We start from the raw sequence: 57,671 nt of genomic DNA on the forward strand, positions 1-57,671 counted from the left end.
ACCATCCACAACCCACAATGTCACCCCAATGCACTGTCATTCAGCACTAACTGAACGGTATTGCGTTTAAGTTGGACAGCATGGGAGCACGGATGAATGCGCACGGACCGTCGGAGGACGACTGGGAACAGATGGCGCTCGACGACCTCGGTGAACTCGGTTGGCGTCACGTAGATGGAGCCGATATCGCGCCCGGCACCGGCGAACGGGCCGGCTGGGACGAACTACTGATCCGTCCTCGCCTGCGCGCTGCGATCGCCAAGTTCAATCCGCAGCTGCCGTCGTCGGCCGTCGACGATGCGGTCTCGATTATCGCCACCGCCGGATCTACCGATGCCATCTCCGAGAACGAGGTAGTGCATGGGTACCTGACCCAGGGTCTGCGCAAGGTGAGCTACATCGACGAAGCAGGCGTCTCGGTGACCCCCACCGTCCGATTGCTGTCGATGGACCCCGACGAGAACGATTGGCTTGCCGTCAATCAAGTGACGATCGCCCGAGGCGATTACAAGCGTCGATTCGACATCGTGCTCTATCTCAACGGAATGCCTGTCAGCATCGTCGAATTGAAGAAGGCCGGAAACGCACACACCGGTCTGGCGCAGGCCCATGCCCAGTTGCGGACGTATGTGCGCGAGTTTCCGCTGGCGTTCAGGTTCTCTGTCTTCAGCTTGGTGTCCGACGGTATCACTGCCAGGTACGGCACTCCGTTCACCGCCTTCAACCATTTCTCGCCGTGGAATGTGGACGACGACGGTAAACCGGTCACCTACGACGATTCCGAGTACACACCGCTCGGCGTGGCGCTCTACGGTCTCTACAACCAGGAACGCTTCCTGCAGTTGATGCGCGACTTCACCGCCTTCGACAAGGGAGACACCGGCCTACTCAAGCGAATTGCCAAGCCGCACCAGTACTTCGCCGTGAACAAGGCGGTCGGTTCCACGGTCCTGGCGGTCGAGAGCAATGGCAAGGCCGGCGTGGTGTGGCACACGCAGGGATCGGGCAAATCCATGGAGATGGAGCTGTACGTCAACCAGGTGGTACGCCACCCCAAATTGGCGAACCCGACCATCGTCGTCATCACCGACCGCAACGAGCTCGACGGTCAGCTCTACGAGACATTCGCAGTGTCACAGCTGCTGCCCGAAGCACCGACACAGATCCGCAAGCGCGAGGAGCTACGGGCAGAACTGTCCGGTCGCAACACCGGGGGCATCTACTTCACCACACTGCAGAAGTTCGGAAAGACCAAGGGCGAGCGCGACTCCGGTGAAAGCCATCCGTTGCTATCGTCGCGTCGAAACATCATCGTCGTAGTCGACGAGGCGCACCGCAGTCACTACGACAACCTCGACGGATATGCGCGTCATCTGCGCGATGCACTCCCGCACGCCACCCTGATTGCGTTCACCGGCACCCCGATCTCCTTCGACGACCGCAATACGCAGGACGTCTTCGGCGACTACATCGACATCTACGACCTCACCCGTGCTGTCGAAGACGGCGCGACAGTTCCGGTCTACTTCGAGAGCAGACTGGTCAAAGTTGCATTCGTCGACGGCATCAGCGAAGCCGACCTCGACGCGTCTGCCGACGAGGCCACGGTCGGCCTGGACGACACCGAACGCAAACGTATCGAAGACAGCGTCGCCGTCATCAATGCTGTCTACGGCAATCCCGACCGACTGAAGAAGCTCGCATCCGACCTCGTCGAACACTGGGAGAATCGTCGCAAGGCAATGAGTCCGTTCCTCAGCACCGAGGAGCACCCCGACACACCCGGTAAGGCGATGATTGTCGGCGCTACCCGGGAGATCTGCGCAAACCTGTACGCCCAGATCGTCGCCCTACGCCCTGACTGGCATTCCGACGACCTCGCCAAAGGCAAGATCAAGGTCGTCTACTCAGGCAACGCGACCGACGAGGAACCGATCAGCACCCACGTGCGACGCGATTCGGCCAACGCGACCGTCAAGAAGCGCATCAAGAATCCCGACGACGAGCTGGAACTCGTCATCGTCAAGGACATGATGCTGACCGGGTTCGATTCGCCTCCGCTCCACACGATGTACCTCGACCGCCCACTCAAGGGCGCACTACTCATGCAGGCCCTGGCACGAGTCAACCGCACCTTCCGCGGCAAGCAAGACGGGCTGCTCGTGGCGTATGCACCCGTCGCCGACAACCTCGCGAAGGCACTGGCGGAATACACTGCGCAGGACCAGAAGTCGAAGCCTATCGGCCGCGATATCACCGCAGCAATCGATACGGCCAAGGACTTGGTCACCATCCTCGAGGGGATCTTGCACGGTTTCGACTGGCGCACCGAGCTGAAAACCGCCACAACGGGCCGCGCCTACTACGAAGCCGCGACGGCCACGGTGAACTACCTACGCGACCCACGCTTGCCCGAGAACCAGGTAGGGGAGGGTGAGGAAACACTCGCTGCTCGCTACCGCAGATTCTCTTCCCAGCTGTCGCGTGTCTGGGCGCTCTGCGGCAGCACCGACGAACTGAGGGAGATCGCTCCCGTCGCGCGATTCTTCGAGGAAGTTCGCGTCTACATGGCGAAGTTCGACGCCGAAGAACGCCAGGCAAGAGGTGAAGCCGTTCCCGAGGATGTCCAGCGGGCACTTCGCCAGTTGATCGCTGCATCGGTCGAATCCGGTGAAGTTCTCGACATCTACGATGCGGCCGGCATGCCGAAGCCGTCACTGAGCGACATCAACGTCGAGTTCATCAGGAAGACCCAAGAGGCCAGGAACCCCAACCTCGCCATCGAAGCGCTTCGCAAACTCATCAACGACGAGTCGAAGGCCGCCACGAAACACAACATTGTGCGTCAGCGTGCCTTTTCCGATCGCCTATCCGACCTGATGCTGAAATACACCAACAGTCAGCTCACATCCGCCGAGGTCATCGCCGCACTCGTCGAAATGGCCAAAGAGGTTGCTGCTGAAGCAGATCGCGGCACCAAGTTCACACCCCCGCTGACGAGCGACGAACTTTCCTTCTACGACGCGGTATCTCAGAACCAGTCTGCCGTGGACATCCAAGGTGAGGGCAAGCTTGCCGACATTGCCCGCGACCTCGTGGGGGTGATGCGTCGAGATGCGAAGACCGACTGGACCATCCGCGCGGACGTCAAAGCCAAACTCCGCTCACAGATCAAAAGGTTACTCACCCGGCACGGATATCCGCCGGACAAGCAGCCAGAAGCGATCAAGCTCGTCATCGAGCAGATGGAGTTGATCGCGCCCATCTTCGTGGCGGCATCGTGAACAGGACAGACGCGTTGGTCACTGGACTTCGATTGCTGTGCAGCCGCTTTTGGTAGGGCAGCCGCGATCGCAATTCACTACGATCGTCTGTGCGCAGTGGTAATCCACCTGGTGATGTTGGCCATCGTCAGCGTTGTCCACGCTGAATAGCGCCCGGGAGTAGCGCGAGCGTACACAAGAAGCCGCGGCCACACGTGAAGCCGGAGGACGAGGGCGAAGCACGAACAACAGGAACGGGCACGGATAGCCGAGATTGCCCGCAAGGAAGTCCATCGCGGCCGCCGACCGATGGACGAGATTCGCCGGGACACAGCAATCGAAGACCTACAAGAAGCAGTGTCAGAGCTTCAAGGTCGTTGGAACCGCCTATAACCAACTGGGCTAAATAAAACGGTTGCGGTACGACCACTCGGCTCATACCGCGAAGCGCGCGGCCTCAGGCCAGATAACCCCGACCGCCTGGGCCAGATTCGTCGCCCGAGCTGTGATGGCTGCTTCGTCCCACTGATCGACCTTCGCCACCTCCGCGTTGATCTGCAATTTCGATTGGGCCGACAAGGCCGGCCTCTTCACATCCCAGGCGCTGTCACTCTGAGACCCGTTGAAAGAACCGGTGATGAGCGTCAAGTTTCCGAGCCTGTGAATGTGCTGCGATCGGTCCTGCTCCGCGCGAAGGCGCTCGGCTTCGTCGCCCGCGTCGACAGGCCAGTTCGCCTCCCAGTTGACGGGCATGATGTGCTCGATTTGAAGGTCGTCGTAAGCGAAGTCGCCTTGCTCGGTCTTGGGATTCCTCGATCGCAGGTGCCTGTCCACCTCGGCGAGCAGGTACCGAAGTCGCCCGCGCGACAGCACACCGTCGTAGAAGCGCCGCGTGGTGAAGCTTTCGAGAATGTCGTCGTCGCTCGGCCACCACAGAGACTTGCTGAAGCCATTCAATGCTGCCGCAACCGCGGTCGGGATCGAAAGCCCCTCTGCAGCGGCCTTTTGAGCATCGCGTAGTACATCGACAAAGGTCCTGCCGTACCCACGAGTCGTCGCGTTGACCAAAGCTCGCCGCATAAGCCATGACTCAACGGCCCCCACGGTCAGGATGTGCTCGTCCGTCGACAACTCCTTGCTGGAAACTGTGCGCAGCCACAAAAGAAGGGGCGTCGCGGTCACGACGTCCAGTTCACGAATTCGTTTGTAGCTCCGCGCTAACTTTGGTTCGTCCACCGATAGTCGGCCGTAGACGGTTGCGTAGGCGATGGCGTACGAGTGAATTTCGGCCAGTATGTCGGCTGTCGCGCGTTGGCCGATTGCGAGATAGTTCCGGACCTCGGCGTAAAGATGACCGACGTTGACGTCGTGGCTTGCGACCGCCGTCAACCACGACGATAGTAGAACGTCTCGGCGTCCACGAGCCGCATGGCCGCGACCGACTACAACCTTCCACCACTCATCGTCGAACTCAGCCCAGTACTGGTCGTACAACGTGTCGACAATCGAATCATCCTCGAAGTCACCTCGTAGGAAGAGAAGGTTTTTTACCAGGTCGGATGCCGATAGCGGCGTTTGACGCCCATTCAGAACCTCGAAGATTACCTGTGCATCGTCGTTGTCCTCCAGATCGATCACGACCAGCTTGAACAGTCCGATCAGCGCGTTGACGACGGCTTCCGACCGGTCCGAACCATCCTCCGCCACAATAACTTCACGCGTTTGTTCACCGAAGAACCGCCGTGCCTGTTCGTACAGATGACTGCCACTAGGTGGCGTCTCGTCGTCCATAATTCGTTTCCAGATATCACGGTCTTTTCGGCGGGGCCACAGCTTGTAGATCTCGTGCGGCTCTTTTTTTAGCTCTGCTGGATTCCACAGCAGTCTTTTGATCGTGCCTGCCAACTCTGACTCGCGTTCGACAAGAACATCGAGTACGCCGCGCAACACCAGCATAAGAGTGGTCAAGCGTTGCTGACCGTCGATCACTGTGCGCTTGTCGACGCCACCAGTGGAGGACGGCAGTTGCTCACAGACGACCGCACCCAAGAAGTGCGGAGCTACATTCTTTTCCAAAACTGCCGCAGGTATGTTCACGGCTATCGCCTTGGCACGAGCGTCCTCCAGGCGATCCACCGCCGAAACTAGGTCCTCAAAAAGGAGTGCCCACTGCCCCTGCTCAGTCCACTCATAATCCCTCTGGAATGTTGGGATGACGTACTGTGTGGGAGTAGTGAGGACCTGATTGAGCTCGCGAGTCTCGGCTTTCAAAACGTTCCTATCGATCCTGTGCAACGGCACACATGTCAACTTCGCCATCTAACTACATGCAGGCTACAACTCCCAGACCTGACTCGGGTCGTCGAGGGCGGCCCGAATTTGGCTCAAGTCACCAGCATTGGCGATCGGCGATGATTTGGCCGTTTCGACGATGCTGGTCAACACCGAGTTGACGGCTTCAGCGTTGGCGTCATCAAGAGCTCTGTCCAACCGTGTGAACAACTCTGAGAATGTGCTACGCCGCTCCGCGAAGGACTGTTCGAAGTAGTCTTTCAAGACCGATTCCGCGGCCTTGATCTTTGCGACCTCGGTCTCCGCGTATGCCTCGATCTTCGCCTGCTTGGTGTTCTCGGTTGCATAGATATTGATGCATTCCTGAGCAGCACCGATCAATTGACCAAGGGCGTTGAATCCGTCGAACGCGTTTGCCATTCCTCGCCGCGGATGCAAGACGTCACCCTCGTAAACTTTGTGATCAGGCATTCGCTTTGTCCTCCGTCATCGTTCGATACTTCACCGTCAGGGTGGTGCTCTCCGTCGACAAGTCACCGTCAGCGTCGAGGACCGGTGCGGCCGCGACCTCACATACAGCCTTGACCAGCATGAATGTTGACTGGAAGCGCCTTGCGTGCTCCCTTGGCAAGAATGGCTCGGATTCGAGTGTGTCGAGTGCGGTCATCGCATCGGCGGTCAATCTCTGCAGGATGGACCGAAGCTCTGCCACCCGGTCCAGGATTGCCGCCAGAAGGACGCTTGTCGCTTCCAGTTCGGCTATCGCGATATCGATCTCCGCTTGCTTTTTGAGTGCCTGAGTCTTGGCCTTCTTACCCTGGCCGCCCACAACAAGTCCCCCAACCAGTAGTGCCGGCCCCAACGTTACGAAGTTCAAAGCTGTTGCGCCCAAGGCAACGCCGCCACCGCCCGCTGACAGCGCTCCTCCGCCCAGCCACGCCATCGTCGCGCTCTGTGCAGCAGCACCCGACAGTCCAGAGATTGCGGCACCAGTGCTGGCCGCACCAAACGAGGTGACTGCTGCGATCGCCGCAACATTTGCTCCGCCTCCGAGTGCAGCCGCCGCTGCAACACCTCCGACCCATTCCCAAGGATGGGTTCTGAGGCCGTCAAGCCCGACTACCGGCTCCGAGGACACATCGAGGCCGTCGGCCAACAGCTTTTCACTCTCGCGAACCTGCTTTGCGTTCTTACGGAGAAAGTCTGCGAACGGGATCACCACCGTCTCGATGGCCTTCTCCTGCTCGCGGCCCCAACCGACGAGCAGTTCATTCGTGTCTGCGATCTTCCGCTCACAGTGCGCGAACCGGAGGTCGTACCGCCGGCGGTCTCTAGTCATGCGATCGGTGGCGTTCTTTATGTCGAGCGCTCCTTTGCCACCGAGCGCCAAACCACCGCTACCGGTGAGAGCACCAACGGCAATGATTACGACAGGGATGAGCGGTAAGACCACGTGTTCCTCCTCGGACTTTCGCACATTCTGGCATCCCTATCCGACATACCGGACAGTGGACCGTTGAATACTCGGTGTTTCATCCAATTCAAGGGCCTCAAACCTTGCGACCACCGGCCACGCACCACTGTGTGCTTGTCCAGACGAACTCCTTGGCTGAAGTCGCTCCCAGGATCTAGGCGCGGACAGACTGGGTGGACGTGTCGACATGGTGCCGACCCAGGGGAACCATGAGCGGCTTTCCGGATGTCGGGTCGACGATGATGCGGTTGTCCAACCCGAAGACAGTACGCACGCATTCTTCTGTCAACACTTCATTCGGGCTACCGGAGGCATGAATGTGTCCGTCCGCCAATGCAATCAGATGGTCCGAGTAGCGGGCGGCGCGATGGCGTTCGCGCCGAGTCCGAGGAGAACGAATGCGGACGCGGCACTGGATCCGGCATTGATTACCATGAATGTCGGGACTGACGAGTGGATTACGCAGCATCGTCTGCCGACGGACTCTTCGTCGCACGGTGATGTGTTGCTAGGTGTTGATGGCGTCCATCACTTCGGCGGCTAGCAGCGAGACGCGGATTGAAACCTGGCGGGGATCGCCGATACCTTCTTCTGCCCTGCCCGCCATATCGGACCCAGGGTCGATAGGGGTGCCGAACATCTCAGCGAACCAGTCTAGTGCTTGCGCGGTGGCGCTTTTGCTGATCTGGTTAGCGAGTAGTTTACCGAATGCTGTCGCGAGGTCGTCGGGGTCCGCGGCAATCAGCAGGCGGTATATGTCGTGGGCGTCTTTGTTCTGCAGGCGGTCTGGCGTATCTAGACGTTCGTGGATCTTGTGGATTTTGGCAACCAGGAGCGCTGCGGGACCAGCTACCAAAACGTCGGAGGTGCGGTAGTCGGTCTCATCGAGGGCGGTGATCGTCATGGCCGAATTGTCGACAACGCAGCCTTCGAGGCCTGCGGCGATTCGCATGGCGTTGTTGGCGTGCGGCGGCAGTCTCGGGGAGCGTCCCTGGGCGCTAGTTCGATTGGACAGGGTCGACGGGACCATCAGGTCAACGGGGATACCCAGTTGATTGAGCCAAGCCCCGGGTTGCCGGTTGGAGTTCAGGTAGAACCCCGCCTGAGTCAACGCTTCCTCGATGCGGGGGTCGGCCCGAAGGTCGGACGGATTAACCACGAGGTCAATGTCTTTCGTTGACTCAGCCAGCGCGACTACGGCGGCACCGCTACGCAGGTACACCGCTTGTGCACCGATCACGATGAGCGCGTCGCGGTGTTCCTCGAGGGCGTGCAGAGCGTCGAGGAGTGCGCTGCGGGCTTGGATGATGAGATTATCGTCGCCAGGCTGATTCATTTTCTCGCATCCATCCTATGAGTTCTTCACCTTCGGACGGGTTGCGTCCGGGCCCGGACAACAGATCGACGGCGACCTGCTCGATTGCCGCGATCGTGTATCCGGCGTCGGCCTGTGCGGTGTCGTCGAACACGACCGAGTATTCCGGTTCTCCAAGAATCACATTCGCCGCTTCCGCGGTATTGGTATCCACCGGATGTAAGCGCCATTTCGTCGCCGCCTCGTCCACATTCTCGGTGTAGATAAACGCGGCGCGCGCCGGTGCGTATGGCGCCCACTCCGCAGCGGCAACAGATCCGGTAACCGCATATCGGAAACCCGGGTCATTTTCTTTCGCAAGCTTTTTCAGCAACGAGGAGACACCACGGGGGTCGACGAATTGATACGTCTGTGTGTTGTCGACGAAACTGTAGTCTCGACTCCACCGTCGCAGGAGCCGAGGCCAGTCAGTAATCTCGAACCTCCTGTCTGCGGTTCTGACGACCAACTCTTCTTCCTGCAGGTATTCGAGGACCCGATACGTCGCGCCAACAGACACCCTCGACCGTGCGACGAGTTCGCGGGCCGACCATGGCCCTTTCTCTCGGACCAGGACGCGTACGAGACTGGCGGCGGGCTCACCCTTGAGCGTCGCCCGGGGCCGACCCGGCCCCCTGAACGGGTCACGGCTAGAGCCCCGGTCACGCAGAACCAGTGCTGGTTGCCTCGCAGTGACCATTACATTGCCGGTCATATCGACGTACGACAGCTTCAGCTCACGCAGCGACTCTTGCAGGGGAGGAGAGATGTACCGAGCCATCACCAGTCCCTGTGTGAGGGCGTCGGCGGTTGACCCTTCGAGCCGACGCGCCAACGCACCTAAGTCCCGCCGGTTCAGTACGCGCTTGACCTCGACCAGGAAACCAATCTCATCACCGTCCGGAGACACAAGGCGAAGGCTGCCATCACCTCGTTCCTCGCCTCGGTTGCGGTCAGTGAATGCCTCAGACCGCGCTTCCCAACCCTCCGGCAGGAGACCCCTCAGTAGCTCGGTGCCTTGCCGGAGGATGCCTCGCTCGCTCGTTGTCGCGGACATACACCACCTCCTGTGTTCGGAATATTACATGGTTCCGCTGTGCTGCGAAGACACATGATTTTGCGAACAGGAGCGCAATTCCCGCGTCTTTTTAACCACGTTCGGGATATGCATCAGTTCCGATGTGCACCGGAACAGTCGATTTTTGCGAAATTATTCAGGGGCCCGGTGTTGAGGCGATCGAGCAGCAACCGGAGCGTCGGGTGATATCGACGCCGACGGGATCGGGTGCAATCGCCGGTGCATCCTGCACTCGAAATTGTGCCGAGCATCCGAGTTCCGGATGGAAACCTGTCGGTTGTGATTACCTCGTCCCAGCCGTCGATGACATAGGGCATCGCGATCTCACCGGCCGCATAGATCGGGAGCGTGTGTGTGTCCATCGTCGTCACGCCCACGAGGATGCCACGGTCGGCGATAACCTCACTCGGGAGATACCACTCGACGAAGGAGAAAGACATGAAGAAGATGTCATTGACGGCATTGGCCCGCGAGCAGGTCGCAAGCGCGGAGCGGGCCTCGAGTGGGCGCGCCGCTCACACCGTGTTCGGGGGCCACGAGCACGTCCTCCGGCAAACGGTGATCGCGCTCGTCGCCGGTCAGACACTCGCCGAGCACAACAATCCAGGAGAGGCGACGGTCCACGTCCTCAATGGCCGGGTTCGCCTCACCGCAGGCGAGGACGCCTGGGAAGGATCGACCGGAGATTTGATCATCGTGCCCGACTCGAGTCATGCGCTCGAGGCGATCGAGACCTCGACGGTACTGCTTACAGTTGCGAAAATAACTGCGCCGTAATCGGTTCTATCAATTGGAAAAACTCGCGCGACTGGCTTTATTTTATTTTGTGGGTATGGTCGGTGTCAGATCGTGATTGCCACTTCGAAAAGGGAGCGTCAATGGCTGAGAAAACGGGAAGACACCTTCGAAAACCCGCGCAGAGCATCAAAGAACGTCGCGCTGAGAAGCGTGAAAAGAGCAGGGAATCAACGGAATTGCTGACCAAGCGTAAGCGCTGAAACAGCAGATAAAGCCGGTTGCGTCGAATTTCTATTCATTTCGAAGTGAATAAGAAAATTCCGACCGCGAACCCAAAATCACGTCATCGGCGTCGGTGCCATGTATTCCCGACGCCGATGGCGCTGGGGCCCGCCATGCAGGAAATTAGATCTGCCTCACAAGATCGACCGTCAGTGCAATGAGCAGAAGAACTTTGGCTACCTCGAGGGCGATGTAGATCAAGTGAGTCTTCGAGCGCGGCACATCTTCGCCTGCGAGAACCCGATTCGACCTCTTGGTCAGCGGTGGACGAACCACGACGACCTGGACGACGAGAACTGCTGAGACGAGCACGAGCAGCAACCAGCCGTCGGTGTCCGCATAGAGCCACGCCACCGACAGGACGACGGCGAGTACGACCTCGATGACATTGAGCGCAGCGAACACTTTCCGGCCGATACCGAGACCGATCGCCAGAGTCACCCCTGGTGCCCTGAACTTGATCGGTGCTTCGACGAACGAAATCGCGACCACCATACCCAGCCAAAAAATGGGCACCACCAGTTGCATATTGCGCGCGAGACCCACGCCGCCCCCCTGTTACCCTCGGCCTTCACCTGCGAAGGTACCGGTCACGGACCTACTTCAGGACGATATTGACCATCCGGCCCGGGATGACGATGACCTTGGTCGGAGCTTTGCCCTCGAGGATCGCGAGAATTTTCTCGTCCGCGAGGGCGGCCTTCTCGACGTCGGAGTTGGTGGAATCGGCGGGCACGCTGATGCGGCTACGCACCTTGCCATTGACCTGAATCGGATAGTCGACGGTGTCGGCGACGAGCCACTTCTTCTCCACCCGCGGGAACGGACCGTGTGCGAGAGAGCGATCGTGCCCGAGCTGCTTCCACAGCTCCTCGGACAAGTGCGGTGCCATCGGGGCGAGCATCAGCACCAACGGCTCGACCACTCCACGGGGTGCGCCTGCCGGATATGCCTTGGTCAGGTGATTGGTCAGCTCGATGAGCTTCGCCCCGGCCGTATTGTCGCGCAGCGCAATGTAATCGGCCTCCACACCCTCGATCACCCGGTTGAGGACCCGCAAGGTGTCCTCGCTCGGCTTCTCGTCGGTGACGCGGACAGCACCGGTTTCCTCGTCGAGGACCAGTCGCCAGACACGCTGGAGGAATCGTTGTGCACCGACGACGTCTTTCGTCGCCCATGGCCGTGAAGTATCCAGCGGGCCCATCGACATTTCGTAGACACGCAGGGTGTCGGCGCCGTATTCGGCGAAGATGTCGTCGGGGGAGACGGAGTTCTTCAGGCTCTTACCCATTTTCCCGTACTCACGGTTGACGGATTCGCCCTGGTAGAACCAGCTGCCATCGCGCTCTTCCACTTCTTCTGCGGGCACATAGACCCCGCGCGCGTCGGTGAATGCGTATGCCTGGATGTAGCCCTGGTTGAACAGGCGGCGATACGGCTCGCTCGAACTGACATGGCCGAGGTCGAAGAGGACCTTGTGCCAGAAGCGCGAGTACAGCAGATGCAGCACCGCATGCTCGACGCCGCCGACGTAGAGATCCACCCCACCCGGATCGTTGGGTCCGTGGATCTCGGGACGCGGTCCTACCCAGTACTTTTCGTTCTCGGGGTCGGCGAAGGTCTCGGAGTTCGTCGGATCGATGTACCGAAGCTGGTACCACGAGCTTCCTGCCCATTGCGGCATGACATTGGTGTCGCGGCTGTAAGTCTGCAGGCCGTCACCCAGATCGAGTTCGACGTCGACCCAGTCGGTGGCCTTCGCCAGCGGCGGTGACGGCTCGGAGTCGGCGTCGTTCGGATCGAACGAGACGGGGGCGTAGTCCTCGACCTCTGGAAGCTCTACCGGCAGAGCAGATTCCGGTAGCGCGTGCGCATTGCCGTTCGAGTCATAAACGATCGGGAACGGCTCGCCCCAGTAACGCTGGCGGGCGAAGAGCCAGTCACGAAGCTTGTACTGAATAGTGCCGCGGCCCTTGCCTTCTTCTTCCAGACGGGCAATCACGGTGGCCTTGGCCTCGTCGACCGGGAGGCCGTCGAGGTACTCGGAGTTCACCAGCGGACCCTCGCCGGTGTAGGCAGCTTCGGTGACGTCCCCACCCGAAATGACCTCACGAATCGGCAGGCCGAACGCGGTGGCGAAATCCCAGTCCCGCTGATCGTGACCGGGAACGGCCATGATCGCGCCGGTACCGTAACCGGTGAGCACGTAGTCGGCGATGAACACCGGAACCTGCTGACCGTCTACGGGATTGACCGCGTAGGAGCCGGTGAACACACCGGTCTTCTGCTTGTTCTCCTGACGCTCCAGGTCGGACTTCGCGGCGATGGCGGCACGGTACGACGCGACTGCCTCGGCCGGGCTGCCGGCGCCGCCAGTCCACGACGTCGGAAGGTCGGCGGGCCACTGCGAGGCGGTCAAACCGTCCACCAGCTCGTGTTCGGGCGCGAGAACTACATAACTGGCACCGAAAAGGGTGTCCGGACGCGTTGTGAACACCTCGACGTCACCGACCGGTGTTCCGAATGCCACCTGGGCGCCACGTGAACGTCCGATCCAGTTGCGCTGCATCGTCTTGACCTTCTCGGGCCAATCCAGGTACTCGAGGTCATCGATCAGTCGATCCGAGTACGCGGTGATGCGCATCATCCACTGACGCAAGTTCTTACGGAAGACAGGGAAGTTACCGCGGTCACTTCGGCCGTCGGCGGTGACCTCTTCGTTGGCCAGCACCGTACCGAGACCGGGGCACCAGTTGACCATCGAGTTGGACTCGTAGACCAGACGGTACGAATCGAGAACGCCTGCCCGTTCGGTCGCCGACAGCGAGGACCAGTCTCGACCGTCGTCCAACGAGCGTGAACCGTCGGCGAAGGAAGCTTCGAGCTCCGAGATCGGACGCGCCTTCGCCTGATCGACGTCGTACCAGGCGTTGAAAATCTGGAGGAAGATCCACTGCGTCCAGTGGTAGAAGTCGACATCGGTCGTCGCGAGTGAGCGGCGACGGTCGTGGCCGAGTCCCAGCCGCCGAAGTTGGCGTCGCATGTTCGCGATGTTGGCTTCGGTGGTCGACCGCGGATGCGTGCCGGTCTGCACCGCGTACTGCTCGGCAGGCAACCCGAAGGCGTCGTACCCGAGGGCGTGCAGAACGTTGCGTCCGTGCATCCGATGGAACCGCGCGAACACATCCGTGGCGATGTAGCCGAGTGGGTGACCGACATGCAGACCACTGCCCGACGGGTACGGGAACATGTCCTGGACGAAGAGCTTGTCTTTCGGTACATCACCGGCGAGTGCGCCGACCGGGTTCGGGGCGTCGAAGATCCCCTGCTCATCCCACAGATCTTGCCACTGCTCCTCGATACGCCCCGCCACATCCGCGGTATAGCGGTACTCGGGTGCGGTCTCGGAGGGCGTATCAACTGGATCGGTCACACCCACCAGCCTAAGGCGTGAGCTGGGCCGACTGGTACTTCGGCCTCATGGAGCCGTATCGTGGCCACTGTGCTCATCGTGTCCGTAGTGATGTTCGTGCTCGCTCTCGTGGTCGGCGCAGTCGCCACCGCCAGTCTTCTTGGCCGGTTGCCGCGCAATCGCTGGGCCGGAGTGCGCACCCCCGAGTCGATGCGCGACGACGAGACGTTCGTCATGGCGAACCGTGTCGCCGGGCCGACCAACGCCGCAGCAGCGCTTCTCCTGCTCATCGGCGGCGCTGCAGGCCTGATGCTCAGTGGCGCTTTCTCCGTCGTCGCCGTTGTCGCATGCGTGCTCGCAGCATTCGTCACAGCAGGTATCGGTGGTTCCATCGGAGCGCGGGCCGCTGCCGCCGCGCCCGTCCCCGTCGCCGAGGACGGCTGCGGGCACTCGTGCATCTCGTGCACCCTGAAAGACGCGTGCCAGCCGAGCTGAGCGCGAGATGACATTGCGAACGCAGGACGCTCCGACCGACAAAGTACGGACCTTCGATCCCGCCGGAGTCGTCTTCGGCGTACTGGTTCCTATACTCGCCGCCGGACTCGGCGTCGTAGCGGCGTACCTATGGAAGTCGCGGCTCCCACAGCAGATCGCGACGCACTGGAGCGGCACCGAGCCCGACGCCTTCACCAGCCCCACCACCAGCGCCTGGACCCTCGCGATCGTCATCGTGCTGGTCGGCGGGGGATGCAGCGCCGTCGCAGCACTGGCCAACGCGCTCCTGATCATGCGACGCACGATGCTGATGATCGGCTCGACTGTCGTCGGACTCATCACGGTTCTGCAGCTGGCCATTCTGTCCGGGCAGCTCGACGTCAGCACGGTCGAGGATGCCGAGGTGCCCAGTTGGGCGTTGGGCCTGGGCACCCTCGTCGGGTTCGCGGTGGGAATTCTGGGAGCCTCGCTCCTACGCGATTACCGTGAACGCACGCCTGCGTCTTCACCGCCGCCGGCCAGCCTTCCCAGAGCCGAATTCGACGGTCCGATCGTCCAACGCCTCGGTGCAGGTCCGGTCGCCGTGATCGTCCTGTTCGTCATTCTCGCCGCAGCCGCCGCGTTCACCTGCTGGGTATCGAACTCCTGGTGGCCGATTGCGATATTCGTGCCCGTCTCGATACTTCCGTTGTCTCTGATGCGGTACCAATTGGTCGTCGACGAGTCAGGAATCGGAGTGCGAAGTCTCGGCATGGCCGCCTTCGACTACTCGATCGACGAAGTGACCGGAGCATCGGTTCGCGAAGTCGATCCGTTCGGTGACTTCGGCGGATGGGGTCTACGCGTCAAGGGTCGAGGCAACTACGCCGTCGCAGTCGAGAAGGGGCCCGCCGCATTCATCACCTTTGCCAACGGCCAGCGTCTGACCATCACGAGCGACCGTGCCGAAGAGATCGTGGGCGTTCTCAACACCCTCGCCTCGCGGCGCTGATTGTCGAAGCAAACCGAAAGCCGGCTCAACGCACTCAGTTCCGCGAGACGTCGATCGGGTGTGAGGCCAGCATCGCCAACGGCATCGGCTGCCGGCGCAGGACGTGAGCCCACAGATCCTGCCGCGGAGCTCCGATTACGTCGGATGCCAGAGCCGAGACGACAATCCAGTCTTCTCGCTCGAGTTCGCCCGCCAACTGGCCGAATGTCCAACCCGAATATCCAGCAAAGATTCGGACGCCCTCGACGAGCGATTCGATCTCTGCTGGATCAGAATCGAGATCGACCATCACCACCCGGCCGTCGACGCGTCGAATCCCGGGGACACCATCGATGGCGACACCGGTTCGGACCGTTGCAAGACACAGGGCCGAATCACGCTTGACCGGTCCACCGACGTAGAGCGCCTTCGGCCGAGCTGCCAAATCCGTCCACTGCGGCAGAACATTCTGCACCGCAGTCTCACTCGGCCTGTTGATGACCACCCCCAAGCTGCCCGCGTCGTTGTGTTCGATCACGTACACCACGGTTCGACGAAACGTGGGCTCGACAAGTTCGATCGAAGACACCAACAAGCTCCCCGGGCGCACCGCCTGAGCGACCGATGCCATCTGGTCTTCGGGTTCTTCTGCATGCGACGCCATGGAGTCATTGTGGCACCGCCGACCACCCGTTGTGACGCATGGCTGCCACGTGTTTTCGGACGCTACGTCAGACCGGCAAGCTCGACCAAGAGTGCAAGCTGATGCTCGAACAGCTGGTCGCGGGCGCTGAAAGTCGACGATCCGTACTGGTCGAAGACGTCGAAACTCACGGCACCGAACAGCGAGGCCCACACCAGAACTCCTCGGGCCAGCGCTTCGTCGGACATATTCGTGCCCATTTCGTTACGAACCTCGACGAAATTTTGGTGCAATCCAGACAGCGACACCGTGGTCGGCCGTTCGACCAACCTGCCGGCGCGCCAGGCTGCGTCGAAAATTTCGACGAGCTTGGCGATCACCCGGGTGCCGGGGCCGGTCGTTTGCTCTGCAGGCGCGTGATATCCGGGCACCGGACTTCCGAACAGCAACGCATATCCGGCGGGCTCGCGCAGACCCCATGCGCGCACCGTCCGCCCGAGTACCAGAAATTTGTCGATGGGCGATTCCAGTACATCCACGGCCTCGTCCACCTCGTCACCGAGCTCGGTGTACGCGTCGACGACGAGAAGGGTGAGCAGCTCATCGCGGCTCTTGACGTAGCGATACACCGCCGAGGAGACGACGCCCAGGTCCCGCGCGACTGCCCGTAGCGACAGTGCCGCAGCCCCATCGGCGGCGAGGTGTTCACGACCGATGCGAGTGATGTCGGCCAGCGTCCGTGCGCGTGCTCGTTCGCGGGGAGTGGTCGTCATGCCCCCGATACTAGAGCGCTGAACATCTAAGAGAGCACTGCTCTTGCTTTTCGGTTCGAGCAGGCGCACACTCGAAGAACAGAGAGCAGTGCTCACGCTTTAAGGGGAAGAGTTACCGTGAACCAACTACATGTCGTCACCGGAGCTGGGCCCGTCGGATGGACCGTCGCGCAACAGCTTGCCGCACAGGGACACTCGGTACGCATACTCACTCGATCCGGATCCGGACCCGAACATCCGTCGATCGAACGACGCCGGGTCGACATCACGACCGGAGACCTTCACGACGCGTTCCACGGCGCTACCACCATCTATCACTGCACCCACGTCGCCTACAGCGACAAAGCCTGGCGTGCCCAACTCCCCGCCATGGAACGACGCGTTCTCGACGCGGCCGACGGCACCGTCGTCGTCTTCCCGGAGAGCCTCTATTCCTACGGCAAGATCGACGAACCGATTCGAGAGAACCTGCCGCGCAACGCAACCTACCGCAAGCTCGGCGTCCGAACCGAACTACTCGCCGCCCGTGACGCCCACTCGACACCGACCATCAGCGTCGCGGCCTCCGACTTCTACGGTCCACGGGTACGCACCGCTCACATGGGCGAGCGTGTCCTCCCGAACATCCTGAACCACAAAACTATTCGAGTTCTCGCAAACGCCGACATACCGCATTCCTTCACTTTCGTACCGGACTTCGCGGCAGCAATGATCGCGGCCGCAACGAACCCCACACTGTGGAACACATTTCTTCACGCACCCACCGCACCCGCGGTCTCTCAGCGAGAGCTGATCGAACTCCTCTCCCGCGCAGCCGGAGTCGACGCACCTCACGTCGGCACACTGCCGGCCTGGCTGATCCGCGCTCTCGGCGTCGTCCCCGGGCAGATCCGCGAACTCGGCGACACTCTCTACCAATTCCAATATCCCTACCGGCTCGACAGCACCAGAAGTGAAGCGCTCCTCGGCCTCCATCCCACGCCACTCGAAGAAGGGGCAGCGAGCACTCTCGCGTGGTGGAAATCGACCCACGTAGCCCGGGTGTCCTGACGATGCTCGGCTGAACCGCGCCCTTCACTGGGGCTACTATGCGGCAAGTGAGTGAAGAAACATTGCGGATGCGGCTGCGCACATCGCCCGGCGTCGGCAAGCTCACCGCGATTCGCTTTGCCGGTCAGTTCGGCGACGGACTGTTCCAGGCCGCGCTCAGCGGGGCGATCCTGTTCAACCCGGAACGCGAATCCAATCCATTGGCCATTGCCGCAGGATTCGCCGTCCTGCTGGTTCCGTATTCGGTCATCGGCCCCTTCGCGGGCGCGATGCTCGACCGATGGGATCGGCGCGCAGTGTTGCTGTGGGCCAACGTCCTACGCATGATCCTGATCGCGACCACCTCACTACTGCTCTGCACGGGTGGTGGCGAGACACCGCTGCTCTTGCTGGCGCTCACCACAGTCGGATTGAGCAGATTCGTGCTCGCCGGAGTATCTGCATCCCTGCCCCACGTGGTGCGCACCTCGTGGCTGGTTCCGATGAATTCACTGCTCGCTACCATCGGATCGGGATTCGCCGCTGCCGGCGCAGGCACTGCCGTCGCGATAATCGGATTTGTCGGAGCCGGAGACCTCGGATCCGGAATAGCAGTCGGCGCAGCAGCAGTCGGATCCATCGTCGGAACGATTGCCGCAGCTCGGTTCGCACCGCAATCGCTCGGGCCTGCCACAGTTGCCGAACCGACCGAGCACGCCGCGTTACGGGCAATCGCCGATATCGCCGCAGGCCTCGGATCCGGTGCCGCGGCCGTCTGGCGATCGCCGACCGTCACGGCGGCGCTGGCAGGTATCGGCGCGCACCGCATCGTGTTCGGCGCCGACACCCTGATCATGGTGCTCATCCTGCGCGAGAAAGGCTCGAGTTCTCTCCCTGGCGGCCTCGCCGGCTTCGGAATCGCCGTGGGCGCAACAGCAGCTGGGATGCTCCTGGCAGCGGTCCTGACCCCGTTCGTTCTTCCACGATTCGGTCGAGTGCGATCCATTGTCGGGGCATTGATTCTCGCCGCAGTCGTCCAGGCGACATTCATTGCCACCATGACCCAGACGAGCTTGCTCCTCGGCGCCTTCCTACTCGGCGTCGCCGGACAAACCGTCAAGCTCACCGGCGATGCGTCGATGCAAACCGAGATCGACGACGACCATCGCGGACGTGTCTTCGCCCTGCAGGACACCGTCTTCAACATCGCTTTCGTCGCCTCGCTCGCGACTGCCGCCTTCGCGGTGGGCGCCGGATACACCGACCTGGCCGGCGAGGTGTCGGCGCATGCCGTCGTCTACGCCGGGGTCGTGGTCTACATGGTGGGCCTGGTCGCCGTCATCCTCAACGGCCGTCGTGCCCGCCGCTCGTCACAGTTGGGTCTTCCACCACTCGAGTAGCGCGACCTCGGCCTGCTCACGGGGGAGTGGTCCGTGATCGAGCCGCAATTCCTTGAGGAACTTCCAGGCCTTCCCGACGTCCGGCCCGGCCTCGATCCCGAGCAATTCCATGATGGCGTTGCCGTCGAGATCCGGGCGCACTCTGGCCAGATCCTCCTGCTCGGCGAGACGTGCGATCCGCTCCTCCAGATCGTCGTACGTCGCCTGCAACGCCGCCGCTCGACGCTTGTTCCTGGTGGTGCTGTCGGCGCGAACGAGCTTGTGCAGCTGGGGAAGTAAGTCTCCCGCGTCCGTGACATAACGCCGGACCGCCGAATCGGTCCACTGTCCTTTGCCGTAGCCGTGGAACCGAAGGTGCAGAAATACCAACTGCGAGACGTCGTCGATCATTCTCTTCGAGTACTTCAGCGCGCGCATCCGTTTGCGCACCATCTTCGACCCGACGACCTCGTGGTGGTGGAAGCTGACACCACCGGCCGGCTCGTGCTTTCGCGTGTCCGGCTTACCGATGTCGTGAAGTAGTGCAGCCCAACGTAATACCAGGTCGGGATCACCGTCCTCGAGGTCGATGGCCTGCTGCAACACCGTCAACGAATGCCAGTACACATCTTTGTGCTGGTGGTGCTCGTCGATCTCGAGCTTCATCGCCGGCACCTCCGGCAGCACGTACGCCGCGAGACCCGTCTCGCACATCACGTCGATACCGTCGATGGGGTAGTCGCCGAGCAGCAACTTGTCGAGTTCCGCCTGGACGCGTTCGGCAGTGATCCGTTCGATCTGACCCGCCATGTTCGAAATGGCCTCGTGCACGCGCGGCATCAGCGTGAAGCCGAGCTGCGAGACGAACCGCGCCCCGCGCAACATCCGCAACGGGTCGTCGTTGAACGACTTCTCTGGAGTGGACGGCGTATCGAGAAGCCCCTCGAGCACTGCGTCCATCCCACCGAGCGGATCGACGAACTCCTGCAACCCGTCCGCGCCGAGCCGAACCGCCATCGCGTTGACGGTGAAATCACGTCGAATCAAGTCTTCCTCGAGGCTGGTTCCGTACTGAACCTGCGGGTTGCGCGAGACCTGGTCGTAGGAGTCGGTGCGGAAGGTGGTGATCTCGATGAGCTGATCGTCTTTCGCTGCACTGATCGTGCCGAACGCGATGCCGGTGTCCCATTGATTGTCGGCCCAGCCGGACAGCAACTGCTGCACCACCTCGGGGCGCGCGTCGGTGGTGAAGTCCAAATCGCCGGACAACCGACCGAGGACCGCATCGCGGACACTGCCACCAACCAAGTACAGCTCGTGCCCGTGAGCAGCGAAGCGATCGGCAAGCGGACTCAGCACGCCGGACAACTCTCCGAGGGTCGACGCGGCCGCCGCCATCAGTCTTTCCCGCCGGTCGTCGCTCGCATCGGAGTGTCGGGGTGTTGGAGACTGTTCGGCCACGTTGATAGAGCCTAGGCGAGAGGGTTGATAGAGCCTAGGCGAGAGGTAGTGATCACGAGTACGCCCGTCTCGGTGCGGGAGGAGAGACCGCCCCGTTTTTCCAACTAGTATGGATTGGGTGTCTGCTGGCGAACGTGCGAACAGGAGCCGCCGCAACCCGCGGCGGCGAAACGCACGCGTCGACAACGACAAGCCCAAACTCCGCACAGTGCGTGAGAGTTCGGCCGGTGGCCTGGTGGTGGACGGTCTCGACGGCCCACCCGAGAAGCGCTGCGCCGCTCTCATCGGACGCACCGATCGCCGAGGTCGGTTGCTGTGGTCGCTCCCGAAGGGCCATATCGAACAGGGCGAGACAGCCGAGCAGACTGCCATGCGTGAAGTAGCCGAAGAAACCGGAATCCGGGGTTCGGTCCTGGCGACGCTGGGAAGTATCGACTACTGGTTCGTCACCGAAGGTCGCCGTGTCCACAAGACCGTCCACCACTACCTACTCCGTTTCCTCGGCGGCGAACTTTCCGATGAAGACATCGAGGTCACCGAGGTGGCCTGGGTTCCGCTCAGCGAACTACAGTCACGGCTCGCGTATGCCGACGAACGAAAGTTGGCCGCCATCGCCGATCGGTTGATCGAGGACATGCATCGATCCGATTCGAAGACACCCAGCCCTCCCAAGACACCTGGCGCTACCGCCGCCGGCAAAGAGTGATCGTGCGGCGTACCAGGGTCACTGCGGCGGCATTGACCGCATTCCTGCTTGTCCTCGCGCCGGCTGCTGCCCTGACGCCGGCGACCGCGAGCGCGCAGGAGCCGTCGAACAGCGATCCGTCGACGTCGGCGGATCTCACCTACCAATCGGAGGACAGCGACCTCCCCGAGACTCGCCGGGGCACTCAATTCCTCCAACTGTCCATCGACACCGTCGCACCCGCCACCGTCACCACCACCAGCGAACCGTTCGTGACAGTGCGCGCCACCGTCACCAACACCGGCGACCGACGCGTCGACGACATCAGCGTCCGCATGCAGGGCGCTGATGCCGTCGACCGGCCCGAGAAGCTTCGTACGTCGCTGACCCTCGAACAAGAGCAGTTCGGGGCGGTCGGGGAGTTCCAGGACGTCGCACAGAGTCTCGAGCGGGGTGCGAGCACCCACTTCGTGGTGTCGTTACCGCTGCGAGGCACCCAGGGGCCCTCGTTGGGCATCGATGCACCAGGGGTCTACCCGCTACTACTCAACGTCAACGGCACACCCGAGTACGGGGGCACCGCGCGACTCGACGACGCCCGCTTCCTGCTACCCGTAGCCGGAGTTCCGCGTGATCCGACCGCGACAGATCCGACGGCCCCCGACGCCATCGCGCTCCCACCGAGCACGTCGAGCCCGATAGCAACGACCGTGATGTGGCCGCTGGCGGACAAGCCCCGACTCGCTGCGGGGATCCCGGGATCGCTCGAGGACAAGGTCCGACTCGTCGACGACGAGCTTGCCGAAGAACTCGCAACGGGTGGTCGGCTGGACAAGCTACTAGCAGCCGTCGAGTACGCTACTAGCGACCAACTCGATCCGGAGAACCGCCTCGCCGACAGCATGTGCCTGGCCATCGATCCCGACCTCCTGGTCACGGTCGCCAACATGGCTCGGGGCTATCTGGTGGTCGACGATCCGGCCGATCCACGTGGCGCGGCCCACGACGGGACCGGAAGAGACGCCGCCGCCAGTTGGCTTTCCCGGCTCGAGCCACTGGCCGATTCGATGTGCGTCACCACCGTTCCGTTCGCCCAGGTCGATCTCGACGCACTCGGCAATGTCGGCGACGCATCACTGGTATCGAGTGCGCTCGAGTCTCCGTCGACCATCGTGGACTCGATCCTCGGAGTGACCTCGGTCCCCGACATCGTCTGGAGTGCTTCCGGCCAGCTCGGCGCGCGCGCCGCGGCAACGGTGCGATCCGTCGGGCCGCGGACTGCCCTGGTCGCCGACAACAGCGTGGCCCCCGCAGCGGCAGGCGGAGTTGCGCTGGTCACCGGCGGAAGTAGCGTCGACGCCGAGTTGAAGGCCGCCGTATTCGACGCGGCCACCGCCACCGCACTGGCAGCTGTCGGGTCCGAGCCGTCGACCCCGGACTTCACTCCGGAAGATCAACGTTTCGACCTCGAGCAGGACTCGAGAACCGCCCGCCTGCAGGACGCCGTCGGAGCCGTCGTCTATCACGCTCTCACTCCGCCCAACGGCACCCCGCGGAACTTGACGATTGCACCACCGCAGAACTGGAGCGCCGACGGTGACGAGCCCGGCGCGATTCTGTCGTCGATCTCCTCGATGCTGCGCTCCGGGCTCGCTTCACCGCGACCGTTCACCGAGCTGCTGGCCGAGCCGCCTACCGGGATGCCCGTCGAAGCCAGAACGGTGCAGCAGGCAGGCAGGGACACCAACACCGAGGATCGCGTCCGCATTCAGAGTGGCCGGATCGAATCTTTGGCCGGATCCCTGATCGACGACCCTCAACTGCCGTTGACACCCCGGCTGTACACGGCGCCGCTGAAGGAGGACCTGCTGCGCGCCCTCACATCGGCAGGTAAGGACACCGACCCCGCCGATGCAGCCGAGATGGCGAGTATCAGAACGAGCAGTTCCGAGGAAGGCGTCGACGCGCTGTTCGACGCGGTGACGGTCCTCGCCCCAGGCGGGGTCTACACGTTGGCCTCGGAGCAGAGTCCTCTGCTTCTGGTCGCGCAGAACGATCTGCCGGTAGGCATCAACGTGCGGTTGAATGTCGACGCGCCTCCCGAGATGCGCATCACCGACGTCGGTGCCACCCCGCTTCCACCTCGAGGTAGCCGTACGATCACCGTTCCGGCCGAGGTCGACGACAGCCGCAACCTGTCCGTCGACTTTTCGTTGACCACCCTCGACGGGCAGCAATTGGGCGAAGCATCGACTGTGTCCGTACGGTCGAATGCGTACGGACAAGCGCTGGCCATCATTACCGTCTGCGCAGGTGTTCTTTTGCTACTGCTTGCCGGACGCCGACTGTGGCACAGGTTCAGGGATCAACCAGACCCGGCCGACGAAGGGTACGAACGACCATGACCGGGAACATCCCGTACGAAGGGGACATCCCACGCACGCGGCTGCCCGCGGCTCAGGTCTTCCGCCGAACCCTGGAGCCGTCAGCGGCACCCTGGGAACGCGAGCCTGCTCCCCGAGGTCCGTTCCGTGAGATGCGGAGCTATCCAGCACCGCCATCCCCGGATGGTGGCCCTGCCCCGGACAATTCCGTCACTCAGCTGATTCCTCGGTTCCGCGACGAGGACTACCCACCTGTCGTAGAGTCGACGAGCGCTCCCGGTCCGGCCGAGCCGTCGGCCCCCAAAAAGCAACAAAAATCTCTGATGGCCGCGACGGGATCCATCGCGATCGCAACTCTTGTCAGCCGCATCACCGGATTCTTCAAGCAGATCGTCATGCTGGGGATTCTCGGTGGCGCGATCGCGAGTTCGTTCACCTCGGCCACGATCCTCCCGAACATGATCTCCGAACTGGTTCTCGGGGCCGTGCTCAGCGCCATCGTCGTTCCGGTTCTAGTTCGCGCCGAAATGGAGGATTCCGACGGCGGAGCGTCGTTCGTTCGACGGCTTTTCACCATCGCATTCTCGATGCTGGCCATCGTCGCCTTGATCGCCACCATCAGTGCCCCCCTGCTCAGCCGCATGCTGATCGACGAGAATGCCAAGGTCAGCAGTGATCTGACCACTGCGCTGTCGTACCTGTTGTTGCCCGCGATCCTTTTCTACGGACTCTCGGGCCTGCTGACCGCCATCCTGAACACGCGCCAGAATTTCCGACCCGGCGCGTGGGCCCCGGTCTGGAACAACCTGGTAGTGCTGGGGATCTTCTCCCTCTACTTCTTCGTGCCGGGCGAGATTTCCCTCGATCCGGTGCAGATCAGTGACCCACACGTCCTCATCCTCGGACTCGGTGTCACCGCAGGTGTGATCACGCAGGTCGTAGCCCTGATCCCGGCACTACGTCGAGAGAAGATCGACCTTCGACCGCTCTGGGGGATCGACGCCCGACTCAAGACCTTCGGCGGTATGGCTGCCGCGATCATCCTCTACGTCGTCATCAGCCAGGCGGGGCTCGTATTCGCCACCAGGATCTCCGCCGAAGCAGACGCCGCGGGCCCGGCTATCTACTCCCAGGCCTGGATCCTGCTTCAACTTCCGTACGGCATCCTCGGCGTCACCGTTCTCACCGCCATCATGCCGCGGCTCAGCCGTAATGCAGCCGACGGAGATACTCCTGCCGTCGTGGACGACCTGTCGGTGGCCACCCGGTTGACGCTGGTCGCGTTGGTGCCGATCGTGGTGTTCCTTACCTTCGCCGGCCCCTGGGTCGGCGAGGCACTGTTCGGCTTCGGAAACTTCGCCGACGATGCAAGTCGACTCGGCGAAGCCGTCAGCTGGTCGGCGTTCACACTGATCCCGTATGCCCTCGTCCTGATACATCTGCGCGTGTTCTACGCCAGGGAACAGGCATGGACTCCCACCTGGATCATCCTAGGAATCACGGGTGTCAAGATCGCGCTGTCGGCCTTGGCCCCGATACTGGCCAGCAACGACGAGCAGGTGGTGCTGATCCTGGGCGTCGCCAACGGACTCGGATTCGTGGTCGGTGCATGCATCGGTGGCTTCCTGCTCCATCGCAGTCTCGGCAACCTGCGGATGATCAATATCGGTAAAACCATCTGGATGGTCCTGCTCGCATCGGCCGCGGGTGGCACCGCCATGCTGGCCATCGACCGGATCGCCGATCTCGGCAACATCACCGACGCACTGGGAGCCATCGGTGCAATGCTCCGAGTTGGCATCTGCGCCGTTCTGATGCTGTCGATAACCTTCGGAATCCTCTGGTTCGGCCGGATTCCCGAGGTTCTGGCAGTGACCGTCGCCGTCAGCAAACTCGTTCGACGTTTCCGTGGGAAGTCGATCGAGACCCCCGATCCGACGCGAACGACCGACCTCGATTCGGCCGAACACATAGCGGTCGTCGGCTCGGGGCGCGCATGGGAGAATTCTCCCCAACAACTCCCGTACGCTGGACCGCGGCAGACCGGGACCCCGTACCCCTCAGGTCGGCCTGCGGCACCACCGCCGCTGCGACATGCGACGGGACGATATGTAGGACAACTCGGGGCAGAGACGCGTGAAGGAGTGAGAGTGACCGACGACGATATGGCTGGGGGGCCGGCCGAGTCCACAGTGAAAGGCACCCAGCGAAATGCCGGCGGTGTCGAGGTGGACGATCGCGCCAAAGACGCGTCGGGCAAGCTCGAGCCATCGAAGGCCACCGCGCCTACCAAGATGCCCTCACCGTTCAAGAAGTCGTCACCACCCGAGGAAGCTGAAACTTCCACAGCAGTCGATGCGACCGCGGCCACGACGTCGGAAGCATCTGCCGAAAAGAAGACCGAGTCTGCCAAGGCCGAATCCAAGGACACCCCGGCGGCCGGCAAGATCGTTTCGGGCGCCAAGGACACGACCGAAGCCGCAGCAGACGACGCACCCACGACCGCAGCGAGGAAGTCCAGCCGTGGCCTCGCACACGAGACCGGTGCCACTCCGGTCGGATCACCAGCCTTGCCACCCGTCGGACCGGGTTCCGAACCTGCACGGTCTCTGCGTGGCCCCAAACTCATCCCGGGTGCGTCCGTGGCAGGCGGTCGCTACCGTCTGCTCACCCCGCACGGTGGAGCGCGTGGCCTCAAGTTCTGGCAGGCCCACGACGTCAAGTTGGACCGCGAAGTGGCCTTGACGTTCGTCGACGCCGACCAGCAAGCGTCCGCGCTCTCGCCCGACCGTCCCGAGGGCCCTCAGGCAATCCTGTCCCGCACCCTGCGACTGGGGCGGATCAACTCCCCAGGTCTTGCTCGCGTTCTCGACGTCGTCCGCGGCAGTTCCGGCGGCATCGTCGTCGCCGAATGGACCCCGGGTCGTTCGCTACGCGAAATGGCCGACACCGTTCCATCGCCGACCGGTGCAGCTCGGGCCATCAAGGCCCTCGCCGCCGCCGCGGAAGCAGCACACCGAAGCGGCGGAGCACTGTCGATCGACCATCCGGACCGCGTCCGGATCAGCAGCAGCGGAAACGCTGTTCTCGCGTTCCCGGCGACGTTGGCGGATGCAGACCCGGGTTCCGACGTTCGCGGGCTCGGCGCCATGCTGTACGCCCTGATCACAGCGCGTTGGCCTCTCGACAACGCTGCCGGTTCGGATTCGGCCCCACGCTCGGTAGGCGGCATGCGTCCTGCGGACCGTGACGCGAGCGGCAACGCCGTCGAGCCGCGTCGTATCCGACCGGACGTGCCATTCGAGATCTCGGCAGTCGCCGTCCGTGCACTCGAGCAGAACAGTGGGATCCGTACCGCTGCGACTGTCCAGCACGTGCTGGATCAGGCTGCAGTCATCAACGACAAGACCGATTTGATGCCCGCACTACGCCTCGGTCAGCGTGCACCGGGCGCGTCCGGCCATTCGCTGGCCGACCCTGAGGAAATAGCCGCTCAACAATTGCGGTCGAAGCGCACCAACATCGCACTTGTCGTGTTGGGCGCATTGACCGTCATCGTCCTCGGCTTCGCGGGTTACTGGCTCTTCACATTCCTCGCGGGTGACAGCTCCGACGAGCCGCTGACCCAACAGGACTTCGGTCTCACCACCAGCGCGACCGCCCCTGCCACACCTGGTGCAGAAGACGTCGCTCCGCCGGCAACAGCTGCTCCGACAGCGATCGACTCCGTCGAAGTGTTCTCACCTCAGGGCAGTGCGGACAACGCCCGTTCAGCGGGCAACGCCATCGACGGCGACCCCAGTTCCACCTGGAGCACGGACGCGTACTTCCAACCCTTCCCGTCACTCAAGGAAGGCGTAGGACTACTCGCAACCCTGCCGTCTTCAAAGGTCCTCACCAGTGCCTTCGTCAACTCGCCCTCTCCGGGTACCGTTGTTGAAATCCGTTCCGCTCCAAGCGATTCCGCAAGCCTGAGCGACACGACGGTCATCGGGCAGGCGACACTCGGCAACGGCGTCACCGACATCCCACTGACCGTTTCCGAGCCCACGACGCATGTTCTGCTGTGGATCACCGGACTCGGCAACGACGGTGGTCGCAATCAATCGACGATCGCTGATTTCGGCTTCACCGCGCAGCCCTGACGACTGCTCCCGATCAACCCGCCGTTGACCTGCGAACGTCTCGGTTCGGGGGACGTTTCGTACTCGACGGTCTCTATGCCTTAGGCTCTCCGACAATGCGGTAATACGGGGGGGAGCCGTTTTCGTATGGGGGATTTACATAGGGACTGGGCTGTCGGGGGTCTTCTCGGCGGACGCTCCGACGTCGAATTGCTGAGTGCGCACGTGGCCGGGGAGGCCGATGCGTTCACTTCGCTGGTACATCGACATCATGAGCACCTTTGGATGACCGCACGCCGAACCAGCTATACCAACGAGGACGCTGCCGACGCATTGCAAGAAGCACTCTTGTCAGCCCACCGCACAGCGGCCACGTTCCGGGCCGATGCAGCCGTTCGCAGTTGGTTACACAAGATCGTCGTCAACGCGTGCCTCGACCGCATTCGACGTAACCGTTCGAGACCGACCGTCTCGCTCACCAACGAGGACGACATCGAGCCGGTCGATGGTCGGGATCAGATGTCTGCCGTCGAGACCTCCATCGAGGTACACAAGGCACTCATGTCATTGCCACCTGAACAACGATCCGCCGTCGTCGCGGTGGACATGGAGGGGTACTCGGTTGCAGATGCTGCCCGCATGCTCGGTGTACCCACCGGCACGATCAAGAGCCGATGCGCCCGTGGACGGTTGAAACTAGTAAAACAGCTCGAGTATTTCCGGTACGAAGGGAACCGTTAGCCGATCCGGCGCGTCTTACCATGTGTAGGCACGATTGCCCCGCAAACAATACGGGCCGTGGGTAGAGCTTGCGCCGGGAGGAGACCGAAGTGGCATCGTACGGAACCGAGCCTCTACCCGTCGCTCCGTACTCACCCGACCTGTTGGCGGATCTCCATGCAGGAGTACTCGACGAGTCGGTCGGTGAGAAGCTCTGGCCTCTCGTTCGACAAGATCCGAAAGCGATGGAGGTCATCTCCGCTCTCGACGCGCTTTCTGCCCGTCTCGGTTCACTCGGAAGCGACTTCGACTCCGGTGAGCCGATGCCCCCGGATGTCGCCGAGAGGATCGATCGTGCGCTGACGACCGAGCAGGAATCCTCGTTGGGTGGCCGACACGGTCGTTATTCACGCCGATGGGCCTATACGGGTATCGGTATCGCAGCTGCGGTCGCGATCGTTGCTTCGCTTTCCGCTTTGCTGTTCGCCCGCCCGAGTGGACCGACCGACCCCGACACCGTAGCCGCACCGGCGTATCCGCCCAGCCTGGTTCTCGATTCGAGCGGCCTGAATTTCGCCGGTGTCCGCGACCTCCTCGGCCGACAGGATCCAACCGAACTGAAGGACGCCGGCAATCTTCCGGAATGCTTGGCGGCCAACGGTTTCGACCCTCAGGAAATTCTGCTCGCAGCCACTCCGGTGCAGGTCGACGGGCGATCCGCGACACTGCTCGTCGTGCCGCGTTTTCCGATGAACGGCATGACCGTACTCGTGGTGGGCTCGGATTGCGGTGAGGGCAACCCACAGACACTGGTCCGTCGCGATCTGAACTGATCTCCGACGCGCAGGAGAACTACCGGGGAACAACACCCTTTACGCTGGTGTTGACATAACCGGTGGGCGTGCCAGGACTATGCCCTCGGCTTTTGTATCAACGCCATCGGTAGACAGCACATTCGATCGGAAGGTCCGCATGACAACCCCACAGGTTCACGATCTCATCATCGTCGGCTCGGGACCGGCCGGATACACCGCCGGTGTATACGCAGCCAGGGCTGAACTCCAGCCGATTCTGTTCGAGGGAACCCAGTTCGGGGGTGCTTTGATGACCACCACGGACGTCGAGAATTTCCCCGGTTTCCGCGAAGGCATCATGGGACCGGACCTGATGGAGCAGATGCGCGAGCAGGCCAAGCGATTCGGTGCAGACATTCGTACCGAAGACGTCGAAGAGATGAACCTCAGCGGCGAGATCAAAACCGTATCCGCCGGCGGCGAGACCTATCAGGCACGCGCTGTCATTCTTGCGATGGGCGCGGCTGCGCGTTACCTCGGAATTCCGGGTGAAGAAAAGCTGCTCGGACGGGGTGTCAGCGCCTGCGCCACCTGTGATGGATTCTTCTTCCGCGATCAGGACATTGCCGTCATCGGTGGCGGGGACTCGGCCATGGAAGAGGCGACCTTCCTCACTCGATTCGCACGCAGCGTCACCATCGTCCATCGACGCAGCGAATTTCGTGCGTCGCGCATCATGCTCGAGCGGGCAAAGGCCAACGAAAAGATTCGCTTCCTCACCGACACCAACGTTCTCGAAGTCCTGGGCGAGACCTCTGTCACCGGGGTGGCACTCGAAAACGCGATCACCGGAGAGAAGACCACGCTCGAGGTGACGGGGATGTTCGTCGCTATCGGTCATGATCCGCGCAACGAGCTGGTCAAGGGCCAGGTCGAACTCGACGAAGCAGGCTACGTCAAGGTCGCCTCGCCGTCCTCGACTACGTCGCTACCCGGAGTGTTCGCCGCCGGTGACCTGGTGGATCACGTCTATCAGCAGGCAATCACCGCGGCCGGAACCGGCTGCACTGCCTCCATCGACGCCGAGCGCTGGCTCGCCGAGCAGGGCGATATTTCCTCCAACACGCTCGCGCACGCCGATCAGCCGGTAGACGTAGTAAACGCCTGAATTTCGTTCCCGAACTACTACACAACCAGGAGAAACACATGTCCGACGACAAGAAGACCGTCACCATCACGGATGCGTCGTTCGTCGACGACGTGCTCAGCAGCGAGAAGCCCGTTCTCGTCGACTTCTGGGCCACATGGTGCGGGCCTTGCAAGATGGTCGCCCCGGTACTCGAGGAGATCGCGGCCGAACACTCGGACAAGCTGACGATCGCGAAGCTCGACATCGACGCGAACCCACAGGCGGCTCGTGACTTCAAGGTCATGTCGATTCCAACCCTGATCCTTTTCCAGGGTGGCAAGCCGATCAAGCAAATCGTCGGCGCCAAGGGTAAGGCAGCACTTCTCAAGGAGCTCGAAGCTGTCCTGTGATCAGGCAGACAACGCCTGAGCAGTGACAGTCACCACCGCCGCGATCCGTCCGCTTTACCTGGCGGATTGGGGCTTGACGGTTACTTTCTGCGACAATTGATCGATGTGCCGACAAGCTCGGCACATCGACTTTTGTATCGGCCCAACCCCGAATCGGAACTCCCTGTTCCGGGGTTGCGGATACAGTCGTTGCAGCAATCAATCTCGAGATCGGAAGGTCAACTGTATGCACCGACTCAGTCACGGCGATTCTGGACCCGCCGTCGCGGAGGTTCGGAGCACGCTTGTCTCGCTCGGATTTTTGGTGGAGGAAACAGATCGATCTTCCGTGAACGATCCGACGCACTGGACTCCACCCGCATCCGACTTCGATCGCTCCTTGGGTGACGCCGTCCGCGCCTTTCAGCAATATCGAGGCCTACTGGTCGATGGTGTCGTAGGACCAGCTACCTACCGATCTCTGAAGGAAGCGTCGTACCGGCTCGGCGCTCGGACTCTCATCTACCAGCTTTCTGCTCCTCTGTACGGGGACGATATTGCGACCCTCCAGACTCGGTTGCAGGACTTGGGTTTCTACAGCGAGCGCGTCGACGGATATTTCGGGCCTGAAACTCACGAAGGGCTCTCGTCGTTCCAACGGGAAATCGGCCTGTCCCCGGATGGCATTTGCGGTCCTGCAACGCTGCGTTCTCTCGAACTGCTCGGCACGCGTGTCACGGGTGGATCACCACACGCCATCAGTGAACAAGAACTCGTCCGGGCGGCCGGCCCACAATTGACTGGTAAGCGCATCGTGATCGATCCTGATCTCGGTGGCGCCGATACCGGACGCATAGTCCACGGCATGTTCGGCCGAATCTCCGAAGCAGAAATTCTTTGGGACGTCGCCAGTCGCCTCGAGGGTCGAATGGCCGCCACCGGGATGGAGACGTTTCTGTCCCGTGCACGTGGAACCAATCCAAGTGTTGCCGAGCGTGCCGAGACGTCCAATGGCTTCAATGCGGACCTGATGATTTCACTTCGCTGTGCGTCGAGCCCGAATCCAGCGGCGAACGGAGTGGCAAGTTTCCATTTCGGCAACTCCCACGGTTCGGCGTCCTTGATCGGCCAGACTCTCACCGGTTACATACAGCGCGAAATTGTTGCCCGGACTCCGCTACTCGATTGTCGCAGCCACGGACGAACGTGGGATCTGTTGCGGCTCACCAACATGCCGACGGTGCAAGTCGACATGGGTTATCTGACAAACACTTCCGACATCGATGTTCTCAGTGATCCCCGATCCCGGGACATCATCGCCGAGGCAATTCTCATCTCGGTGAAGCGTCTGTACCTATTGGGTCAAGACGATCAGCCCACCGGAACCTTCACCTTCGCCGAGCTCCTCGCCGAGGAGCTCGCTGCGGCAGATCGGAGTTGACGGAGGTCGCGCTTCGCGACCTCCGCTCATCTGACTCCGACGGTTTGCTTGTGCTCGATCTCTACCGCGGTCAGACTGGCCGCAATCAGCAATCGCTCGAGGGCCGACTCGACGTCTTCCTTCCATCCATGATCGCGATGTAATTCGAGTCGAAGTCGCGGGTATCGATGATGTGGTGCGACCACCTCGAATCCGGCCTGCTCCAAGAAGTCGGCGTCGACCATGCACTCCGTCTCCGAACACGTCAACGACATCGTCGCCCGCGGGCCGATCGCCTCGTCCTCCTCAGTTCTACGAATCCCGAATGCCTCGAGCGCGCGAACGCCACGATTGACGAGATCGGCGACTACAGCCTGAATCAACGAAGCCGAGTGTCCCTCGCGATCGACATCCGATTCGATTCTCAACGTTGTCAGCAACACAGCATCAGCGCTGACCGGTGACGTTGGAAAAGTGGTGGACCGGGGTACCGCACCCGGGGGCGCATACAAAGCGCATCCAAGGATCTCCGATCCGACCGACAGCATTTGTCCGCAGGATCCCCACTCGAGCATGACCATCGAAAGCCACGCCTCGTTCTCGAACTCCAAATCGAGCGACTCACCGTCGGCACGTGTCCTCGCCGGATCGAGCACCCAGAACCGACACCGTCGCGTGTGCTTCGGTAGTTGATCGAAGGAGTCCAACGTGACTCCAGTAACGAGTGTCGACACTGCTACCTCAGCCTCCAAGTACCGAATTTCGTCGTCCGGCCGCGATGACGCACGGGTACGCGCGTCAAAAGTGAGCGGTCGTCGCAACCTTGATCCTCCCGAACGCCCGACAAGTGAACAATGCTGTACGCCAACATCATTCGCATCCTTCCGGCCATCGATAGGGGACTTACGTCACAGTGACATAACTGCCATGGGTGTTTGTGCCTACGATTTCGGCGCTACTTTTTCTTCTGACTTTCCATCATCTCGACGATCCTTTCGAGGTCGTCGACCGAGCCGAATTCGACGACAATCTTGCCTTTTCGCTTACCCAAGCTCACTGTCACGCGGGTATCGAACGAATCCGAGAGTCGATTAGCAACGTCCTGAAGGCCTGGCATTTGAATCGGCTTGCGGCGAGGAGCGGGATTCCGACTGACGTCGTCGTTACGGTTAGCCAACGTAACGGCTTCTTCCGTCGCGCGAACCGACAGGCCCTCCGCAATAATTCGCGCCGCCAAAGCCTCCTGCGCATCCGAACCCGCATCCAACGACAGGAGAGCGCGCGCGTGTCCGGCGGACAAAACGCCGGCTGCGACTCGTCGCTGAACGGGAATCGGCAGCTTCAACAGTCGAATCATGTTGGTTACAACGGGACGCGAGCGACCGATTTTCGCTGCCAACTCCTCATGGGTGACGTCGAATTCCTCGAGCAACTGCTGATATGCGGCGGCCTCCTCGAGGGGATTGAGCTGAACTCGGTGGATGTTTTCGAGCAACGCGTCACGCAACATCGCGTCATCGTTGGTTTCACGAACGATGGCAGGAATCGACTCGAGGCCCGCTTCTTGGCTCGCGCGCCAGCGGCGTTCGCCCATCACCAGTTCGTATTTACCATCGGCAACCGGACGCACGACGATCGGCTGCATCAACCCGAACTCGCGGATCGAGTGAACGAGTTCGGCCAAAGCTTCCTCGTCGAACACCGACCGCGGCTGCTTGGTATTGGGTTGAATCAGCTTCGGATCGATCTCCCGATACACCGCGCCGGCAGGGGAGAGGTCCTCTTCGCTGCTCCGGACGGGTGGCGTCGGAGTCGGCGCGGACGCCTCACGCGCTGCCTTTTCCGCCGCGTTACGACTGATCTTTCCGTCCGCCGCAGTACCGATCACTACATCCGCGGCGGCACTCCCGAGTCGAGGACCTGCCTCGGGCCCTGTGGGGATGAGAGCTGCTAGTCCGCGTCCCAATCCACCCTTGCGCGCTTGACCCATATCCCTAATGCTCCTGAGTTCCATCGGTCGCCACAAAGGACGAGCGTGCTGCGAGTTCACGACCAGCATCCAAGTAGCTCATCGCGCCACGGGAACCTGGGTCGTAATCCAAGACCGTCATTCCATAACCGGGTGCCTCCGAGACCTTGACGCTGCGAGGAATCACCGCACGCAGCACTGCGTCCCCGAAGTGCTTTCGGACTTCTTCCGCAACCTGGTCTGCGAGCTTTGTTCTGCCGTCGTACATCGTAAGGATGACGGTCGAAACATGCAGTTGGGGATTGAGATGGGCCTGCACCAGTTCGATGTTTCGCAAAAGCTGTCCTACGCCCTCGAGGGCGTAGTACTCGCACTGAATCGGGATCAAAACCTCGGTGGCGGCAACCATGGCATTGACTGTGAGCAGTCCGAGCGACGGAGGGCAATCGATCAACACGAAGTCTGCGTCGATGTCCGCGAGATCCGTCAGCGCAGTCTTCAGACGTCCTTCGCGGGCGACCATGGACACCAGTTCGATCTCGGCACCGGCAAGGTCGATCGTGGCCGGAATGCAGAAAAGACGCTCACTGTGCGGGCTCTGCTGGATAGCCTCTCGGGCGGTCACTTCGCCTATGAGCACCTCGTAGCTCGAGGGCACACCTGAGTGATGTTCGACGCCCAAAGCCGTGCTGGCGTTGCCTTGAGGGTCCAGATCGACCACGAGGACGGTGAGGCCCTGGAGCGCCAAAGCCGCAGCGAGATTCACGGCTGTCGTAGTTTTCCCGACCCCGCCCTTCTGATTTGCGATCGTCATCGTTCGGCGATGCGCAAGCTTCGGCAAGGTCACGCTTCTCGGATGTAGAACCTGGCTTGCCCGCTGCGCGGCAGCACCGATGGGGGTGTCATTTGCGGAGATGCCGCTGAACGCGTCGAACCCAGATCCACCCTTCGGCCTGGAGGCGGGTTGTGCATCGTTCTCCGTGGTACTTGTTTCACGTGAAACAGCGGGATCAAATCCACCCGACATAGGTGCTCCTTATTGCGGAACTGGTTTGTTGCTTACGAACGAGCAGGAATGAAGTGAGTGCACATCATGTGCGGAGGGAACGCCGAGATGCTCTTTCGGCTCGAATCACGATTGTCGGTGTCGGCAATATATCGACGCCACACTTCACAACCTCTAGCTTGCCAGCACCCATGCGAGTAAGGGAAGCCCGATCGCGTTCTATCTCTTCTTCGGCGCTCGTTCCCTTCAACGCAAGCATCCGGCCACGCTCATGAATGAGGGGTAGCGACCACTTAGCAAGCTTCTCCAGAGGGGCAACAGCTCTCGAGGTGACGACGTCGGCTCCGCCGGCTTCCTTCTTGACTCCCGGCTGTTCTGCGCGCCCTCGCACCACAAGAATGTTCAGCTCGTGCTTCTCGATGAACTCGGCCAAGTACACAGTCCGACGAAGGAGTGGCTCGATGAGAGTGATGTGTAGATCCGGGCGGGCGATCGCCAGAGGTATTCCCGGCAATCCAGCTCCGCTACCGACATCCACGACCCGCTCACCCTCGTCGATCAACTCACCGACGACAGCGCAGTTGAGCAAGTGTCGCTCCCACAGCCGAGGAACTTCGCGGGGGCCTATCAGCCCACGCTCGACGCCGTCAGATGCCAGGGATTCGTAGTATTGCTGAGCCAAATTCAGGCGCGGACCAAACACGCGTTCTGCGGTTGCCATCAACTGATCGTCATCCAACGCTTCTGGTTCCACGTGGAACATTGTCTCGCTTCCGAGCACCGTTCGCCAACCCATCGGGACATTCCGTAGCCGTGTCGTGTCACCGCTACTGTTCCTGCCCAGGAAAATTCCGGTGTTGCCTGACGATGACTGTTTCACGTGAAACATCCATGGACCAATCGTCGTGATGCACCGGCCATCGGTCGATCCGAAGTCAGGTGACGCACCGATCACACCCTGGTCTCCCGCTTCGCGGAACGAGCACGACGCCGTCGTCCAACGCACACATCCGAGCCTGGCAAGAATGCGGCCAACAAAGGGTTGCGAGTAATGGGAAGCCAACATCAACTCCAAACCCTTGCCGCAAGCCTGTCGTTGGTGCTCATCAAACCACCGTGTCGAACATCAAAAAACAAGTCATCCCGTCGACATCACAAAGTTTCACGTGAAACTGATGTGGCGTTCGAGCCTCTCAGCTCTGACTCGTCTCGCACATCTGAAGCCCAGTCGGCCCTCCGACCGACGGACTGGATAGGGGAGGCCACTCGATCTCGGGTTCCCCGAGCTATATGGCCGCACATGAAGCTCTACAAGTATCTGGCGGAGTAATCAGTGCTCCAGAAGAAGAGGGCTCCCTCGTACCCGGACACTCCCTGCGCGACACCCCCTCGAGAGGGCATGCAAGCTCAGGTGATCCATATGACTCCGGTCCTCACCCAAGAGAACGCCCCGGTTGTGGCCCGAGGGAAGTACGGGATCGGAGTGGGTCCTGGAAACAGATCGGGTTCAGAATCGGCACCCACTCGGCTTGGCCAACGCAGTGCCAGGGGAGCGGCCCGGCGTAGGCAGCTCGGCTCGGCTCGAGGGGAGCGACTCCCAGCGAGGGACTCGGGTTGCGAACCGTTCCGTTCGTGTTCGGCGCGGTGCGGCCCGAGGGAGCGGTTCGGGTAGCGAGCCACTCGGGTAGCGAGCCACTCGTCCAATTTACTCTCTGTATTGGGATTCGAACCTCCTACAGGGGGTTCGAATCCCAACATCCGGAGCATTTGAGCGGAGGTCGAGCTGACCGAACCCTACTATCGATTCGTCGTGGCAACTTAGTGCGGTCGACGCTCAGATCCGAACAACTCACTCCCCGACGCCAAACCCATGATCACTGCACTCCGTGGGCGGCGTGGTGTGCCGACGCGAAGTACAGCCACATGACGGTCCGCTCCTGCGCGATACTCGGAGATCAGCATCCTCGACAAAACTTCTCCGGACTATCAAACGACGCCACCCAAGCGGCAGTCTGCGAACTCTTCACGGAACGGGACGGGACGGGAAGTCAGGCAGACGAACTTCCTCATCAACACTCGCGGAAGTAGGACCGGTCCAAAACTCGCGCAACTTGCCGGCGGCTACCTAGGCAAGGGCCGTCGGTCGTCCGGCGATGGAGACCGGTCGCGACCTGGAAGTAGCGAGCGCCCGATCAGCGCGATGGCTGCGGCGCACCCCAAAAATCCGGGCGGACCCCAAAAATCCGGGCGGACCCCCCTCGAGATCGACCCGGGCGGACCCCTTCGAACCAAAACTCGCACCATCGAGCAGCGCTGCCCACTCGATCCGAGCCTCCACCCTCGAGCCGAGGCTGCCCACTCGAGCAGGTCGCAACCCAATGTACCGTTCGGGGTTGAGGAACACAGACGGCCCCGAGGCCTGCCGCGCCACAGAACCCTCGACGAAGGATTCCGTCACCGCTGGCCACCCTCGAGCACCAACCGACGTCTGAGCGACACACACTCTCTCGAGTACCGAGTCCATTCCCGACGGCCCAGCGGGCGACCCTACCTCGTCCGAATACGACGCCAAAGAGGCCCTGCCACATAAGGCAGCACATCGGTCGCAAGCAAGTCCACACCTCATCGCTCGCGGGCTGACCGGAACGGACCCAAACAGGAAGGCCTCCCGACAGCCCCGCCACTTCCGTCGAATGACGACATCGCGGCGGGCTCCGTCGGACGCCGAACGCCGAACGCCGAGCATCCCGAGCAGCTAGTGAACGCACCACCCATAACGACCTCGCGGTGCGCTCCTCGGACCGAGAAGTCCCTCGGACTGACGAGACAGTTACTACATACAGTGCGCTGGACTTCTCTTACCCACATCAACGGCCCTCACCGACCGGATGCCGTCACACTTTCCATCTGCGCCATGGCCTCTCCGGTCGCTCTCGGCAGCGAAGCGACTCCTGTGGTAGCCGCATCACCGTTCGCAGGCAAAGTGGCCCCACTGGGACGGGTACTGATTCGAGTGCCCTGCGATCCATCCCTAGATCTGGTCGGCTCAACGATCGGTCGGGGGCGACAGTGAGCGATCACCTGCTATTGCGGTCGACCGCGCGATCGGTCGGATGGGCCACCCTCGAGGGGGGCAACCGGATCGGCGACCCTCGAGGGGTGGTCGAATCCTGCGCGAGGGTGTCATCTGTGTTCACTTCAAGTTGCCGACTCACCCCAAGGACGACCCACATAGATTTCGCACGGCAGTGCTGAGCGGGTCTGTGGATCACGGTCTGAACTCAGGCGGTGATTTCGGTGTTTCACGTGAAACAACTATTGCCGACTTCCTGCAGAGCGCGCGTTGGGGGAGGAGCAGCGCCAAAGCGTAGCCGCACGTCAACTCATCGCCTACAGGTCTGTTGGTGAGCCAATCATCCGAACATCCAAACACTGCACAAAGCCGGACGTGACGCCTGCGCCGACATCTTCCTAGGGACGACTGCCACCGAGAGAGGTTTCACGTGAAACATCGGCATACGGCGGATGCACCCCTGCTCGAGCATGCGGATCTCAAACGAACAGCCGGTGGCGACGCGCTCCACCGGGTCACCTCGAAGCGAACCCACAATCATCGTCGAGGAAGCCTGGGAGCCCGCCGGGTCTGGATGGGATTGTCTTCCTAAACCATCCGCCGGATAGCTCTTAAAAGAAGATTGCATCCGCAGAGATCTAATCCGACTACGCGAGGAGACGTGCAGGCAGACACCGCCCGCGCTCGATGGCAAATCACCTGACGTATGGCGAGCAACGCTCTCACTCATGTGACCACCGTAGTGAATTACGCTACAACAACTGCCGTCGCAACCACCACACATCCATTGGCCTGATCGATTCGCCCCATCGTGCCCGTCGCGATGACTGGTGGCCGCAGCGAGCCAATCCAACCGGACAAATACTCGAACTCGACTCCCTCGAGCACTGACCGACGGTCCGACCGGAAACCGGTCCAATACGCACACGCCTCTCGAACACCGAAACGTGCCCGAATGTCCCAGCGCGAGGATTGACCTCCGCCGGACTTCAACGTCAAAAAGGCCTGTCACACAAGACAGCACATCGGCCGCAACCCATTTCCACACCTCGTCGCCCGAGCTAAGCGCAGTCGAACTTCTCACTCAGCAAACGAACCCAACGATCATCCGCCTCCGGCCATACAGCCCGATCTTCACACACACAACGACATGACGACAAACAACCCACGGCAGCGACGACGGCGATTCGAAGTGTTGGTCTCCGACCCACAGAGCACAACTACCGGTATCTACCAGAGGGGGACTAGTCGACTCAAGATCCAAAGCGTCCAGTCCGCCCCGCAAGGGACACAGAGAAAAAGAGTGACGCCCCGCCACGATAACTTTCCATCCCTTGGCAGCAAGGTGACTGAATGGGTACGAAACTCGCTTCGCGCTCGAGCGCCCATCTTCGCACCGACTACTTCATTGCAAGTATCAGTCCAGCGGATACAACACGATCAGGATTGTCCAAGGCCTCTCATTACAGTTCGTGCCTCACGACTGCCTCGACACCTGTCAATAGAACGAAGATGAGGAGGGTGCCTAAAAGTTGTAACCCAAAGTCCGCCGGCATCGCAGTCGGCCATCCACGCGAATCAGATCGACCGAGCGACATTCGTTGCGTTGAGACAGCGGCACAGCGCGACGTGTCGAGCAGTTGCATTCCCTCGAGTCTGAAACGTCCGAGTTCGACTGTCCGGCATTCTCTACGCCGGTCGATTATGCACTTCACGATTGAAGCGGCGCGTCGAGGGGCCGAAAAAACAAAGTGGTTGTCGACGATAGATTCGGCCCCGGGACCGACGACCGGAAGGAGCGTTCCAGAGCCGACCTCTCTCGAATATTCGGTCGATACCAATCACGGTTTCACGTGAAACATTTGCATAGACATAAACATGGCTTGCACTGAACGCGTCCGTCACAGTGACGTTTCGAGCGCATACCTTTGTTTCACGTGAAACCGAGCCTCCCAAACCAATGGCACCGCTGTAACCAGCCTCGTCTCAGCCTTGCAGAAAGAACCAAAAAAGGCCCCCAGCCGCAGCCGGGGGCCTTTCAGATCAATCAGTTCAGGACTTGACGACGACCACTCGTCGTGACGGTTCAACACCGGTACTTTCACTTTCGACACCGTCGACCTTGGCTACTGCGTCGTGCACGATCTTCCGCTCGAACGGGGTCATGGGGTCCAGCTCTTCTCGCTCGCCACTTTCGAGAACTCGCTTCGAGGCCTCGATCCCCAAAGCACTCAATACGCTCCGGCGGTTCGCGCGCCAGCCCGCTACGTCGAGCATCAGTTTGCTTCGCTCGCCCGTCGATTGCTGCACGGCGAGTCGAGTCAGTTCTTGCAGGGCATCGAGAATCTCACCCTTACGTCCGACGAGCTTCGTAAGGTCGTCTCCGCCATCGATGCTGACAATCGCGCGATCCCCCTCTACATCGAGGTCGATATCTCCATCGAAATCGAGAACATCGAGAAGCTGCTCGAGGTAATCGCCGGCAATCTCGCCCTCTTCTACTAAGTAATCTTCGGAATCCTCATCATCGGAGTCCGAGTCCTCATCGGGTACGGCGTCGACGGCCGCCACCTTGGCCGCGTCGCCCTCAATCGGATCCGTTTCGGCTTCGACTGCCACGATTTCACTCGCTCCATCCCCAGCGCTCACTGCTTCGTCGGGGTTGGTCACTTCGTCGGTATCTGCAGACATGTGCTTGGTGTCCTTGTCTTCGATGCGTCTCAGCGTCGCTTGCGCTTGGCTTTACTACGGTTCGCCTGAGATTTCGGCTGGGTGGGCTTCTGGGGCTGTGAGCCGTCGGGAGCAGTCGAACTAGCAGAAGATACGTCATCTGATCCGGTGACCGCATCGGAAGCGTCAAGAGTTGCGGGCGGGAGCTTCGAGAGCTTGGGCCGTGCACCGGGCTTCGGCTTGGCCGGCGGCTTCACACCAGGCTTGGGCGCATTCTCGGTCCGCTTCTCGATAGCCTGCTGCTTCTTCTCTGCTTCTTCCTTGTCGATTTTCCCGAACACGAGGTGCTGCTGGGCGTAGGTCCAAACGTTGTTCGATACCCAGTACAGCAGGATGGCGATCGGGAGGAACGGTCCACCGACGAGAACACCCAGTGGGAAGACGTACAAAGCAAGCTTGTTCATGATCGCGGACTGCGGATTTGCCGCCGCCGCTGCGCTCTGTCGGGCAACCGAGGCGCGGGAGTTGAAGTGCGTTGCGATGCTGGCAATGATCATCAGAGGCACGGCAACAGCGGCGATCGTCCAGATAGACGGAATTCCGAGGCCTAGTTCCGGGTTCGCGAAGGCGTCCAACTGTGCCTTCGGCATTGTGATCCAGGCCGAGATCGGCGCACCGAAGAGTCGGGCGTCCAAGAACGAGTTCACGTCGGCGACATCGAAGGCGTAGTTCGGAATCCTACGGTTGTCCGCTGGGTCAAGGCCTAGCTGACCGATGCCGGTACCTGTTCGGTTGAACGACCGCAGAACGTGGAACAGGCCGATGAACACAGGCGCCTGCGCAAGGACCGGCAAGCAACCCATGATGGGGTTGAATCCGTGTTCTTTTTGGAGCTTCTGCATCTCCACGGCCAAGCGCTGCTTGTCTTTGCCGTACTTCTTTTGCAGAGCCTTGATCTGAGGCTGCAGTTCCTGCATCTGACGCGTGGTACGAACCTGTTTGACGAACGGCTTGTACAGAATCAACCGCAATGTGAACACGAGAAACACTACGGACAAGGCCCATGCGAAGCCGTTGTCCGCTCCGAGGACGGCACCAAACACCTTGTGCCATACCCAGAGAATCCAGGAGACCGGATAATAGATGAAATCCAGCACGGCTCTATGTACTCCTCTGTTCGTCCACTCTCGCGAGATCGTGGCTTTCTTCGGTCGAAGTCTGCTTGCGTACCCGCCATGACCCGTGATCAGGCACAGGGTCCCAGCCTCCAGAGTGCCAGGGAGCGCACTTCAATAGCCGCGCGATAGCTAACAAGGTTCCTTTGATGGCACCGTGCGTCTTCAACGCTTCGACTGCGTACTCACTGCACGTGGGGGAGAAACGGCAGGTAGGGAGTCTGAGCGGAGACACATAGGTGCGGTAGAGCTCGATGCAGAAGATAAGAATCCGCGCAGGGAATGACCTGACGACGCGTAGAAATTTCATGAGCGCGTATCTCTAACCACTCCAAGATATCCCAGCTTCTTCAACCCGGAACGAACCTGTCGTTGTAGATCTTTTGACGACAAGGCCGCAGAACCAGGCAGTGCACGGATAACGACGTCGCAACTCTCGGGTACTTCCAGGAGAATCTCCGAACAGATATGCCGAAGCCGGCGCGCAACTCGATGACGAGTTACCGCCGGCCCGACAGCTTTGCTCACGATCAATCCGAATCTAGGTTCGCCGACACTGCAAACAGAACTTGCATCGTCACGCGTGTAGGCGTGAACGACCAAGTCTTGTCTTCCGATTCGGCGGCCTCGACGCACCGTGCGTGTGAAATCAGCGCTTCGGTGCAATCTGTGCGGCTCAGGTAACACCCCGAGCTCCGTAAACTCAGACGAACATGGATTAGGCGGTTAGTTCCTTGCGGCCCTTGCCGCGACGTGCCGACACGATTGCACGACCTGCACGCGTACGCATACGAAGACGGAAGCCGTGAACACGCGCGCGGCGTCGGTTGTTCGGCTGGAACGTCCGCTTGCCCTTGGCCACGGTGAACACTCCTCGAAAATCAAAGACACTTACTCTGAAGCGTCAAAAACGGTTGGTAGCGAGTTCGGTCGAACTCGTTTACACCCCAACAGCGAGAAATCCGAGTGAACACAGACTGTAAGCAGCCAGCAAGCATCGGCCACCTCGCCATGGGTGACTGTTCGACAGTACTGATCGACTCAGCGGTGGTCAAACCCATCCAATCCTTCGACCCTGCATCACATCTGTGTAATTCATCCCCAGGCCTGGGGAGCAAGGGGTGTTGATAACCACTCTGAGAGGCGTTCTCTGTCGGGTCTTCGTGGAAAACCTGTAACTCGAGGATTTCGCATTTACCAAAAGTCCTGGTCAAGACTGTGAAAATAACAATTTCTGGAAAATGTCGCCGATCGGGGTGACACCGATGTCGTTCATCCACACCTGTGGATAATTGTGTGGAAACACGAACCAATGGCATATTCGTACACGACACGTCCGTACCCGATACGTTGCACTTCCGGCTGTGGTTCCCCGATGAACTAGCGATCGACGGCGACGATATCGGACTTCGATGCGGTGCGAGCGTGAAACAACAGCATCTTTCGAAAGCACTGTCCGCGGCACGTGCCGTCGACGACATGCACTTTCGCTTCAATGGCACGTCCGAATGGGGAGGCACCGTGAACGAGGATCCGGATGCGCTGGCGCGTATCTGGCCAGAGGTAGTCACGGATTTGACGTCCGACCGCCACAGTGGTCAACCTCTGACCAAAGGGCAAAAGGCATGGCTCGCTCTCGTCGAGCCCCTTACCCTGACTCAAGGCTTTGCATTGCTGGCGGTTCCTTCGTCTTTTGCGCAGGAAGCGATAGAGCGAGACCTGCGTGAACCGATACTGAACGCGCTCGGCCGTCACCTCGGCCAGGGTGTCGAAGGCCTCGGTGTGCGAATTTCAGCACCCGAAGAAGAGAAACACGAGCCTGAGCAAACGCGGTATTCGGAGGCAACGAGCACCCCGACTTACCGGAGACGCTTCCTCACCAGCACCGATGACGATCCGTCCGACTCGGAAACTGCCGACTACGAGGAAGTGGACGACGAGCGGGAAGCACTGGCAAGTGTGCAGAACTCGTGGCCTACCTACTTCACCAAACCGCCGGCAACCACATCGTCGACGTCCGGGGCACAAAGCCTCAACTCGAAGTACACCTTCGACACCTTCGTCATCGGCGCATCGAATCGATTTGCCCATGCGGCGGCAGTCGCCATTGCTGAAGCACCTGCTCGCGCATACAACCCTTTGTTCATATGGGGCGCGTCCGGGCTCGGGAAGACGCACTTGCTCCACGCTGCCGGACACTATGCGCAGCGCCTCTTCCCAGGCATGCGCGTGAAGTACGTCTCGACCGAAGAGTTCACCAACGACTTCATCAACAGTCTTCGCGACGACCGCAAGGTGGCGTTCAAACGCCGATACCGGGAGACCGATGTACTCCTGGTCGACGACATTCAGTTCATCGAAGGTAAAGAAGGCATCCAGGAAGAGTTTTTCCACACCTTCAACACTTTGCACAACGCGAACAAGCAGATCGTCGTCTCCTCCGATCGCCCCCCCAAACAGCTGGCAACCCTCGAGGAGCGTCTACGCACTCGATTCGAGTGGGGCCTGATCACCGACGTTCAACCCCCGGAGCTCGAGACTCGCATCGCCATCCTCAGCAAGAAGGCTCGGATGGATCGCCTCGATGTTCCGCACGATGTCCTCGAGCTGATCGCCAGTCGGATCGAGCGCAATATTCGTGAACTGGAAGGCGCGTTGATCCGTGTTACGGCATTTGCATCGCTGAACGGTCAGGCGCTGGATCTCACTCTGGCAGAAGTGGTCCTTCGAGATTTGATGCCCGACTCGTCGAGCCTCGAGATCAATGCCGCGACGATCATGGCTGTCACGGCGGAATACTTCGACACCTCGATCGACGATCTCTGTGGACCCGGTAAAGCGCGTGCGCTGGCGATGGCCAGGCAGATTGCCATGTATCTCTGCCGTGAACTCACCGACTTGTCACTACCCAAGATCGGGCAGACATTCGGCCGAGATCACACGACGGTCATGTACGCGGATAAAAAGATCCGCAAAGAAATGACCGAGCGACGCAAGGTGTACGACCAGGTCCAAGAGCTGACCGCTCGAGTGAAGCAGCGGTCCAAGCGCTGACGAGCGGCCCGTTTCATCGCTGAGCGGGTTTCTTCATCCACCTTCCCCGTGGCTACCCGCGCTGGCACGGTTGAGTGCACTCCGAATCACTCAACCGTGCCCCTCGAGCGACGTCCGCCACTCTTTGCAAAAAATTTTTGGTCTCTGGATGCCAAAAAAACGTGCTTCCAGGGCTCCATTCGAATGATTCACACCTGTGGATAACCGTGTGGATAACCGGCTGGATCTGGGGATGGATTGTGGGAGCCTGTGAACCGATGTGATTCGTCCACAGGCTGTTAGCTCGCCACCGGTGATTGGTCCCGAATTCATCCCCACGACACCACGCTTGGCGACCAGGTACTACACACCGCGGTGCACAGATTCCACAGGACCTATTAATACTAAGAATTTCTCTTGAAAAGACCTTCTTCTAAAAGAGGTGTTGGGGAACGATTCGTTCACAAGCCCAACCGGCCAGTCATCGGCCAGCGTCGTCGACGCCGTCGTTCGGCTTTCAAGTTGGTCAGGAAGGGCATACGGTGTGCTTCTGCTCGGTTGTGTCAGACTCTTCGATGCACCGGTCATGAGCGCACGTCGCGCTCACCGCAGACATTGTGGGAACGAACTGCTGCCGAACGAGAGGAAAGACTTTAGCGATGGAGCTTGGAAGTCTGAAGTTTCGCGTTGCTCGCGAAGATTTTTCCGATTCCGTTGCCTGGGTTGCTCGAAGCCTCCCGTCCAGGCCGCCCGTTCCCGTTCTCGGCGGAGTTCTGCTCGCCGTCGACGAGCAGGGTCTGACTGTTTCCGGGTTCGACTACGAGGTATCAGCCCAGGTCCGGGTATCTGCTGAGGTCGCAACTGCTGGCCGAGTCCTTGTCTCCGGCAAGCTTTTGGCCGATATCACGAAGTCTCTCCCGAACAAGCCCGTCGACGTCGGGGTCGAGGGAACTCGAGTGCTCATCACTTGCGGGAGCGCGAAGTTCTCGTTGCCGACGATGCCCGTCGAGGACTACCCCCAGCTTCCCGAGCTGCCGACGCAGACCGGATCGATCCCGGTGGAGGTGTTCTCCGAAGCCATCGCGCAGGTCGCAGTTGCGGCAGGCAAGGACGACACCCTCCCGATGCTGACCGGCATCCGAGTCGAGATCGCGGGCACCAAGGTGGTGCTCGCTGCCACCGATCGATTCCGCCTGGCCGTTCGCGAACTCGAGTGGACACCTGTCGGTGGGGACATCACGACCGAAGTTCTCATACCTGCGAAGACGCTGTCCGAGTCGGCGAAGACCTTGGTCGGAAATGCGAGCTCACCCGTCGAACTTGCCCTGGGTTCGGGGTCGACCATCGGCGCCGACGGCTTGCTGGGAATCATCAGCGAAGGCCGCCGCACCACCACTCGACTTCTGGACGCAGACTTTCCCAAGTTCCGCCAGCTGCTGCCACCGGAGCACACGGCCGTCGCGGTCGTGGAGATAGCTCCGCTCGTCGAAGCCATCAAGCGCGTCGCGCTGGTAGCCGAGCGCGGTGCTCAGGTGAGACTCGAGTTCTCTGCCGAAGGGGTGCTTCTCTCCGCAGGCGGTGACGATGCAGGGCGTGCCGAAGAGGGCTTGCTTGCAGACTTCCAAGGCGAGGCACTGACGATCGCCTTCAATCCGGGGTATTTGATCGACGGCTTGTCCTCGTTGCACAGTGAAAAAGTTACGTTCGGGTTCACCACTCCCAGTCGGCCGGCAGTTCTGCGTCCGACCACCGAGGACGAGCTCGTTGCGGATTCCTCGGGCAAGTTCCCAGCACCGGAAAGCGCGTACACGTATCTGCTGATGCCGGTTCGACTACCTGGCTGATCGGATACGGAACACGTACGGATGCGGTTTACTCGACACCAAGGGGCATCCGCACACTAGAGAAGGACATCTTTTCATGCAGCTGGGACTGGTCGGCCTCGGGAAAATGGGCTTCAACATGCGCGAGCGCCTACGTGCGCACGGGCACGAGGTGATCGGCTATGACCCGAGACCAGAGGTTACGGACGCCCCGTCCCTCGAGGAGCTGGCCAAGATGTTGGTGGCGCCGCGGGTGGTGTGGGTCATGGTTCCGTCCGGTGATATCACCCGAAATACGATCGCGTCGTTGAGCGAGGTACTCGACAAGGGCGATTTGGTCATCGACGGTGGCAACTCCAGGTTCACCGACGATGCCGCGAACGCCGAACGACTTGCTGCGAAAGGTATCGGTTACGTCGATGCCGGCGTGTCCGGTGGTGTATGGGGACTCGAAAACGGATACGGCCTGATGGTGGGTGGTTCGGAGGAGGACGTTGCACGCGCCCTTCCGATCTTCGACGCGCTACGCCCAGAGGGTGAGCGTGCCGACGGGTTCGTCCATGCAGGCCCGGTCGGTGCAGGCCACTACGCGAAAATGGTTCACAACGGTATCGAGTATGGCCTCATGCAGGCGTACGCCGAGGGTTACGAGCTGCTCGAGGCGGAAGAACTCGTTCAGGACGTCCACGGTGTGCTGCGTGCGTGGAGTAAAGGGACCGTTGTTCGTTCGTGGCTGCTCGATCTGCTCGTTCAGGCCCTGGCTCAGGACCCCGAGTTCAGCGAGATCTCCGGTTACACGGAGGATTCCGGTGAAGGTCGGTGGACGGTGGAAGAGGCGATCAGACATGCGGTCCCGGTGCCGGTTATCTCGGCTGCACTGTTCGCGAGATTTGCTTCGCGGCAGGATGATTCGCCTTCTATGAAGGCTGTATCGGCTCTTCGTAACCAGTTCGGTGGCCATGCCGTCAAGCGAGCAGGTGCCGATGAATTACTTCGAGCACCCGACCCCAAGAAATAGCCTTGTTCGTTCGTTCGTTCACTCTTCGCGACTTTCGTTCGTGGGATGACGTCACCACTGATCTCGGTCCTGGATCGGTGGTGTTCGTCGGTCCCAACGGGCATGGAAAGACGAATCTGCTCGAGTCGCTCGGATACCTGTCGACGTTGTCCTCTCACCGTGTGTCCTCTGATGCTCCGCTGATCAGAGCAGGTGCAGAACGGGCCTTTGCGAGTGCATCGGTCATCAATCAGGGTCGAGAATTGACGATCGATGTCGAGATCCTCGAGGGCCGGGCGAACAAGGCAAGGATGAATCGATCTCCGGTTCGGCGGCCTCGTGAGATATTGGGTGTGTTGCGCAGTGTCTTGTTCGCGCCCGAGGATCTCGCGCTGGTGCGCGGAGACCCAGGCGAGCGTCGTAGGTATCTCGACGAACTTCTGACGACGCGTCGTCCGCGAATGGCCGCTGTCAGAGCAGATTACGACAAAGTTCTCCGTCAGCGATCGGCATTGCTCAAGACGGCCGGCGGATCCTTGCGACGTGGTTCGAGCTCGAGTGACGGTGTGGGTGCATTGGCGACTTTGGATGTGTGGGATGGGCACCTCGCTGCGCATGGTGCCGAGTTACTATCCGCAAGAATCGGTTTGGTGCACGAGCTGACACCTCATGTAGTGGAGTCGTATTCTTCGATCGCCCCGGAGTCACGTCCCGCAACGATCAAGTATCGCAGCAGTCTCGCCGAAGCGCTGCCACCGGAATTCTCCGATCCGAATCGCGAACCCGAATCCGATGATGTCGAGGTGCTGGAAGCTGCTTTCTTGCATCAACTTTCGATGATGCGCACGCGTGAGATCGAACGTGGAGTCTGCCTGGTCGGACCTCACCGGGACGATCTCGAACTGGGGCTCGGTGATCAACCGGCGAAAGGCTATGCGAGCCATGGTGAATCGTGGTCCTTCGCGTTGTCGTTACGTTTGGCTTCGTTCGGGCTGCTCCGTGCCGAAGGTAGCGACCCGGTCCTGATGCTCGACGACGTATTCGCTGAATTGGATCGCAAACGTCGTAGCGCACTCGCGCGCGTGGCTTCAGGAGCGGAGCAGGTGATCATCACGGCCGCGGTCGCTGAGGACATCCCGACCGAAATCGATGCCAGACGCTTCGGTGTGGAAGCCGTTCAGGGAGATTTGGGTCGAATCTCCAACATCACTCCCCTCGAAGAAAATGTGTGCTGATGACCGAAGACGCTGGAAGCAAAGATCCGGAGAACGAACTACGCGGAGTAGATCTTGCTCGACGTGCCCTCGAGGATGCGCGTGCGGCGGCGAAAGCGAGCGGTAAGGCCGTGGGGCAGGGACGGTCTTCGCCCAGCGGTGGAGTGCGCGCTCTCAGAGGTCGGCGCAAGCGTGGATGGTCCGGGGCCGGACCAGACGATCGCGATCCACAGACACTCGGTTCGGTGGCCGGTTCGATTGCAAAGAACCGTGGATGGTCCGACAAGGTGGCAGAGGGCACGGTGATGGGGCGGTGGCCTACCGTCGTCGGCGAGGATATTGCGGCACACGCTGTCCCTGTCAAGCTCGAGGACAGCGTTTTGAGCATATCGGCGGAGTCGACGGCGTGGGCCACTCAACTTCGGTTGATGCAGGCGCAGATTCTGGCCAAGATCGCCGCCGCGGTCGGCCACGGGATCGTGAAGTCGCTGAAGATCACCGGACCTACTACGAAAAGCTGGCGTAAGGGTGATCGCCACGTCAAGGGCAGGGGTCCCCGAGATACGTATGGGTAAACAGTCGTATCGTGATATTTCACGAGTGGGATTATCATAACTTCGCCGGTGATTCAAGGGTATTGTGGGTGATTGGCCGTTTTCGGATGCGTGTCCACTCGGTTTTACCAAGGCTGTTGGCTCGGGGCAGCCGACTCAGTCGACGAAGGGATGCAGTGTTGCCCAAGAATTTTCGAACTTCGGACCGTAACGGGCACTCGACAGTCGCGATAACACACGATGTCGACGTAGCTACGCCGAACGACAGGGTCATTCTGCAGGCCAGAAATGTCTCGTTCGACTGGGGCTCGCTACCGCTTCACTACGTGGACTCCGATCCGTTGGCGACCCATCTGTTCAACGTGATGCATCTTCTTCTGCCCGAGGGTGAGGAGTGGTTCGTCCGGACATTCAAGGAAGCTCTCCCCTTGATCCATGACGAGCAGCTCAAAGAGGACGTCATCGGCTTCATCGGGCAGGAAGCAGTACACGCTCAGGCCCACACACAGGTCCTCGATCAGCTCACCGCCTACGGGATCGACGTCGAGCCGTATGTCGAGCAGATGCGATTCCTGTTCGGGCGTGCGCTGGGAAACCGGACCGGACACTCGCGGAACAGCCTGGTGGAGCGCATTGCGCTGATCGCAGCGGTCGAACACTTGACGGCTTTTCTCGGGGACTGGGTCCTCAATGCACGTCAGCTCGACGTCGTCGAATTCGACCCGACCATGTTGGACCTGTTGAGGTGGCACGGGGCTGAAGAAGTCGAGCACCGATCGGTGGCCTTCGAGGTCATGCAGTACTTCGACGTACGACCGGCTCGACGGCTGCGGACTTACATCGCCATCGCGCCGACAATGGTGTGGTTCTGGACGCGCGGGGTGCGGTTCTTGATGAATCAGGACCCGACATTGGCAGCTCTGCCACCGAAAGATCGCCGACCCTCATTGCGTGACTACTGCAAGGTTGCTGCTCGAGGGCTCTTTCCAAGTCCGAAGTCGTTGTGGAAAGCATCGTTGCGCTATCTGCGGTCCGATTACCATCCGTCACAGGAAGGATCCACCGCGCAGGCGGTGCAATATCTCGCCACGTCCCCGGCTGCCCGCGCAGCAGCACGGTGAGTGCATTGGGGTTTCGTCGCAAGTGGACAAAAATGACGCGGTCGGTCGAAACCTTCCGTGTGGGCCGAGTCATTCCGGGTGATCTGTACGGTCGGGCGGCGTCGGATCAGACGGTGTCGATCGTGACCGACGCCTTGGACAAGTGGTTCGCCCTCCTCGACGACGGGTCCTATTCCAATGAGTATGCTGCGCCGGAAGTAGTGCGTACCGTCTCACTCACTCTCGATCGGCGAGAAATTCTTTGTGTCGATCAGTGCGTGGCGCAGCTGACTTTCCGGTCGTCCGACGGGTCGCCCCTGCCCGCTTGGGCACCGGGAATGCACCTGGACTTCCACTTGCCTTCGGGACGGCGTCGGCAGTACTCGTTGTGCGGAGATCCTGGTGACCTCGGCAATTACACCGTTGCGGTGCGGTACATCCCGGACGGAGGCGGTGGATCACAGGAAATGCATGCCCTCGAGGAGGGAGCTGAACTTGTGGTTCGCGGACCACGCAACGGGTTTCCTTTCGTACCGAGCGGGCAGGCGGTGTTCGTCGCCGGTGGAATCGGTATCACTGCGATCATTCCGATGGTGCGTGCCGCACGCGAAGTGGGTATGGATTGGCATCTCGTCTACTGTGGTCGTTCTCGTGAATCGATGCCGTTCCTCGACGAGATCGCGACGTGGGATTCTGACCGCGTGACGGTACGCACTGACGATGTCGAAGGTATTCCGTCCGGCCCGACACTGCTCGAGCGCGTGGTCGGCGGTGCAGTCTATTGCTGCGGTCCACCGCCGATGATCGAGTGCGTGCGAATGGCGTTCGACGCGTTCCCTGCCACACATCTGTACTTCGAACGGTTCTCTGCGCCACCGGTGCGCGGCGGAGTGGAGTTCGAGGTTCAGTTGGTGAACTCCGGAGCAGTCGTTACCGTTCCGGCGGACAAGACTGTGCTGGAGAAGATTCGAGAGATTCGGCCCGATGTCAGCTACTCCTGCCAGCAGGGATTTTGTGGAACGTGCCGGGTGCGCGTTCTCAGTGGAAGGCCCGAACACCGAGAACACCGGCTGACCTCGGACGAACAGGAGCAGGAAATGTTGATCTGTGTGTCCCGCTCGAACGGCGACCGGATCGTGCTGGACCTCTGACCCTCGAGGCAGTTCTACTGTCCATCTTTGCCGTCACACTCCGAGAAAATGCGGCTGTGAGCCATTCAGAGGCCAGTTTGGGGTGTCATCGACCCCATGCTGCCAGGGCGTACCAGTAGTATAGGGCGGTAACGTAAGGAAGCCCTTCGGATCGACTCTGCCGAACCAGGATGTCCACTGCGAAAGCGGAAGGCGTCCATGACGGGGTGTCGCATCCGTGCCGGGAGCACCACGAGTGTGTTTTCGATGCGGCAGCACCGTGTGGTGCGAGGGGGAGTCGAAAATGCGTAGAAGGAGAACAACCCAACCGTGACTGCCCAAAAGTCAGGTAAAAGCGACAACAAGGATTACGGCGCTTCGTCCATCACGGTCCTCGAGGGGCTCGAAGCAGTACGTAAGAGACCAGGTATGTACATCGGTTCGACCGGTGAGCGAGGTCTGCACCACCTGATTTGGGAGGTTGTCGACAACTCGGTCGACGAGGCGATGGCCGGCTATGCCTCGACCGTGAACGTCACGATTCACGAAGACGGCAGCGTCGAGGTCGAGGACGACGGTCGAGGTATTCCAGTCGGCATGCACTCCTCCGGTGTTCCCACCGTCGAGGTCGTCATGACTCAGTTGCACGCGGGTGGCAAGTTCGATTCGGACTCGTACGCGGTTTCCGGTGGTCTGCACGGCGTCGGTATCTCTGTGGTGAACGCGCTGTCCACGAAGGTCGAATTGCAGATCGCACGTGACGGACATCGCTATACCCAAACGTACGACTATGCGAAGCCCGGCCCACTCGAGACCGTGGGAGAAACCGAAGAGACCGGAACAAAAGTTCGTTTCTGGGCTGACGACAAAATTTTCGAGACTCTCGATTTCAACTTCGAGACCGTGCATCGCCGTCTGCAGGAAATGGCCTTCCTCAACAAGGGTCTGACCATCAACTTCGCCGACGAGCGCATTGCCGTCGCCGAAGTGACCGAAGACGAGCTGGGTGAAACTGCGCTGGCGCCGAAATCTGCTACCGAGGAACAGGACGAGGCAGCCTCCAAGCCCACCAAGGCGCGGAAACGGACGTATCACTACCCGGACGGTCTGGTCGACTTCGTCAAGCACATCAACGCGAAGAAGACCCCGATCCATACCTCCGTCGTCGGATTCACCGGTAAGGGCACAGGCCACGAGGTCGAGGTCGCGATGCAGTGGAACGCCGGTTACTCCGAGTCGGTTCACACCTTTGCCAACACCATCAACACGCATGAGGGCGGAACCCACGAAGAAGGTTTTCGCACGGCGTTGACGGCGACGGTGAACAAGTACGCCAAGGAAAAGAAGCTCGTCAAAGAGAAGGACGGGAATCTCACCGGCGACGACATTCGTGAGGGATTGGCCGCTGTTCTATCGGTTCGCGTTTCCGAGCCGCAGTTCGAGGGCCAGACGAAGACCAAACTTGGCAACACCGAGGTTCGTTCTTTCGTTCTCAAGGCCTGCAACGAGCATCTCTCGCACTGGTTCGAATCGAACCCGGCCGACGCCAAGACGATCATCAACAAGGCCGTGTCCTCGGCGCAAGCTCGTATGGCTGCGCGTAAAGCGCGAGAAATGGTGCGGCGCAAGAGCGCAACCGACATCGGTGGACTGCCGGGAAAGCTAGCCGACTGCCGTTCCAACGATCCCAGTAAGTCCGAAATCTATATCGTGGAGGGCGACTCCGCAGGCGGCTCGGCCAAGTCCGGCCGTGACTCGATGTTCCAGGCGATTCTGCCGCTTCGCGGAAAGATCATCAACGTCGAAAAAGCCCGCATCGACCGCGTGCTGAAGAACAACGAAGTCCAGGCAATCATCACCGCGTTCGGTACTGGTATCCACGACGAGTTCGACATCACCAAGCTGCGGTACCACAAGATCGTGCTGATGGCCGACGCCGACGTCGACGGTCAGCACATCTCGACGCTGCTGATGACGTTGCTGTTCCGCTTCATGAGGCCCTTGATCGAACACGGCCACGTCTACCTCGCGATGCCGCCGCTGTACAAACTCAAGTGGAGCCGCGGTGAACCAGATTTCGCGTACTCCGACCCCGAGCGAGACGCTTTGCTCGCGGCAGGTCTGGCCAACAAGCGCAAGATCAACGTCGAAGACGGTGTGCAGCGTTACAAGGGTCTCGGTGAGATGAATCCCAAGGAATTGTGGGAAACGACGATGGATCCGTCGGTTCGCGTCTTGCGTCTGATCACTCTCGACGATGCTGCAGCTGCAGACGAACTCTTCAGCGTATTGATGGGCGAGGACGTGCCCGCTCGTCGCAGTTTCATCGCCCGCAACGCCAAAGATGTTCGCTTTCTTGACGTTTAGTTGATGTCCGTAGGTCGACCCGCCACTGTCGTGTTGACCTACGGTGACTTTCTCTAGGAGAAAACGCTTATGTCCGATATCACCGAACCACCAGTAGGACCGCCTCCGGGTTCGACCACCAACGCCGAGGGTGGAGATCGGATCGATCCGGTCGACATTCAAGAGGAAATGCAGCGTAGCTACATCGACTACGCGATGAGCGTCATCGTCGGCCGCGCGCTACCCGAGGTCAGAGACGGCCTGAAGCCAGTCCACCGCCGCGTGCTCTACGCCATGTACGACTCGGGCTTCCGTCCCGACCGCAGCTACGTCAAATCCGCACGCCCCGTTGCCGAAACGATGGGTAACTACCATCCGCACGGCGACAGCTCCATCTACGACGCTTTGGTCCGTTTGGCACAGCCGTGGTCGATGCGTTACCCGTTGGTCGACGGTCAGGGCAACTTCGGATCGCGCGGCAACGACGGCGCCGCCGCAATGCGTTACACCGAGGCACGCTTGACTCCGCTCGCGATGGAGATGTTGCGCGATATCGACGAGGAAACCGTCGACTTCATTCCCAACTACGACGGCAAAACCCAAGAGCCGACGGTACTTCCGTCGCGGGTACCCAACTTGTTGATGAACGGGTCCAACGGAATCGCCGTCGGTATGGCCACCAACATTCCGCCGCACAACCTGCGCGAGCTCAGTGAAGCCGTGTTCTGGGCCCTCGATAATTTCGACGCGGACGAGGAAGCAACCTTGGCCGCGTGCATGGAACGCGTCAAGGGGCCGGACTTTCCGACCCACGGACTCATCGTCGGTGGACAGGGCATCCAGGACGCTTACTCCACCGGCCGCGGATCTATCCGGATGCGCGGCGTCGTGGAAATCGAAGAGGATTCCAACGGTCGCGCAACGATCGTGATCACCGAGCTGCCGTACCAGGTCAACCCGGACAACATGATCACTTCGATCGCCGAGCAGGTACGTGACGGCAAGCTCGGTGGCATCTCGAAGATCGACGACGAGTCCTCGGACCGCGTCGGCCTGCGCATCGTGGTCACCATCAAGCGCGATGCTGTCGCGAAGGTCGTGCTGAACAACCTTTACAAGCACTCCCAGCTTCAGACGAGTTTCGGCGCTAACATGCTCTCGATCGTCGATGGTGTCCCGCGTACCTTGCGTCTCGACCAGATGATTCGCTTCTACGTGGCCCATCAGCTCGAAGTGATCGTCCGTCGTACTCGATACCGGTTGCGCAAAGCGGAGGAGCGCGCACACATCTTGCGTGGACTGGTCAAAGCGCTCGATGCGCTCGACGAGGTCATTGCTTTGATCCGCCGCTCTCCCGACGTCGATTCCGCCCGCACGGGCCTCATCGACTTGCTCGAGGTCGACACGATTCAGGCCGACGCGATCCTCGCGATGCAGCTCCGACGGCTTGCTGCCCTCGAGCGCCAGAAAATCATCGACGAGTTGGCAGAAATCGAAATCGAGATCGCTGAGCTCGAGGACATCCTTGCCAAGCCGGAACGTCAGCGCCAGATCGTGCGCGACGAACTCGCCGAGATCGTCGAGAAGTTCGGCGACGACCGGCGCACCCGGATCATCGCTTCCGACGGCGACGTCAACGACGAGGATCTGATCGCCCGCGAGAACGTCGTGGTCACCATCACCGAGACCGGCTACGCGAAGCGCACCAGGACCGATCTCTACCGTTCTCAGAAGCGCGGCGGCAAGGGCGTTCAGGGTGCGGGGCTCAAACAAGACGACATCGTCAGCAAGTTCTTCGTATGCTCGACGCACGACTGGATTCTCTTCTTCACCACCAAGGGGCGCGTCTACCGTGCGAAGGCGTACGAGCTGCCGGAAGCCAATCGCACCGCGCGTGGTCAGCATGTGGCCAACCTGCTCGCCTTCCAGCCGGACGAGCGGATAGCTCAGGTCATTCAGATCCAGACCTACGAGGATGCGCCTTACCTGGTTCTCGCAACCAAGGGCGGTCTGGTCAAGAAGTCCAAGCTCACCGACTTCGACTCCAACCGAAGCGGCGGCATCGTGGCGGTCAACCTGCGCGGCGAGGACGAATTGGTCGGCGCAGTGTTGGCGTCCTCGGACGACGATCTGCTTCTCGTCTCCGCGCAGGGCCAGTCCATCCGTTTCTCGGCCACCGACGAAGTGCTTCGTCCGATGGGTCGGGCGACGTCCGGTGTGCAGGGCATGCGATTCAACGGTGAAGATCGGCTACTGTCCCTCAATGTCGTCCGCGAAGGGAAGTACCTTCTGGTGGCAACTTCGGGTGGTTACTCGAAGCGGACTGCGATGGAGGACTACCCGCAGCAGGGCCGAGGCGGAAAGGGCGTGCTGACGATTCAGTACGATCCGAAGCGTGGCACGCTGGTGGGGGCTCTTATCGTCGACGATGATGACGAGCTGTATGCCATCACATCCGGGGGCGGCGTCATCCGTACCGCGGCAAAGCAGGTTCGGAAAGCAGGCCGTCAGACGAAGGGCGTTCGGTTGATGAATCTCGGTGAAGGCGACACACTGCTCGCTATTGCCCGCAATGCCGATGAGCCCGAATTGGGCGCTGAGGGCACCGAAGAAGATGCACCGAAGGAGTCGTAGTGAGTACTCCCAACAGGCCCGGTAGCAGGCCGGCCCCGCAGGGCGAACAAGGTGATGCTGCTGCGCGGCAGCCTGCGCGACCGCAACCGGCCGCACGGCCTCCTTCCGCACCGGAGCCCGGGCGTACCCCTGCGCCGCAGGCACTACCGAGGCCGACCGCGGCAGGAGCGCCGCAGAGTGGTACACGTCCTCCGGCACGGCCGACGCAGGGGCCACAGACCCAGGCACCAGGCCGCCCACCGCATGGGCCGCCGGCTCAGAGCGCCCCACAGCAGGGACCTCCACAGCAGGGCGTTCCAGGCCAGCGACCGGGTACCGGTACAACTTCGCCTGCTCAACGAACCGACTCGGCAGCTCCGGCCACGGCCGAGCAGCCCACCTCACAGCGGCCGCAAAAGGCACCGGGTGCCCCGACTTCGTCGGGGGTCCATCCTCCGGCTGGGGTGCAGCCTGCACCCCGGCCGACCGCGGCTGAGCCACCGCCGACGCAGGCAGCACCTTCGGTGAAAGGTGTGCCCGAGCGGCCACTCGAGAAGCCTTCGGCGGTGCCTGCTGCTGCATCGTCGGAACCGGCGTCGGCTCCGCTCGATCCACTGAGGGCCGGTAGTCAGCAACCTCCGACGACGGCGCTGCCGAAAGAGCGCACCGATTCTGCTGGT

The 57,671-nt window shown here is 60.9% G+C and carries 44 protein-coding genes and 1 pseudogene (1 of these 45 running past the window's edge); 24 read left to right on the forward strand and 21 right to left on the reverse strand.

Annotated elements, in window-relative coordinates; translation table 11 throughout:
* Nucleotides 1–92: 92 nt before the first annotated feature.
* Complete coding sequence (locus BJI47_RS12510; protein WP_254900570.1) at nucleotides 93–3,284, forward strand: type I restriction endonuclease subunit R; 3,192 nt, start codon at nucleotides 93–95, stop codon at nucleotides 3,282–3,284.
* A 414-nt stretch (nucleotides 3,285–3,698) separates the two neighbouring features.
* Here the strand turns inward: BJI47_RS12510 and BJI47_RS12515 are convergent, their stop codons facing one another.
* From BJI47_RS12515 to BJI47_RS12545, 7 genes and pseudogenes are all read right to left on the reverse strand, one after another.
* On the reverse strand, nucleotides 3,699–5,582 hold the full coding sequence (locus BJI47_RS12515; protein WP_254900571.1) for a DUF262 domain-containing protein: 1,884 nt from the start codon (nucleotides 5,580–5,582) through the stop codon (nucleotides 3,699–3,701).
* A gap of 15 nt (nucleotides 5,583–5,597) precedes the next feature.
* Complete coding sequence (locus tag BJI47_RS12520; RefSeq protein WP_088944034.1) at nucleotides 5,598–6,026, reverse strand: hypothetical protein; 429 nt, start codon at nucleotides 6,024–6,026, stop codon at nucleotides 5,598–5,600.
* Nucleotides 6,019–7,008 (reverse strand): hypothetical protein, encoded by a 990-nt coding sequence (locus tag BJI47_RS12525; RefSeq protein ID WP_088944098.1) that lies wholly within the window; start codon nucleotides 7,006–7,008, stop codon nucleotides 6,019–6,021. The genes BJI47_RS12520 and BJI47_RS12525 overlap by 8 nt, the downstream gene beginning before the upstream one ends.
* Nucleotides 7,009–7,183: 175 nt before the next feature.
* Nucleotides 7,184–7,393, reverse strand: a pseudogene (locus BJI47_RS24640) (ABC transporter ATP-binding protein); the annotation flags it as partial.
* Nucleotides 7,394–7,537: 144 nt separating this feature from the next.
* Nucleotides 7,538–8,365, reverse strand: a complete 828-nt coding sequence (locus BJI47_RS12535; protein WP_088944035.1) for a nucleotidyl transferase AbiEii/AbiGii toxin family protein — start codon at nucleotides 8,363–8,365, stop codon at nucleotides 7,538–7,540.
* The gene (locus tag BJI47_RS12540; protein ID WP_088944036.1) at nucleotides 8,343–9,440 is read right to left on the reverse strand and encodes a hypothetical protein; all 1,098 of its coding nucleotides are present in this window, start codon (nucleotides 9,438–9,440) and stop codon (nucleotides 8,343–8,345) included. The genes BJI47_RS12535 and BJI47_RS12540 overlap by 23 nt, the downstream gene beginning before the upstream one ends.
* 113 nt (nucleotides 9,441–9,553) lie before the next feature.
* Entirely contained in the window at nucleotides 9,554–9,901 is a 348-nt protein-coding gene (locus BJI47_RS12545; protein ID WP_088944037.1) for a hypothetical protein, read from the reverse strand.
* Between BJI47_RS12545 and BJI47_RS12550 the strand changes: the two genes are divergently transcribed.
* The gene (locus tag BJI47_RS12550) at nucleotides 9,900–10,238 is read left to right on the forward strand and encodes a cupin domain-containing protein (protein WP_088944038.1); all 339 of its coding nucleotides are present in this window, start codon (nucleotides 9,900–9,902) and stop codon (nucleotides 10,236–10,238) included. The genes BJI47_RS12545 and BJI47_RS12550 overlap by 2 nt on opposite strands.
* A 366-nt stretch (nucleotides 10,239–10,604) precedes the next feature.
* Here the strand turns inward: BJI47_RS12550 and BJI47_RS12555 are convergent, their stop codons facing one another.
* Together BJI47_RS12555 and leuS are read right to left on the reverse strand one after the other, a co-directional pair.
* Nucleotides 10,605–11,009 carry a hypothetical protein gene (locus BJI47_RS12555; RefSeq protein ID WP_088944099.1) on the reverse strand — a complete coding sequence of 135 codons (405 nt, stop codon included), beginning with the start codon at nucleotides 11,007–11,009 and terminating at the stop codon, nucleotides 10,605–10,607.
* Nucleotides 11,010–11,079: 70 nt separating this feature from the next.
* Nucleotides 11,080–13,914: a leucine--tRNA ligase gene (gene leuS, locus BJI47_RS12560; RefSeq protein WP_088944100.1), complete on the reverse strand. Its 2,835-nt coding sequence runs from the start codon at nucleotides 13,912–13,914 to the stop codon at nucleotides 11,080–11,082.
* Between the two features lie 69 nt (nucleotides 13,915–13,983).
* Between leuS and BJI47_RS12565 the strand changes: the two genes are divergently transcribed.
* Both BJI47_RS12565 and BJI47_RS12570 read left to right on the forward strand, forming a co-directional pair.
* On the forward strand, nucleotides 13,984–14,388 hold the full coding sequence (locus tag BJI47_RS12565) for an SdpI family protein (protein WP_088944101.1): 405 nt from the start codon (nucleotides 13,984–13,986) through the stop codon (nucleotides 14,386–14,388).
* A 7-nt stretch (nucleotides 14,389–14,395) separates the two neighbouring features.
* Nucleotides 14,396–15,379, forward strand: coding sequence for a DUF1648 domain-containing protein (locus BJI47_RS12570; protein ID WP_088944039.1), 984 nt, complete (start codon nucleotides 14,396–14,398; stop codon nucleotides 15,377–15,379).
* 34 nt (nucleotides 15,380–15,413) lie between these two features.
* Here the strand turns inward: BJI47_RS12570 and BJI47_RS12575 are convergent, their stop codons facing one another.
* Both BJI47_RS12575 and BJI47_RS12580 read right to left on the reverse strand, forming a co-directional pair.
* The gene (locus BJI47_RS12575) at nucleotides 15,414–16,022 is read right to left on the reverse strand and encodes a YqgE/AlgH family protein (RefSeq protein WP_088944040.1); all 609 of its coding nucleotides are present in this window, start codon (nucleotides 16,020–16,022) and stop codon (nucleotides 15,414–15,416) included.
* Nucleotides 16,023–16,084: 62 nt separating this feature from the next.
* Nucleotides 16,085–16,774 (reverse strand): TetR/AcrR family transcriptional regulator, encoded by a 690-nt coding sequence (locus BJI47_RS12580; RefSeq protein ID WP_088944041.1) that lies wholly within the window; start codon nucleotides 16,772–16,774, stop codon nucleotides 16,085–16,087.
* 117 nt (nucleotides 16,775–16,891) lie between these two features.
* On the opposite strand from BJI47_RS12580, the gene BJI47_RS12585 reads away from it, so the two are divergent.
* Both BJI47_RS12585 and BJI47_RS12590 read left to right on the forward strand, forming a co-directional pair.
* Nucleotides 16,892–17,824, forward strand: coding sequence for an NAD-dependent epimerase/dehydratase family protein (locus BJI47_RS12585; RefSeq protein ID WP_088944042.1), 933 nt, complete (start codon nucleotides 16,892–16,894; stop codon nucleotides 17,822–17,824).
* A 68-nt stretch (nucleotides 17,825–17,892) separates the two neighbouring features.
* A complete protein-coding gene (locus BJI47_RS12590) occupies nucleotides 17,893–19,203 on the forward strand; it encodes a hypothetical protein (RefSeq protein WP_254900575.1) in 1,311 nt (436 codons plus the stop codon).
* Here BJI47_RS12590 and BJI47_RS12595 read toward each other — a convergent pair.
* Entirely contained in the window at nucleotides 19,174–20,580 is a 1,407-nt protein-coding gene (locus tag BJI47_RS12595; RefSeq protein WP_176224833.1) for a CCA tRNA nucleotidyltransferase, read from the reverse strand. The two genes, BJI47_RS12590 and BJI47_RS12595, sit on opposite strands and share 30 nt — an antisense overlap.
* Before the next feature lie 181 nt (nucleotides 20,581–20,761).
* On the opposite strand from BJI47_RS12595, the gene BJI47_RS12600 reads away from it, so the two are divergent.
* The 8 genes from BJI47_RS12600 to BJI47_RS12635 all read left to right on the forward strand — a co-directional run bounded on the left by BJI47_RS12600 (nucleotide 20,762) and on the right by BJI47_RS12635 (nucleotide 32,309).
* Entirely contained in the window at nucleotides 20,762–21,349 is a 588-nt protein-coding gene (locus BJI47_RS12600) for an NUDIX hydrolase (RefSeq protein WP_088944103.1), read from the forward strand.
* Complete coding sequence (locus BJI47_RS12605; RefSeq protein ID WP_088944104.1) at nucleotides 21,349–23,733, forward strand: DUF6049 family protein; 2,385 nt, start codon at nucleotides 21,349–21,351, stop codon at nucleotides 23,731–23,733. Before BJI47_RS12600 ends, BJI47_RS12605 begins: the two co-directional genes overlap by 1 nt.
* Nucleotides 23,730–27,857 (forward strand): murein biosynthesis integral membrane protein MurJ, encoded by a 4,128-nt coding sequence (locus BJI47_RS12610; protein WP_088944044.1) that lies wholly within the window; start codon nucleotides 23,730–23,732, stop codon nucleotides 27,855–27,857. The genes BJI47_RS12605 and BJI47_RS12610 overlap by 4 nt, the downstream gene beginning before the upstream one ends.
* Nucleotides 27,858–27,983: 126 nt before the next feature.
* A complete protein-coding gene (gene sigM, locus BJI47_RS12615) occupies nucleotides 27,984–28,577 on the forward strand; it encodes an RNA polymerase sigma factor SigM (RefSeq protein ID WP_088944045.1) in 594 nt (197 codons plus the stop codon).
* A gap of 89 nt (nucleotides 28,578–28,666) precedes the next feature.
* A complete protein-coding gene (locus tag BJI47_RS12620; RefSeq protein WP_088944046.1) occupies nucleotides 28,667–29,389 on the forward strand; it encodes a hypothetical protein in 723 nt (240 codons plus the stop codon).
* 139 nt (nucleotides 29,390–29,528) lie between these two features.
* The gene (gene trxB / locus BJI47_RS12625; protein WP_088944047.1) at nucleotides 29,529–30,518 is read left to right on the forward strand and encodes a thioredoxin-disulfide reductase; all 990 of its coding nucleotides are present in this window, start codon (nucleotides 29,529–29,531) and stop codon (nucleotides 30,516–30,518) included.
* 38 nt (nucleotides 30,519–30,556) lie between these two features.
* A complete protein-coding gene (gene trxA / locus BJI47_RS12630; protein WP_088944048.1) occupies nucleotides 30,557–30,889 on the forward strand; it encodes a thioredoxin in 333 nt (110 codons plus the stop codon).
* Between the two features lie 226 nt (nucleotides 30,890–31,115).
* On the forward strand, nucleotides 31,116–32,309 hold the full coding sequence (locus BJI47_RS12635; RefSeq protein WP_088944049.1) for an N-acetylmuramoyl-L-alanine amidase: 1,194 nt from the start codon (nucleotides 31,116–31,118) through the stop codon (nucleotides 32,307–32,309).
* Between the two features lie 26 nt (nucleotides 32,310–32,335).
* Here the strand turns inward: BJI47_RS12635 and BJI47_RS12640 are convergent, their stop codons facing one another.
* The 9 genes from BJI47_RS12640 to rpmH all read right to left on the reverse strand — a co-directional run bounded on the left by BJI47_RS12640 (nucleotide 32,336) and on the right by rpmH (nucleotide 43,043).
* Complete coding sequence (locus BJI47_RS12640) at nucleotides 32,336–33,022, reverse strand: hypothetical protein (protein WP_088944050.1); 687 nt, start codon at nucleotides 33,020–33,022, stop codon at nucleotides 32,336–32,338.
* A 221-nt stretch (nucleotides 33,023–33,243) separates the two neighbouring features.
* Complete coding sequence (locus BJI47_RS12645; protein ID WP_088944051.1) at nucleotides 33,244–34,278, reverse strand: ParB/RepB/Spo0J family partition protein; 1,035 nt, start codon at nucleotides 34,276–34,278, stop codon at nucleotides 33,244–33,246.
* Nucleotides 34,279–34,282: 4 nt separating this feature from the next.
* A complete protein-coding gene (locus BJI47_RS12650; RefSeq protein ID WP_088944052.1) occupies nucleotides 34,283–35,284 on the reverse strand; it encodes a ParA family protein in 1,002 nt (333 codons plus the stop codon).
* A gap of 64 nt (nucleotides 35,285–35,348) precedes the next feature.
* Nucleotides 35,349–36,026, reverse strand: a complete 678-nt coding sequence (gene rsmG / locus BJI47_RS12655; RefSeq protein WP_088944105.1) for a 16S rRNA (guanine(527)-N(7))-methyltransferase RsmG — start codon at nucleotides 36,024–36,026, stop codon at nucleotides 35,349–35,351.
* A gap of 4,362 nt (nucleotides 36,027–40,388) precedes the next feature.
* Nucleotides 40,389–41,027 carry a R3H domain-containing nucleic acid-binding protein gene (locus BJI47_RS12680; RefSeq protein WP_088944057.1) on the reverse strand — a complete coding sequence of 213 codons (639 nt, stop codon included), beginning with the start codon at nucleotides 41,025–41,027 and terminating at the stop codon, nucleotides 40,389–40,391.
* Between the two features lie 29 nt (nucleotides 41,028–41,056).
* The gene (yidC, locus tag BJI47_RS12685; RefSeq protein ID WP_088944058.1) at nucleotides 41,057–42,163 is read right to left on the reverse strand and encodes a membrane protein insertase YidC; all 1,107 of its coding nucleotides are present in this window, start codon (nucleotides 42,161–42,163) and stop codon (nucleotides 41,057–41,059) included.
* Between the two features lie 4 nt (nucleotides 42,164–42,167).
* Nucleotides 42,168–42,491, reverse strand: a complete 324-nt coding sequence (gene yidD / locus BJI47_RS12690) for a membrane protein insertion efficiency factor YidD (RefSeq protein ID WP_088944059.1) — start codon at nucleotides 42,489–42,491, stop codon at nucleotides 42,168–42,170.
* Nucleotides 42,488–42,868 (reverse strand): ribonuclease P protein component, encoded by a 381-nt coding sequence (rnpA, locus tag BJI47_RS12695; RefSeq protein WP_088944060.1) that lies wholly within the window; start codon nucleotides 42,866–42,868, stop codon nucleotides 42,488–42,490. The genes yidD and rnpA overlap by 4 nt, the downstream gene beginning before the upstream one ends.
* A gap of 31 nt (nucleotides 42,869–42,899) precedes the next feature.
* On the reverse strand, nucleotides 42,900–43,043 hold the full coding sequence (rpmH, locus tag BJI47_RS12700) for a 50S ribosomal protein L34 (protein ID WP_026347786.1): 144 nt from the start codon (nucleotides 43,041–43,043) through the stop codon (nucleotides 42,900–42,902).
* A gap of 659 nt (nucleotides 43,044–43,702) precedes the next feature.
* Between rpmH and dnaA the strand changes: the two genes are divergently transcribed.
* From dnaA to BJI47_RS24645, 10 genes are all read left to right on the forward strand, one after another.
* Nucleotides 43,703–45,235 (forward strand): chromosomal replication initiator protein DnaA, encoded by a 1,533-nt coding sequence (dnaA, locus tag BJI47_RS12705; RefSeq protein WP_088944106.1) that lies wholly within the window; start codon nucleotides 43,703–43,705, stop codon nucleotides 45,233–45,235.
* 638 nt (nucleotides 45,236–45,873) lie between these two features.
* A complete protein-coding gene (gene dnaN / locus BJI47_RS12710; RefSeq protein ID WP_088944061.1) occupies nucleotides 45,874–47,058 on the forward strand; it encodes a DNA polymerase III subunit beta in 1,185 nt (394 codons plus the stop codon).
* A 76-nt stretch (nucleotides 47,059–47,134) separates the two neighbouring features.
* Nucleotides 47,135–48,055, forward strand: a complete 921-nt coding sequence (gnd, locus tag BJI47_RS12715) for a phosphogluconate dehydrogenase (NAD(+)-dependent, decarboxylating) (protein WP_088944062.1) — start codon at nucleotides 47,135–47,137, stop codon at nucleotides 48,053–48,055.
* Between the two features lie 2 nt (nucleotides 48,056–48,057).
* Nucleotides 48,058–49,269: a DNA replication/repair protein RecF gene (gene recF / locus BJI47_RS12720; RefSeq protein WP_088944063.1), complete on the forward strand. Its 1,212-nt coding sequence runs from the start codon at nucleotides 48,058–48,060 to the stop codon at nucleotides 49,267–49,269.
* A complete protein-coding gene (locus BJI47_RS12725; RefSeq protein ID WP_088944107.1) occupies nucleotides 49,269–49,823 on the forward strand; it encodes a DUF721 family protein in 555 nt (184 codons plus the stop codon). Before recF ends, BJI47_RS12725 begins: the two co-directional genes overlap by 1 nt.
* A gap of 209 nt (nucleotides 49,824–50,032) precedes the next feature.
* Nucleotides 50,033–50,923, forward strand: coding sequence for a metal-dependent hydrolase (locus BJI47_RS12730; RefSeq protein ID WP_254900576.1), 891 nt, complete (start codon nucleotides 50,033–50,035; stop codon nucleotides 50,921–50,923).
* 32 nt (nucleotides 50,924–50,955) lie between these two features.
* Nucleotides 50,956–52,053 carry a PDR/VanB family oxidoreductase gene (locus tag BJI47_RS12735; RefSeq protein ID WP_088944065.1) on the forward strand — a complete coding sequence of 366 codons (1,098 nt, stop codon included), beginning with the start codon at nucleotides 50,956–50,958 and terminating at the stop codon, nucleotides 52,051–52,053.
* Nucleotides 52,054–52,362: 309 nt separating this feature from the next.
* Nucleotides 52,363–54,399, forward strand: coding sequence for a DNA topoisomerase (ATP-hydrolyzing) subunit B (gene gyrB / locus BJI47_RS12740; protein WP_088944066.1), 2,037 nt, complete (start codon nucleotides 52,363–52,365; stop codon nucleotides 54,397–54,399).
* A gap of 69 nt (nucleotides 54,400–54,468) precedes the next feature.
* Nucleotides 54,469–57,012, forward strand: a complete 2,544-nt coding sequence (gene gyrA, locus BJI47_RS12745; protein ID WP_088944067.1) for a DNA gyrase subunit A — start codon at nucleotides 54,469–54,471, stop codon at nucleotides 57,010–57,012.
* A gap of 512 nt (nucleotides 57,013–57,524) precedes the next feature.
* Nucleotides 57,525–57,671 carry the 5' portion of a DUF3566 domain-containing protein gene (locus BJI47_RS24645; protein ID WP_254900572.1) on the forward strand. The gene runs 750 nt beyond the window's last position, so the window shows 147 of its 897 coding nt (coding positions 1–147); the start codon lies at nucleotides 57,525–57,527; its stop codon lies beyond the right edge, outside the window.

The organism is Rhodococcus sp. 1168 (assembly GCF_002091955.1).
Lineage (GTDB): Bacteria > Actinomycetota > Actinomycetes > Mycobacteriales > Mycobacteriaceae > Rhodococcoides.

Bases quoted from the DNA above. Each gene is read 5' to 3' on its own strand.
- BJI47_RS12510 (WP_254900570.1), top strand. From the start codon at position 93: ATGAATGCGCACGGACCGTCGGAGGACGACTGGGAACAGATGGCGCTC.
- BJI47_RS12515 (WP_254900571.1), bottom strand. From the start codon at position 5,582: ATGGCGAAGTTGACATGTGTGCCGTTGCACAGGATCGATAGGAACGTT.
- BJI47_RS12520 (WP_088944034.1), bottom strand. From the start codon at position 6,026: ATGCCTGATCACAAAGTTTACGAGGGTGACGTCTTGCATCCGCGGCGA.
- BJI47_RS12535 (WP_088944035.1), bottom strand. From the start codon at position 8,365: ATGAATCAGCCTGGCGACGATAATCTCATCATCCAAGCCCGCAGCGCA.
- BJI47_RS12540 (WP_088944036.1), bottom strand. From the start codon at position 9,440: ATGTCCGCGACAACGAGCGAGCGAGGCATCCTCCGGCAAGGCACCGAG.
- BJI47_RS12550 (WP_088944038.1), top strand. From the start codon at position 9,900: ATGAAGAAGATGTCATTGACGGCATTGGCCCGCGAGCAGGTCGCAAGC.
- BJI47_RS12545 (WP_088944037.1), bottom strand. From the start codon at position 9,901: ATGTCTTTCTCCTTCGTCGAGTGGTATCTCCCGAGTGAGGTTATCGCC.
- BJI47_RS12555 (WP_088944099.1), bottom strand. From the start codon at position 11,009: ATGCAACTGGTGGTGCCCATTTTTTGGCTGGGTATGGTGGTCGCGATT.
- BJI47_RS12570 (WP_088944039.1), top strand. From the start codon at position 14,396: ATGACATTGCGAACGCAGGACGCTCCGACCGACAAAGTACGGACCTTC.
- BJI47_RS12575 (WP_088944040.1), bottom strand. From the start codon at position 16,022: ATGGCGTCGCATGCAGAAGAACCCGAAGACCAGATGGCATCGGTCGCT.
- BJI47_RS12580 (WP_088944041.1), bottom strand. From the start codon at position 16,774: ATGACGACCACTCCCCGCGAACGAGCACGCGCACGGACGCTGGCCGAC.
- BJI47_RS12590 (WP_254900575.1), top strand. From the start codon at position 17,893: ATGCGGCTGCGCACATCGCCCGGCGTCGGCAAGCTCACCGCGATTCGC.
- BJI47_RS12595 (WP_176224833.1), bottom strand. From the start codon at position 20,580: ATGGCGGCGGCCGCGTCGACCCTCGGAGAGTTGTCCGGCGTGCTGAGT.
- BJI47_RS12610 (WP_088944044.1), top strand. From the start codon at position 23,730: ATGACCGGGAACATCCCGTACGAAGGGGACATCCCACGCACGCGGCTG.
- sigM (WP_088944045.1), top strand. From the start codon at position 27,984: ATGGGGGATTTACATAGGGACTGGGCTGTCGGGGGTCTTCTCGGCGGA.
- trxB (WP_088944047.1), top strand. From the start codon at position 29,529: ATGACAACCCCACAGGTTCACGATCTCATCATCGTCGGCTCGGGACCG.
- trxA (WP_088944048.1), top strand. From the start codon at position 30,557: ATGTCCGACGACAAGAAGACCGTCACCATCACGGATGCGTCGTTCGTC.
- BJI47_RS12635 (WP_088944049.1), top strand. From the start codon at position 31,116: ATGCACCGACTCAGTCACGGCGATTCTGGACCCGCCGTCGCGGAGGTT.
- BJI47_RS12645 (WP_088944051.1), bottom strand. From the start codon at position 34,278: ATGGGTCAAGCGCGCAAGGGTGGATTGGGACGCGGACTAGCAGCTCTC.
- BJI47_RS12650 (WP_088944052.1), bottom strand. From the start codon at position 35,284: ATGTCGGGTGGATTTGATCCCGCTGTTTCACGTGAAACAAGTACCACG.
- rsmG (WP_088944105.1), bottom strand. From the start codon at position 36,026: ATGTTCCACGTGGAACCAGAAGCGTTGGATGACGATCAGTTGATGGCA.
- BJI47_RS12680 (WP_088944057.1), bottom strand. From the start codon at position 41,027: ATGTCTGCAGATACCGACGAAGTGACCAACCCCGACGAAGCAGTGAGC.
- yidD (WP_088944059.1), bottom strand. From the start codon at position 42,491: ATGAAATTTCTACGCGTCGTCAGGTCATTCCCTGCGCGGATTCTTATC.
- dnaN (WP_088944061.1), top strand. From the start codon at position 45,874: ATGGAGCTTGGAAGTCTGAAGTTTCGCGTTGCTCGCGAAGATTTTTCC.
- gnd (WP_088944062.1), top strand. From the start codon at position 47,135: ATGCAGCTGGGACTGGTCGGCCTCGGGAAAATGGGCTTCAACATGCGC.
- BJI47_RS12725 (WP_088944107.1), top strand. From the start codon at position 49,269: ATGACCGAAGACGCTGGAAGCAAAGATCCGGAGAACGAACTACGCGGA.
- BJI47_RS12735 (WP_088944065.1), top strand. From the start codon at position 50,956: ATGACGCGGTCGGTCGAAACCTTCCGTGTGGGCCGAGTCATTCCGGGT.
- gyrA (WP_088944067.1), top strand. From the start codon at position 54,469: ATGTCCGATATCACCGAACCACCAGTAGGACCGCCTCCGGGTTCGACC.